Source organism: Pseudomonas sp. OIL-1, assembly GCF_010669185.1.
GTDB classification, from domain to species: Bacteria; Pseudomonadota; Gammaproteobacteria; order Pseudomonadales; family Pseudomonadaceae; genus Halopseudomonas; species Halopseudomonas profundi.
The window spans coordinates 2,466,274-2,523,944 of sequence record NZ_CP048629.1 but is presented as its reverse complement, the minus strand read 5'-3'; the positions used below and the strand labels follow the sequence as shown (position 1 = coordinate 2,523,944).

Sequence of the window (57,671 nt, the reverse complement as noted above, 5' to 3'; positions counted from 1 at the left end):
TTGAAACCCGGGTGGGAGCTCGTCAGGCGTAGCGAATGGCTGACCTGAAACGGACGCGACAGCCTGCCAATGCTCGGCAAGCGCCGCCCTGCCGCTGTCATTCAGGGTTTCGCCACGACCGGGGCGCAGGCCGCCCGCTACAAAGTGAACCGGCACGTCTGGCGCGAGCTGCTGGATCTGCTCCATTACCGGTGCGAAACCCCAGCACCAGGAACACATTGGATCCATTACGTAAATCAGCCGCTGGGACATGGCGCTCTCCATTGGAACATTGAGCCTGCGACAGCCGCAGGCAAGGCAACTTATCTCGCCATAAACCTGCGACTGCAAGCGAGGTCAGGATTCTCCCGCGTTCGGAGAGGCCTGCTCCTTGGGCAATCCGATAGGATGCGGCTGGTTGCGGATCCGCGCGAGATGAATCTGACGCTGACGCTCTTCGGCCCGGCGCCGTGTCTTCTCCGGCAGGCTATCGTAGCACCGCGGGCAGCTGACGCCTTCTTCATACTGCGGAGAGGCTTTCTCCTCCGCTGAAACGGGGTGGCGGCAGGCGTGGCACTGGTCATAGGAGCCCGGCGCCAAGTCATGGCGTACGGTCACGCGATTGTCGAAGACAAAACACTCGCCGTTCCACTTGCTCTGCTCTGCGGGCACTTCTTCGAAATACTTGAGAATGCCGCCCTTGAGGTGGAACACCTCGTCAAAACCCTGCTGCAGCATATAGCTGGACGCTTTCTCACAGCGAATCCCGCCGGTACAGAACATCGCGACCTTCTTGTGCCGGGTCGGATCAAAATTCTGCTTAACGTATTCGGGAAATTCGCGAAAGGTTTTGGTCTCGGGGTCAACCGCACCTTCGAAGGTGCCAATTGATACTTCATAGTCATTGCGCGTGTCCACCAACAGCACTTCAGGATCGCTGATCAGCGCGTTCCAGTCCTGCGGCTCGACATAGGTGCCGACTTTCTCGTTGGGGCTGACGCCCGGAACGCCCAGCGTGACGATCTCTTTCTTCAGCTTGACCTTGGTACGGTAGAACGGCATTTCTTCACACACCGATTCCTTGTAGTCGAGATCGCTGAGTCGCGGATCACTGCGCAGCCAGTCCAGTACCGCCTCCATGCCTTCGCGGGAGCCGGCGATAGTGCCATTGACCCCCTCACGGGCGAGCAGGAGCGTACCTTTCACGCCGTGGTGCGTGAGGGTTTCGAGCAGGGGCTGGCGGAGATCCTGATAATTTTCGAGCGTGACGAACTTGTACAGCGCCACAACAACAACCTGGGACATGCGTGCCTCATATATTCAGTAGTCGCCCACGTAAAGGGCGTACCTGGTTCGGGGCGCGATTCTAGCAAAGATGCTGCGGCAACAGAATCGCTTGAAATACCAGAAGGCTGATGGCCGCCTGCTTAGCGGCAAGCTTCTAGCTCTCGGTGAGGTTCGGCGTAGCGCAGGCGCGCTACACCCCCAGGCTGTGCCTCGAGCCGCGTTCGGACTCAACGGCAAGCTTCTGGCCCGCGGTAAGGTTCGGCGTAGCGCAGGCGCGCTACACCCCCAGGCTGTGCCTCGAGCCGCGTTCGGACTCAACGGCAAGCTTCTGGCTCGCTGTGAGGTTCGGCGTAGCGCGGGCGCGCTACGCCCCAAGGCGGATCAGTCCTTGTCTGCCTTGCTTCCGCCCATGCAGTTCGGTGAGTCGGGGGCCTGTTGCCGTGCGGCCCATTCGTCCGGGCTATAGGTATGCAGCGCCAGCGCATGGATCTGCTGCATCAGGTCGCCGAGACTGCGATACACCATCTGGTGCCGCTTGACGGCATTCAGCTCCTCGAACTCGGCGCTGACGATCACGGCTTTGAAATGCGACTCCGAACCCGGCGGCACGCTGTGCATATAGCTTTCGTTGGTCAGCTCCAGATGCTCTGGCGCCAGCCTTTGCATGGCCTGTTCAAGTGCGGCTTGTGTGCTGCCCATTGTCGTTCTCCTGTCAGTTGTCGGGCAGATTCTAGCTGGCTTAGCGCTGGTCCGTCTGCTTCGCCATGATCGCTTCTTCCATCTGGTCGATCAGGACCTCTATGCGCGGAGCCACTCTCCCCTGCACCCGCTCACGGGTAAACGCCATCGACTCGCGGGTCAGCTCGGGTAGGTACACCATTAACTTGGTGCCGACCCTGGACTCGTAAAAATCGGATAACTGGCCAAGTTCGTGCTCGGTAAACACCGATGTATAGAGGGCGATCATCTCGTCGCGCATGGCATCCCAGGTCAGCTCCTTGTCCAGTTCAAGCCTGGCTTTATCCTGATACTCACGCAGCACGTGTTCGGTTTGCATCGAGCCGCCCATGCGTGCAAATTGGGCGGCCATCAAATCGTCGACCTGCTCGTATACGGTATTGGTCATGCTTTCAGCCTTGGCAAGCTTGAGAAAGCGTTCGGCACTGGCACGATGCGACGCCTCGTCGGCTGCAGCAGCCGACGCCAAACCCATCCAGCAAACCCAACCGATAACGAATGCGCGCATGACGTGTCCACACATAGGAGAGTAACGGTAACTTCTATACTGGCAGCGATATTCAATATTCACCACTCGCGGAGACTCACATGAACACGCGTACAGAATCAGACAGCATGGGTGACATAGAGGTGCCCGCGGATCGCTATTGGGGCGCCCAGACTCAGCGCTCGCTACAGAACTTCGCTATCGGTGAAGAACGGATGCCGCCTGCAGTCGTGCATGCGCTCGCGTTGGTAAAAAAGGCAGCGGCGCGCAGCAACCGGCAGCTTGGCAACCTTGACGAACAGATCGCAGGCTTGATTGAACAGGCCGCAGACGACGTGCTCAGCGGAGAACTGGGCGAGCATTTCCCGCTATCGGTCTGGCAGACGGGCAGCGGCACACAGAGCAATATGAATATCAACGAAGTCATTGCCAACCGCGCGAACGAGCTTGCCGGCCAGCCCCTCGGCGGCAAACAGCCGGTGCATCCAAACGATCACGTGAACAAGTCGCAAAGCTCCAACGACACCTTTCCCAGTGCCATGCACATCGCGGCAGCAATCGAAACACGCGAAAAACTGGTCCCCGCCGTGACCGCCCTGCGCGACGAACTGCACACGCAAGCTGAACGTCACGCCCGGCTGATCAAGATCGGTCGCACGCACATGATGGATGCGACGCCAGTGACCTTCGGCCAGGAACTGTCGGCCTTCGTGGCGCAGCTGGACATGGGTTTACAGGCCGTAAACGCAGCATTACCGCAGGTTTATACGCTGGCCCAGGGCGGCACAGCCGTCGGCACCGGCCTGAATACTCCGCCGCGCTTTGCAAGCTTGTTTGCCGAAGAAGTCGCCAGCCTCAGCGGGCTGCCCTTCACCAGCGCGGATAATAAATTCGCTGCGCTCACCGGTCATGAACCCCTGGTTCAGCTGCACGCTGCCTGCAAACAGCTGGCCGTCACATTGATGAAACTGGCCAATGACTTTCGCCTGTTGGGCAGTGGCCCCCGGGCAGGGTTTGCTGAGTTGCGGCTACCAGCCAACGAACCCGGCAGCTCCATCATGCCGGGCAAGGTCAACCCGACCCAGTGCGAAGCGCTATCCATGATCGCCTGCCAGATTCAGGGTAACGATGTGACCCTCGGCATCGCTGCAAGTAACGGTCAATTGCAGCTGAACGTATTCAAACCGGTGATCATCCATACCCTTCTGCAATCGATCCGGCTGCTCACCGACGGCTGCGACAGCTTCCGCCGCAACTGCCTGGAAGGTGTGGAGCCAGACGAACAGCGCATGCGAGAGCATCTGGATAACAGCCTGATGCTGGTCACCGCGCTGAATCCGGTAATTGGTTACGACAAAGCCGCGGACATTGCCAAGAAAGCGTACAAGGAAGGCTCGACATTAAAGCAGGCAGCGCTGCAACTCGGCTACCTCGACGAAAAAGCCTTCGACGAAGCGGTGCGGCCGGAGCAGATGCTCGGCGACCACAGCGAATAAGGCTAGGGTCTGTTCCCGTTTCGTAGCGGCCGCGACGGAGGCCCGTTTGGCGCAGAACAAGGCGCGAGGAGTGAAATTTGGTTGTTCCAAATGAGCGACGAGTAACGCAGTGCTGCGCTAAACGGACCCCGTCCCTTCGGGTTGCGTGGCAAATGACGCCATGCAGCGTTGCGGGACTTGGCAAGGGAACAATCATTACCTGCGTCCCGCGCCTTGCCTGGCGCCATTTGACACAGCAACGCGGCTCGCAACGAAACGGGAACAGACCCTAGGACGCCGGCGGAGGCGTAACGGACAGCCGACGCAGGCGGCGATTCTTCAGATTCTGGATCAGGCTCGGCGCCAGGGCGATCAGTGCCGAGCCGCCCACCACCAGCAAGGCGCCGACGTAAGCCAGACTGTTCAATAACTCAGGCTCGATCACGCCGGGCCAGATCATCGCCCCGAGCGCAACCATGCTGAAGGTGAACAGCGGCGTGGTAGCCACGGTGGCGCTTACCCGTGAAGCTTCCCAGTGGCTCAGCGCTTCAGCGAAGGCGCCATAGGCGATCAATGTATTCAGACAGCAACCAAGCAGCATCCAGAGTTGCAGGGTGCTCAGCTCCAATACCTGCAACGGCGAAGCCAGTGGAAAGATCAACACTGCACAGGCCAGATAGATCACCATCATCACTGTCACCGATGACCACACGGTAAGCAGCTGTTTTTGCGCCAATCCGTATAGCGCCCAGGTGAAAGCGGCGCCGAGAGTGAGCAGTATCCCCAGGGTATAGCTGCTCAGCTGGGTAAACAGCTCTTCCAGCCGCTGGTTGAAAAACAGCACAAAGCCGAGGGAAAGCGTGATCAGACCGATTACCTGACCCACACCAAAGCGCTCTTTGAAAATTACCATGCTGCCCAACATCAACATAACCGGTGCGCTCTGGATCATCAGCTGCATGGTGCCCGGCGTAAGTCGGCTCAGACCCATGACGTACAAGATGTAATTAAATGCCAGACCAAGAATAGCCACGACCAGCAGCCAGCGGTTGGTGACCGAGAGAGCCCGAACCGAGGGTAAACGACGCTGCGCTGCAAGCCAGATGAACAGGACGATGCCCGCGCTGCACATTCTGAACCAGCTGACAGTAAAGGCATCCATGCCCTGCAATACCTGCTTGAGCATGATCGGCAACACGCCCCACAGCGTGGTGGTAGTCAACGCCAAAACGAAACCGTACAACCAGCGACCGGACGAAACGTGCATGGGGAGAACTCGGATCAGATAGAACGGGGAGGAGAAATTTTCCCGAGCATTGTAAACGCGTCCATCACACCGAAACAGTCACAGCTGTCGGCGCGCTGCAAGGGCAACTGTTCCGGTTTGGACCTCGCACCCCAGCCTACATCCAGCTGCTAAGCTCAGGTCAGCTTGCTTCGTGCGAACGCAATCAAACCTGAACCTGTGGAGAACCCTATGAGCACCCTGGCAGACGAACCCCTCACCCATGGCGACCAGACAGCGCTGGAACCAGCCGCCCTCGAGTCGCTTACCAGCAACCTGGACGGCTGGACCATCAACCGTTCAACAGACATTCCGCGGATAGAAAAGACGTTCAAATTCGCCGATTTCGCCAGTGCCCTGGCATTTACCAACCGAGTCGGAGAACTCGCGGAGCAAGAGAATCACCACCCGGCGTTACTGACTGAATGGGGCAAAGTGACAGTAAGCTGGTGGACGCATACTTTGCGCGGCGTGCATCGCAACGATGTAATCATGGCAGCACGGACTGAGCGTTTAGCCTAGCGGCGTTTCGATTACGGGCCCGCTACCGCAACAGTCGACTCAGCCCTGTCGCCACGCTTCGCCCGGAAATTGCCGTTACCGGATCAAAAAACGGATTCAAATCTCAACATCACACTGAAGTCAGAACGAGCCCGCCGGCTGTCAGGCTGGAGCAAGTGTTGAAAACAGGGATGTTTTCGCCAAGCCCCCAGGGATGGGTCCACGGCGTCTTGCGCAAGCCTGACAGCTGGTGGGCGGCAGGCTCCGGATTATCAGGCGCGAGCCCTGCATCCGAAAAGAGTCTGCTCGCTGCGAAAAGGAGTCAGCTACCGCGAGCCGGCAGGGCTGCGCCGACACGCTGCAAGTACGTCCCTGTAAGCTCGTCGATGCGCGACCAAGCCCGCCGGCTATCAGGCTGGAGCAAGTGTTGAAAACAGGGACGTCTTACCAAGCCCCCAGGGATGGGTTCACGGCGTCTTGCGCAAGCCTGACAGCTGGTGGGCGACAGGTTCCGGATTATCAGGCGCGAGCCCTGCATCCGAAAAGAGTCTGCTCGCTGCGAAAAGGAGTCAGCTACCGCGAGCCGACAGGCCTGCGCCGACACGCTGCAAGTACCTCCCTGTAAGCTCGTCGATGACATCCCTGTCATCGCACGGTCGGCTCAAGCCTGTCGCCACGCTTCGCTTAGAGATTCTCGTTGCCGGCTCGAAAAAACACTCAAAGCTCATCACCACACTGGAGTCAGAACGAGCCCGCCGGCTGTCAGGCTGGAGCAATTGTTGAAAACAGGGATGTTTTCACCAAGCCCCCAGGGATGGGTCCACGGCGTCTTGCGCAAGCCTGACAGCCGGTGGGCGGCGAGCTCCGGAGTTCAGCTGGCCGCCTCAGGATTCAGCTGGACGATTGCAGGTGAATCCCCCTCCCCCCTTTTACCACCGGGGGGAACTGATCCGTGTTGCCTGATGGTAGCGATGTCCCGTCCATATCCATGCGTACTCAAGCTTGCCGACATGTCCTCTGACTTCCAGCCGCGACATAGCGCCCATTCCTTGTAACAAAACCATCTAACCCGACGTCTGGAATGCAGCTAGGCTCGAAGAACGGGCATAATGCCAAGACTTGTCGGGACCGCTGGATTGGTCTGACACATTGACAGCATCAACCGAAGAGTTGGTGCGGCAGGGTTGGAAGTAGTCCTGCGAACAAAAACAAGAAAGGTGGTGAATCATGAAACGTTTCCAGAGAACCAAACTGACCAGTGTCGCCCTCGTATTCGTTGCGACCGGATTATTGCTGATATTGCCGAACCTGGGTTGAGCACTGCCGAAGCTGATTCACCGGGAGTACAATGGCGCCGTTAATTGATCAGCGGAGCCGCAGTGACCCCCACCCCTTCTTTTGCGCACCTTGCATGGGCTGACGATGGCCAGCCCTTTTCGGTCGAATTCGATGACGTGTATTTTTCCCGCGAGTCCGGACTGGAAGAAACCCGTCATGTATTTCTTCAGCACAACGCCCTGCCCGAGCGCTGGGCGCAGCTGAGCGATAGCGCCCGCTTCTGCATCGCCGAAACAGGGTTCGGTACCGGACTGAATTTTCTCTGCGCATGGCAACTATGGGATTCCCTCGCGCCCGCCGGCGCCAGGCTGCACTTCGTCAGCACCGAAAGATTTCCGCTCAGCCTGACCGATATGCAGCGCGCCCTGGCCCTCTGGCCCGAGCTTGGGTTCTGGTCAGCGCAAATGCTGGCACAGTATTCCGATCTCGCTACGGGTTGGCAGCATTTCAGTCTCGCTGACGGTCGGGTGACCCTGACGCTGCTCGTTGGTGATCTGCTGGAAACACTGCCGCAGCTTGAGGCAAGCGTGGACGCCTGGTTCCTGGATGGATTTGCCCCGGCAAAGAACCCTGACATGTGGCAGCAACCGCTGTATGACCAGATGGCCCGGCTTTCCACTTCCGGGGCCACGGTTGCGACCTTCACCAGTGTGGGCGCCGTACGCCGCGGGCTGCAAGCGGCCGGCTTCGAGATGCGCAAGGTCAAGGGTTTCGGCCGCAAGCGTGAAATGCTTGCCGGTGCCTTTACTGGCGCCCCGGACCAACCCTGGCACGCACCCTGGTATGCCCGCCCCGCCCGGCCCGTTACAGGTGGACGCCGGGCACTGATAATCGGAGCGGGCCTGGCGGGATGTTGTACCGCGTTCTCCCTGGCCCGCCGCGGTTGGCAGGTGACACTGATCGAACGCCACGCCAGCGAAGCGCAGGAAGCATCCGGCAATCCGCAGGGCATCCTGTACTGCAAGCTGTCACCACACCAGACGCCACTTTCACGATTCATTCAAACAAGCTACGCCTACAGCCTCCGCTTACTACACGAAACGCTTGCCCAGAACGAGGATAACTGGGCGGCCTGTGGAGTGCTTCAGCTGTCCGCTGAGCCGAAGGAAAGCGCGCGTCTGAAGGCCCTTGCCGATCAGGGCTACCCCGACCATTTTCTGCAGGGCGTTGATGCGCAGCGAGCCAGTGAGCTAGCCGGCGTGGCGCTGAATGCAGGGGGCCTGTTCTTCCCGCAGGGGGGATGGGTTAACCCGCCGGCACTGTGCAAAGCGCTGTTGCAGCATCCCAACATTCAATTGATGGCCTGTAGCGAAGCCCTGCAGCTGGCTCGAGAAGACAGTATCTGGCAGGCCTTGAATGAAGAAGACGACGTAATAGCGCGGGCAGAGATCGCCGTTATTTGCGCCGCAGCAGACAGCCAGCGCTTTACGCCAAGCGCTCACCTCCCGCTGAAACGGATCCGCGGCCAGATCACCCACCTGCCAGCGACCGAGCATAGCCGCGCGCTCAGCACCGTGTTGTGCTCTGAAGGATACGTATCACCCGCGCGACGCGGCGAGCATCATCTGGGAGCAAGTTTCCGTTTTGACAGGCTGGATACCGAACCCAGCACCGAGGAAAACCAGAGCAACCTGTCTCTACTCGAGTCGCTGAGCCCGGCGCTGGCGACAGGTCTTGATGCGGCCGCGCTGCAACCGGTTCAGCTTGTTGCGAGGGCTGCACTGCGTTGTACCACGCCCGATTATCTGCCGGTGATCGGCCCGCTGGCGGACGCGGAGGCATTTGTGCAGGACTACGCGGTGCTAAGCAAGGACGCCTCGAAAAAGCCTACCGAACCCACGGTCTGGCACCATGGGTTGTATGTCAATGCAGGGCATGGCTCCCGCGGCCTGATCAGCTGTCCACTCAGTGGTGAGCTGCTGGCAGCCTGGATCGAGGGCGAACCCTTACCATTGCCAAGAGAGCTAGCTGAAGCAGTACACCCTAACCGCTTTCTGCTGCGCGAGCTGATACGCGGCAAACGTCGGAACACATCAAACTGACAGTCATCAACCGCTCACAAGGGCAATCGTCCCTTCGTAAAGCAACTTGCCGCCGGTGAAAAACAGGAAGACGTAACACAGCTGATAGATAAGCTTTTCATTGGTTCGGTGGAGCATCCAGAAGCCCATGCGCACGCCAATCGGTGCCAGCGGCAACAACACCAGCGACGTCCACAGATTGGCCGGAGTGAACTGGTCCAGCAGAATGTAGCCAGGCACCTTGGCGAAGTTTACCGCGGCAAAGAACACCGCAATGGTGCCCATCAGCAGGGTTTTCTCCATTTTCTGCGGCAGCAGGTACACATTGATCGGTGGGCCGCCGGCATGAATACCGAAGCTGGTAAAGCCGGAGACCAGGCCCCAGAAACCGCCGCGCACCCGGCTGATCTGCTTGACAGGCGGCTCACTGCGGCGCAGCCAGATATTCAGCACGAAGGCCAGCGCAATCACCCCGATCATTACCTGGATATGAGCCTCGCTCAACATGCGGAAGGTCAGCGCAGCCAGTGTTATCCCGAGCATTGCAGCCGGCACGATAATCCGCAGATTGGGCGTGCTCCAGCGTCCGCGAAAGGTACGCAGTGCGACCAGATCCATGGTGCAGAGAATGGGCAACAGAATCGCAGCGGCGGTCTGCGGAGCCATCACCAGGGACATAAGCGGCACGGAGAGGATGGCAATGTTGCCGCCAAAACCGCCTTTGGCAACACCATAAAGCAGGACTGCGGGAATGGCGCACAGATAGAACAGCGGGTCGGTAATCATGAATTAACTTCGGAGAACCTCTGAGGGACCTAACGGCAGGCATCTGCCAGGGCGAAGAGCTGGTCGTTCGGGGAACAAGCGAGCGATAGCGCGGGCCAAAACAGTTAACCTTGCAAGCGATTTCCCGGGCGACCTACCCATAAAAAGGCGGCAGTGTACCATCTGCACCCAATCAGACAGTCATATGAGAGTTAGACGTCATGCTGATACCCCACCAAATGCTCGACCCAACAATTCTGGAAAACATGCTTGAGGACTTCGTTACGCGCGACGGCACTGACAACGGTTTCGACGCGCCCCTGGAGCAGCGTGTGACTCAACTGAGGAAGCAACTTGAACGGGGCGACATACTGATCGTGTTTCACCCTGACACGGGCGACACCAGCCTCGCCCACCGCAGGGATGTTCCGCCGGAGATGCTCAGCGAGCTTGAATAGTGCAGCTCGCGATGAAACTGCGACAGACCCTAGGGCTCGGGAAAAGGCAGCGGCTGATCGGTTTGCAGCCTGACATCAAACACATTCAGGGTCATGGCGACCATGGCGTAGTAGCCGAGGATGCCCACCAGCTCGACCAGCGCCGGCTCGCCAAACAGCTCCCGAGCCTGGTTATATAGCGCGTCCGGCACCCGGCGATGCTGATATAGCGACTGGGTCAACAGATAAAGGGTTCGCTCCTGCTCATCCTCGAAGTGAGGTTCTCGACCGACACGCAACGCATCCACAATATCCGGGCTCAAGCCGTTCTCAAGAGCGATGGGTTCATGGATGAGCCATTCGGCCTGGGATTGCCACAGCGCAGCAGTGGTAAGAATCGCCAGTTCGCTCAAACGCAACGGGATGGACGAATGGTAGCGGCAGAATGCACCAAGCCGCTGTGCCTGGTTGGCCAGTTCGGGACTGTGAATCCACGCCAGAAACGGGCCATCGAGATTCTGCCTTGGCCCGCGCAGTATTTCCTCAAGGACTTCCTTCTGCTTCAGGCTCATTGCTTCGGGACGTAACTCATTCAGCCGGGAATACATAGTCATTGTCTCTTTCATATGCCCTGCATGACCGAACGGATGGACTCGCTCAGTCGCTCAACGATCTCTTCGACATGGGTATCTTCGATGATGAAAGGCGGCGCCAGCAGAATATGGTCACCGTCGCGGCCGTTAACCGTCCCACCCATGGGGTAACACATCAGCCCCAGCTCCATCGCCTTTGCTTTGATACGCGCGTGCAACTTAAGTTCTGAGCTGAAAGGCGCCCTGGTATCGCGATCGCGCACCAGCTCGATACCACGGAACAGGCCCCGTCCACGGATATCGCCAATGTAGGGCAATTCCCCGAGCTGAGATTGCAGACCCGCATGCAGCTTGCGCCCCATGCTCGCCACCCGTGAAAGCAGCTGACGCGACTCGATCTGCTGTTGCACTGCCAGCGCCGCAGCGCAGGCAGTCGCGTGTCCGATATAGGTGTGCCCATGCTGGAAGAACCCGCTGCCTTCCCGGAGTGTCCGGACAATCTGCTCGCTGACCAGGGTAGCGCCAATGGGTTGATAGCCTGCCCCCAGCCCCTTGGCGATGCACAGAATATCCGGCTCGACCTGCTCCTGGGCCGAAACGAACAGACTACCCGTGCGCCCCATGCCGCACATCACCTCATCGGCAATCAGCAACACACCGTAGCGATCACACACTTGCCGGATCAGACGAAAGTAATCAGCCACCGGCGGCACCGCACCGAGGGTAGCGCCGACGACCGGCTCGGCAATAAATGCCATGACCTGATCCGGACCCAGTTCAAGGATTTTGGACTCAAGTTCGTCAGCCAGGCGACGGACGAACACCGCTTCGGTCTCGCCCGGACGCATCTCGCGATAGGCATAGCAGGGGCTGACCTGATGCGTCTCGACCAGCAACGGCTCGAACTGGGCCCGGCGCCACACATTGCCCCCGGTGGCCAGGGCGCCCAACGTGTTACCGTGATAGCTCTGCCGCCGGGAAATGATATGCCTGCGCTCGGGCTCGCCCTTCTCGACAAAATACTGGCGTGCCAGTTTCAGCGCTGACTCGACGGCCTCCGAACCACCCGATACGAAATACACGTAATCCAGCGAGCCGGGCGCTCTGGCGGCAAGAAAGTCCGCCAGTTGATCCATCGGCTCGGACGTGAAGAAAGAGCTGTGTGCGTAAGCCAGTTCGCCAACCTGTCGCTGGATCGCAGCAATCACGGCCGGGTCACTATGACCAAGACAGGACACCGCTGCCCCGCCACAGGCATCCAGAAAGCGCTTGCCTGTCGAGTCGATCAGATAGACGCCCTCGCCCTTCACGGCAACCGGATAGGACTGGACGAGACTCCGGTGCAAAACATGGCTCATTGCATTCACCCGTGGAACGGTTTTCACCCAGTTTAAACCCGGACGCCAACTGCTTAACGGTGTGACGGATAAATTTTCGGCACGCTATCGCTCTTTTCTTCGACCCGTCGCCCACCGCCCAAGGCCCTGGGTTCAGCGTTCGGGGCGCGCGGTTCAGATGCCGTATGTCCTGTTCATCACCTTTTTAGGTGAACCCACGCGGCCGAGCATGCTCTAAGGCAATGGCGCGACGGACACAAAGGATCGATGCGCTGTTTTTTGTGATAAAAATCAAAAAGGTAGGCGACCGACTGGTTACCTGCCGGCAAGGATATTCATGGATATAAACAGAGTAAGCGCACGAGCAATACATGAGAAACACTATGAACTGATCGTTATTGGCTCCGGATTCGGCTCTACCTTTTTTCTCAACGAAGCTCTCAAGCATCTCGAAGGCCGCGCCCTGATCATCGAATGGGGCGACTTTCACCCCTGGGCGTGGCAGATTGAAGCACAACGCAATTCCGTGATCAGCCCCGAAAACACCTACACCAACCGCGGCGAAAAACCCTGGAACATGACCATCGGGCTGGGCGGCGGCATGAACTGTTGGTATTCGCAAACCCCGCGCTTTCATCCCAACGATTTTGACACCCAGTCTCTCTACGGGGTCGGGCATGACTGGCCATTCGGCTATGACGAGCTGGAGCCTTACTATTGCCGCGCCGAGAACATCATGTCGATTGCCGGCGATCCTGATATGGCCCGCATGCTGCCGCGCAGCCAGGACTTCCCTCAGCCACCGCACAAAGGCTCGGCTATCGACAGGCTGATGAAGACGGCCATGCCTGATCATCACTTCATCATGCCCACCGGCCGTGCCCGGGTAGCGACGAACACGCGTAATGCATGCTGCGCGACCGCCACCTGCAACCTGTGTCCGGTCAATGCAAAGTTCACGGCCGAAAACGGTTTCGCGGAACTCTATAGCCATCCGAAAGTGGATGTCTGCCTGAACAGCGAAGTGCGCACGCTTGAGTACTCAGGCGACACCATCAGCGGCGCCACCATTTCTTCGGACGGTGAGCAGTTCAGGGTGTTCGGTGATCTGTTCGTGCTCGGCGCCAATGCCATTCAGAGCCCCGCCATCCTGCTGCGCTCGGATATCACCCATGGCCAGACCGGCATGGGTCTGCATGAGCAGGTAGGCGCGGATATCGAAGTGTATCTGGACGGGCTTGGCAACTTTGATGGCAGCACTATTACCACCGGCCTGAACTACGCATTCTATGACGGGGATTTCCGCAAGGAGCGCTCGGCCTGCCTGATTTACTTCGAGAACCGCTGGCCGCATGGGCTGCGTACCGAGCGTGGCCGCTGGAACGAAACGCTGCCGCTGATGCTGGTCACCGAAGACGTGCCGCACGTGGATAACCGCATTACGCTGGACGCCGCTACCGGAAACGCCATCATCAACTATCACGGCGAGTCAGCGTACGCCGAGAAAGGCATTGAGTATGCATTGGAGCACCTTGGTGAGCTGCTCGAGCCGCTACCGGTCGAATCCATTCACTACCGCAGGAAGCGCATCACTGAATCCCATGTTCAAGGCACGCTGCGAATAGGCGAAGCGGGAGACGGTTCGGTGGTCGATGGCGACATGATCCATCACAGCAAGCGCAACCTCATGGTGGTCGGAACCTCTACCTACCCGAGTTGCTCACCGGCCAACCCCAGCCTGACTGCGGCGGCTCTGTCCATCCGCGCGGCAGACAGACTCTACAGCTAAGGAGCGCCCATGAATCGTCGGAAATTTCTGGCTCTATCGGCGGCCACGGTGAGTGTGGCTGCGCTTGGGTCGGCGGCTATCGTCTTCGAAGATAGCCACAGCTTTATTCCCGCCCTGCTGCACGAATACATCGGTGATTACCAGATGACGGAGGAACAGGAGAACAACTTCGTTGATGCGTTTGCCGAAGAATATGGCGAAGAAAAACTCGCCGCCGTCATCGGACTCTACCGGATCCGCTCGGGTACGGGGCTTGGCACGGGCTACACCAACGCCAAGGTGGATGAATTCGAGCGCAAGCTGGTAACGGACTTTCTGGTAACGACTGATTACCTGAAAAAACAGGGCGAACCGAACGCGCAGGTAAACTTCATTGGTTTCAGAATTCCCTGCAACAACCCCTATGCAACCTTTGACGGCTTGAGCTGAAAACAAGGCGGGCACCATGGCGCAGCAAGCGTCATGGTGCCCTTGCGGTAGGCGTTAGCCGGTGAAGTTCTGTCCCGGCGCGGGCCGGGTTTCCAGCGGTGGTAACGCTTTGGCTTTTTCCAGATCAACCCCGGCCCCCTCCGCTACGCGGCGGCCGTAATCCTCATCGCAATGCCAGAAATGCCAGATCATCCGCAGCTGGATGTTTTCCGGGCACTCTTTCATGTCCGCAACCAGATTGTTGATCAGATCGTCCCGCTCCCAGTCTTCGAAACTTCGATAGCGCTCCCCCACCTGACTGTAATCAGCCTCGGTCTTGGTGGTCTGGTAGCGGCCCAGATGGCCCTCGATCCACTGCTTGTACTCGGTGCCCGGATAGGGTGCCTCCTCAAGCCCGTTTTGCGAGCTGGGCTCATAATTGACATGCGGGTTTTCACCGCCGCTGTCTACATAGTGCGCCATCTGCCCGTCACGCTGGTTGGTGGCGAAGGGACATTTGGGCGCATTGATCGGCAGTTGCAGGTAGTTGGCGCCGACCCGGTAGCGCTGGGTATCGGAGTACGACAGCGTCCGGCCCTGCAGCATCTTGTCATCCGAAAAGTCAATCCCGTCTACCAGCACGCCGGTACCGAAAGCAGCCTGCTCGGTCTCGGCGAAGAAGTTCGAGGGGTTGCGGTCAAGCACCAACCGGCCCACCGGCAGCAAGGGAAACTGCTCCTCAGGCCAGCGCTTGGTGTCATCGAGCGGGTCGAAATTCAGCTCAGGGTGTTCGCCGTCAGCCATAACCTGCACGCACATCTCCCACTCGGGGTACTCGCCGCGCTCGATGGCATCGTAGAGATCACGGGTAGCGTGGCCCACGTCATGCTTCTGTATTTCCGCCGCTTGCTCGCTGGTCAGATTCTTCACCCCCAGTTTCGGTTCGAAGGAGAATTTGCACAGTACCGCCTCGCCCTGCTCGTTGACCAGCTTGTAGGTATTGACGCTGGAGCCTTCCATTTGCCGGTAGTTGGCCGGAATACCCCAGGGGCTTTTGACCCAGGTGACCATATGCAGCGATTCCGGATGATGCTGGACGAAATCGTAGAAGCGCCAGGCTTCCTGGCGATTGCTGATCGGGTCAGGCTTGAACGCATGGATCATGTCGGGAAACTTGATCGCATCGCGGATGAAGAAAATTTTCAGATTGTTGCCGACCAGATCCCAGTTGCCCTCACGCGTGTAGAACTTGATGGCAAAGCCGCGCGGGTCGCGTGCTGTTTCTGGCGACTCCTTACCCCCAATCACGGTGGAAAAACGCAAAAACACGGGAGTTTTCTCGCCCGCCTGCGCCATTACCGGGGCGCGGGTGTACTTGCTTGCCGGCTCGTCGCCGATCTTGCCGTACGCCTCGAAATAACCGTGCGCTGCGGTACCCCGGGCATGGACGACGCGCTCCGGTATACGCTCTCGATCGAAATGGGTAATTTTCTCGATGAACTGATAATTTTCCAACGTCGCGGGTCCGCGTTCGCCTACGCTACGCAAACTCTGGTTATCGTGGACGGGATGGCCCTGACGGTTGGTGAGTTTCTTCTGATCCTCATTCATGGCTGTACTCCTAAGCTCAGTGTGCCCTCTTTGGAGGGGCTTAAGCCGAGACAGTTCGGCCGCGCTGACTAATGACATGGCCGTCCTTGGTCGAATAGCCGTATGCAACGAAAATCGCGATCCTTGTAAGCCTGTCAGATAAACGAGAACTGCATGTCGTCATCTTCCGTTCTGTGTGCCACCCGCTCCGTTGACCGCACCCGGGTACTACTTGCCGGCGTCTGCGCGCTGATTCTGACCGTTGGCCTGGCCCGCTTCGCCTATACACCCTTGCTGCCGGTCATGCGCGACGGCGCAGGCCTGAGCGATCTCGCCGGTGGTTGGCTGGCTACCTTCAACTACATGGGCTACATGGCCGGGGCGCTCCTCGCTGCAACCACAAACGACCTGCAACGCAAATTTCTCTTCTATCGCGCGGGTCTGCTGATTGCAGTGTTCAGCACGGCTGCCATGGGGCTGACCGATAATCTCTACCTGTGGGCTACGTTCCGTTTTATCGCGGGGGTTTCCAGCGCTGGCGGCCTGTTGATTGCGTCGGGGCTGGTGCTCAACTGGCTGATCAACCATGGCCATAAACCAGAGCTGGGGCTGCACTTCGCCGGCCTGGGTGCCGGGATCGTCGTATCCGGTCTGGCCGTCAGCGCCATGGTGGGCACCCTCGCCTGGGACAGTCAGTGGATCGGGCTGGGCTTGCTTGGCATCCTGTTCTTTCTGCCCGCCTGGTTCTGGCTGCCGGCGCCAGTCCCGGTGCGATCCACTGAGGGCACGACTGAGCAGCCGCCGTCTGCGCCCTCCTCGACCTGGATGTGGTTGTTTATCGCTGCATATTTCTGCGCCGGGGTCGGATTCGTGATCAGTGCCACCTTCATTGTCGCGATTGTGGAACAGTTACCTGTGTTCGCTGGCAATGGTCCCTGGGTCTGGGTGGTAGTTGGCCTGGCGGCGGCACCGGCAAGTTTCCTGTGGGACCGCGTGGCGGGATTGGTCGGAGGGCTAACTGCTTTGCTGGTGGCCTACGGGTTACAAATTCTTTCGATCCTGCTCCCGGCCATCAGTAGCGGCGCTTTTGCCAATCTGCTCAGCGCCGGGCTGTTCGGTATCACCTTTGTAGGCATTGTCAGCCTGACGCTATCGATTATCGGCCGTCACTTTCCCGCCAATCCGTCCAAAGCCATGGCGCGCCTTACATTGAGTTATGGGGTAGCGCAGGTTATAGCCCCTGCCATGGCCGGCTACATCGCGATGATCAGCGGCAGCTATCGCGGAGCCTTGTTTATAGCGGCGGGGATTATGGCAGTGGGAATGCTGCTGTTGCTGCTCATCATGCGCCAGGAGCGACGCGAACTGACCTCCGCCTGTTGATCGCGGCAGATATCTACGGAGCCGGATCAGCCGCTTGAGAGAATCGCATCCAACAAACCCGGGAAGCGCTGATCCAGCTCTTCCCGGCGAAGCGAATTCATATGCATAGTGCCCACTGCGAGGGTACACACCAGGCCACAGTCGCGCAGCACCCGGAAATGATGGGACATGCTGGATTTAGGACGACCGCCGTCCAGCTCGCCGCAGCTGGCTTCCCCCACTGCGGACAATTTGCGCACAATTTCCATACGCACCGGATCGCTAAGCGCATAAAGCACGCGTTCAAGAACGAGATCACTGGCAGGCGGATGTTTGTAGGGTCGCATAGGGCGAATAATACACCGGGGTTTGCTAAAGGACCATAGTTCCAATATTATCGAACTACAGAACCATCAAGTATCCACCTGCACACTCCGAAGGAGTCTTCATGTCCGCACTGCTCCAGCCTTTCAAGCTCAAGGACGTCACCCTACGCAATCGGATTGCGGTTCCACCCATGTGCATGTACTCAGCCGATGACGGTCTGATCAATGACTGGCACCAGGTGCATCTCGCCTCGCTGGCCCGTGGCGGCGCGGGTCTGGTGGTAGTAGAAGCCACTGCCGTGTCGCCGGAAGGTCGCATCTCCCCCGGCTGTGCCGGCATCTGGAACGACCAGTTGGCGCAGGCATTCATCCCTGCGGTGAAAGCAATCAAGGCGGCCGGCTCGGTACCCGGCATCCAGATTGCGCACGCCGGACGCAAAGCCAGCGCCAATCGTCCATGGGAAGGTGATGACCATATCCCCAACGACGATCCAAACGGATGGCAAACCATCGCACCCTCCGCTATTGCCTTCGGTGCCAACCTGCCGAAGCAGCCCAGGGCCATGACGCTGGATGACATCGCCCGCGTGCGTCAGGACTTTGTTGACGCGGCTATTCGCGCTCGTGACGTCGGATTCGAGTGGCTCGAACTGCACTTCGCCCATGGCTATCTGGCGCAGTCTTTTTTCTCCGAGCATTCCAACCAGCGTGACGACCAATACGGCGGCAGCTTCGAAAACCGCAGTCGTTTCCTGCTAGAAACCCTGGCGGCGGTGCGGGAAGTCTGGCCCGAGCACCTGCCGCTTACTGCGCGTTTCGGCGTGATTGAATTTGATGGTCGCGACGAAGAAACCCTGGCCGAGTCGATCGAACTCACCCGGCGCATGAAGGCTGGCGGACTGGATCTGCTCAGCGTCAGTATCGGTTTCACCATACCCGGCGGACGCGTGCCCTGGGCACCCGGATTTATGGGTCCGATTGCTCAGCGGGTCCGGGATGAAGCTGGCATACCGGTCTCTTCGGCGTGGGGCTTCGGCGATCCAAAAGTTGCCGAACAGGCCATTGCCACAGGCCAGCTGGATCAGGCTCTGATTGGCAAGGCGCATCTGGCCAACCCGCACTGGAGCTACCAGGCAGCACGGGAGCTGGAGGTCGAACGTCCCTCCTGGACGCTGCCGGCGCCCTACGCGCACTGGCTGGAACGCTACTAGGCGCTTTCGGTAACACGCAGCAGGGCGGCTCCGGCCGCCTTGCTGCGTTATAGCCGCAGGGATCGAGGAACTATGGCTAAAGCACGGCTTTCAAAGCACTACATGCATACGGATAGCCGGAGACCATTATGAATACCTTGATCAAAGCCTGCGGGGCCGTCCTCTGCCTGCCCCTCGCGGTCACGGCTAATGAAGCTTCCTTGAATCAGGAGCTGAACGGGCTCGATATTGATAGCCGTATCCTCGTTACCGATCCCACACGCGGCCCGGATGCGTCCGGTGTGGATCTGGTTCAGGTCACCAATAACAGCGATGTGAACGTGCTCTGCCAGCTGAAGCCGGCTCCGGACGAGCCCAATATGAATCCGTCCCGGCCAACAGATGTAGCGCCGGGCGAACAGGCAACGTTGCGCTTGCAAGGCAGCTATCGGGATGTGAAATCCACCGCCACCCTGGATTGTCAGCCCAATTGACCCTGCGCCCAAACGCCGCAGTGCTCCCCGGGCGGCTTGGACAGGAAGCGGCTAAGCGCTAACATACAGCCTCATAAAGCCCTTGATGGGTACACGAGGTTCAAAATGACAATTCGTAATAACGTGGCGCTAGCCTGTGTGCTTTCTGCCTTCGCCCTCCCCGTTTCTGCACAGACATGTACCCCTGAAGACGCCATGCACCGGGCAGAAGTGGCTGCGGAAACCATCAACCGCATCGCAGACAACAATCCCGAAAAGGCCGCTGCGCTCCATGAAAAGCTGCTGAAGTTCCAGGAACGGGACCCCACACGGGATCGCCACAGCGCGTGCGAGGCCTATGACCGCATCATCGCTGAACTTGAACGTGAAGACGAGCTAGCCAACTAATCGATCTTATCGATAGGTTTCCTGCGTTTTTCGCGTTATTAAATCGACTTATCCGGCCATAGAATAACCAGCATATCCTTAATGGAGGTGCTTTATGTCCGAACAGAAAAGAGAGCTGATTGAAACGATCGTCGGTCGAGCCACGTCCGACGGTGACGGGGTCAAGCTCACGCGAATATTCGGCGGACAAGGGGCCGAACGTTTCGACCCGTTTCTGATGCTGGATGAGTTCGGCTCCGACGAAGCGTCGGAGTATATCGGTGGCTTTCCGTCTCACCCACACCGCGGCTTCGAAACGGTTACCTATATGCTTGAAGGCCGGATGCTCCATCAGGACCACCTGGGCAACCAGGGCCTGCTCGAGCCTGGCGGCGTGCAGTGGATGACCGCAGGCCGGGGCATAATCCACTCGGAAATGCCGCAGCAGAGCTCTGGTCTGATGCGTGGCTTCCAGCTCTGGGTCAACTTGCCCGCCGAGCACAAGTTGCAACCAGCCAGCTATCGCGACATGCCTGCTGAAGCATTCCCCTTTCACGACGTCCCCGGCGGCCAGCTCAAGGTTATTGCGGGCTCCCTTGAAGTAGCAGGGCAAACCTTGGCCGGTCCGGTTCAGAACAAACCCACCGAACCCTTGTATGTCGACGTGCATCTCAAGCCGAATCAGGCTTTCAGCACGGCGATAGCCGATCATCTGAATGTGCTGTTATATGTTTACGAAGGGGATGTCAGGGTTGGCGAGGCGCCATTACACGCCGGTCAGCTCGGTCGGCTGAGCAAAAGCGGGCAGCTTTCAGTCGAGTCGGGGGCAGCCGGAGCGCGGTTGCTGATTCTGGCAGGCAAGCCGCTTGGCGAGCCCATAGTGCAGTACGGGCCATTCGTAATGAACAGCCGCGAGGAAATCGAACAGGCGCTGCGCGATTATCGGGACGGCCGGCTTGCCGGCTGACTGCGCATCAGCCGACTGGCGTGCGTCCCGCCAGGGCGTGCGCCAGAGTGCCGCCATCAATGAATTCCAGCTCCCCCCCCAACGGAATGCCGTGGGCCAGCCGCGATACCCGGATGCCCCTCGGCCTCAACATACTGGCAATATAATGGGCGGTTGCCTCGCCCTCGACGGTGGGGTTGGTGGCCAATATCACTTCGGTCACCTCTCTGCCTTCCAGCGCCTCGAGCAGCGCCGGAATACCGATCTCCTCCGGCCCCTGACCATCGATAGGTGACAGGTGTCCTTTCAAAACGAAATAGCGGCCGTTGAAGCCGCCGGCCTGCTCGATAGCCCAGACGTCGGCCGGGCTCTGCAAAATGCATAGCAGGCCATCATCACGCCGCGGATCCGAACACAGCGAACAGATTTCCGTCTCGCTCAGCATGCGGCAACGTGAGCAATAACCCACCCCATCCATCGCTGCCTCCAGGGCATGCGCAAGATGGCGCGCGACGTTGCGGTCACGCTCCAGCATATTCAACGCCATACGCTGGGCTGTTTTTGGACCGACACCCGGCAGTCCCCGCAGGGCATCGATCAACTGGCGAATCAAGGGGCTGAAACTCATCGAAGTCCTTGCTGGTTACTTCAGAACGGCATCTTGAAACCTTCAGGCAAGTTCATGCCCGAGGTCATGCCCGCCATTTTTTCCTTGCTCTGGGCTTCAAGCTTGCGCACGGCGTCGTTAAAGGCCGCTGCAATCAGGTCCTCAAGCACTTCCTTGTCTTCAGTCAGAAGGCTGTCGTCAATGCTGACGCGACGCACATCGTGGCGACCGTTCATGACCACCGAAACCAATCCGGCCCCGGACTGGCCGGTAACCTCGGCATTGGCCAGCTCTTCCTGCATTTTCTGCATTTTTTCCTGCATTTCCTGGGCCTGCTTCATCAGGCCTGCCATCCCACCTTTCATCATGATCGCGTCCTCATTTAAGTTGTTAGGGGCTGTTGACGTTTCGTCGCGAGCCGCGTTGCTGTGTCAAATGGCGCAAGGCCGGGCGGCGATCCGCAAGGCGCGGGACGCAGGTAATGGTTGTTCCCTTGCCAAGTCCCGCAACGCCGCATGGCGTCATTTGCCGCGCAACCTAGGCGGCCCCACCCGAAGGGACGGGGCCCGTTTGGTGCAGCACTGCGTTGCTCGTCATTCATTTGGAACAACCAAACTTCATTCCTCGCGCCTTGTTCTGCGCCAAACGGGCCTCCGTCGCGGCCGCGATGAAACGTTAACAGACCCTAAGCATCAAGCGGGCGGATACTGTCATCGCATATCTGCGCCGCGAATTCGCGTACCAGGCTCTGCACCAGCGGGTCGGTCTGGATGCTGGTCTCGGCCTCCTTCTGTCGCGCCACCTTACGTCGGGCCGCCGCGATTGCCGGCGTCTCCTGGGTAGGTGCGGCCACTTCAATCATTATCGTCACCGGCGCACCGACATGGTCTGCCACCGCCTGCTCAATACGGAGCCGATGATTCTCGTTATATAGCGCGCTGTGTCCCGGGTCCAGATGCAGCGCCCATGTGTCTGGCTCGCGCTTTATCAGCTGGCAATGCGCAGCAATGCTCTGGGTCAGGCCACTGAGCCGCAGCGAGGTGAAAATGTCCAGCCACTGCGCTGCAACATCTGTCGCGGGTGGCAGATCGCTCACCTCATCAATTTCCGCAGCGGCCTCTGTGGCTGCTCCAGTGTTTTCTGCAACCTGCCAATCATTGAGATACTGGCTGACGTCCAGTTGTTCCTCGTCATCATAATCGCCCCGCTCTGCAGTATCGTCCGCTGGCGGAACGTGCAGCCATTCAGCCGGTGCCTCATCGTAAGGCGGCTTAACCGGCGTACCGCTTTTCAGCGGCCGGCTGGCTATCGGCGATGAGACCTGTTCCGCGGTAGGTGCCGGAGCAACCGGTTGCTCGATTACCTTCGGGGCATCCTGCTGCGGAGCAGCCGAAACGGGCTTTGTAGCTTGGCTGGGCATAGCTGGCGCGGGCGCAGTCTGCGCAGGTACAGACGATTCCTGCGGCGCAGCGTCATTGGAACCTGGCGTAGCATGGGACCGGCCAGCAACACCGGGAGCGGCAGGCCGGCCCGGTTCGGGTTCAGCCCTGGCCTGGCTGAACCCCGGCAACTTTCCCGACGCGGGAGCAGCCTGCGGCGGCGCGGCAGCATCACTGAGCGTGCCAGGCTTGAAGGCCATCATGCGAAGCAGAGCCATCTCGAAGCCGCCCCGCGGATCGGGCGACAGTGGCAAATCTCGTCTGCCGTGCAAGGCCAACTGATAAAACAGCTGAACATCTTCTGCGCTGATCTGGCCAGCAAGTTCAACGATCCGGTGCTGGTCACCCAGGCTGTTATCAATGGCTTCGGGTACAACCTGCGCAACAGCGAGACGCTGCAGGGTGGAGATCAACTCGGCCAACACGCCGGCAAAATCCGCACCCTGCTCTGCCAGCTCGGCTACCAGGGCCAACGACGCCTTCGCATCACTTCGGGCCAATGTTTCGAGCAGACCAAACACCTGACTATGATCGATCGTACCCAGCATGTTGCGCACCTCGGCCACACGCAGCGCGCCATTGCCAAAGGCAATAGCCTGGTCGGTCAGGCTCAGTCCGTCGCGCATCGAGCCGTCAGCTGCGCGGCCCAGCAGCCACAGCGACTCCTCGTCGAAAGGAATATGTTCCTCACCCAGAACGAAGCGAAGATGCTCGACGACTTTCTCGGGCAGCATGTTCTTCAGGGAGAACTGCAGACAGCGTGAAAGGATGGTTACCGGCAGCTTTTGCGGATCGGTAGTGGCCAGCAGGAACTTGACGTGGGCAGGCGGCTCTTCCAGCGTTTTCAACAGGGCGTTGAAACTGTGGCTGGAAAGCATATGCACTTCGTCGATCAGATAGACCTTGAAACGACCCCGCGACGGAGCGTACTGGACATTGTCGAGCAGCTCACGGGTGTCCTCGACCTTGGTGCGACTGGCTGCGTCCACTTCGATGAGGTCAACGAAGCGGCCTTCGTCGATTTCCTTGCAGGCCGAGCAGACGCCACAAGGCTCCGAACTGACTCCCGATTCGCAATTCAGACACTTGGCGAGAATACGTGCGACCGTTGTTTTGCCGACACCGCGGGTACCCGTAAACAGATAGGCATGATGCAGGCGATCATGGTCCAGAGCGTTGATCAGAGCCTGCAACACATGGGTCTGGCCGACCATTTCGCGGAACAGGCGCGGACGCCATTTTCGGGCTAAAACCTGGTAACTCATCGGGATATCTGCAGTCCGCTTTGATCGTTGGGGCAATCCGGTACTTTAACCAAAGCAGACCGACAATGCGAGACGCGCCCGACGCGCCTGCCTCATCCAGCACATCGCTCGCGCATCCCGGCGGCATTCAATTTCCGACGTAGCGTCTTTCCGGTATTTCGCCCTGCCTGCCGCCCGTAGCCATATCAGCAAACTCCTCGAACAGGCTGGATTGGCGAAATGCACGGGCCGCCATTTTCGCGCCATAGACGCTGATGTGACCTGATTCATCCAGGCTGAAGGGAATATTGTCACGTGTTACATCTGACGGCACACCATCCACGTTGAATAGCGCATCGCGATCGAAGTACAGCACGTTGGCAAACTGTGAGGCCAACTGGGACAGCTCCCGATTGGCAGCACGCGCCGACTCGTCCCGTTCCTTGTGAAAGCGCGAGATATCGAAGGAGGTGTCGAATAACAGGCTGCGTTGATACATATTCTTGACGTTGACATCGAAATTGGTTGGTGCCGGCATGAGGATTACCAGCGCTGACTGTTCCGCGGCCATCGCGACGACATCGAACACACCCTGCATTTGCTGTTTGGCGTGAACCGCCCCCCACTGGCCAGCGAAGACGACGAAATCATAGTCGGAAAGGTTAGCAACCAGATATTCACGATTGAACAGACACTGCTGATAACCGCGCCCAGTGTAAGGGCCTGTGTATTCCTCGCTCAGACTGGGATAACACCAGTCAGTGGACACCGAATCGATCTTCATCGATATGTGCTGACCAATGTCATCCCAGAAAGGATCGTAATGTCCCGCAAAGGAATCACCGAACAGCAGGCCGTTCACCTCTGCCGATCTATCTCCCAATTCACAGCCCAAACCTGCCTCACCCACCTCAAGCTCAGGAAAGGTTTCGACGCTGTGAAAGCACCATCCACTCTGTTTCCAGGGCATCACGAGATCCGCTGTGGTACGCCTGAACTGCTCGGTCATCCTGTCGGGGAACCCGTTCGCCACAAAGGTGATTGAAGCCAGAGCGCAAGCAGCGACAACCGGACCACCAATTACCGAACGCGGCTTCAGTGCCGGGGCGTAACGCGGTTTCTTGCACGCCATGCCCTCTATGAAGGTAAAGGACAGCCAACCGGCCAGCACAGAGGTGCCGACCGCGAACAGAACCCAGCGCATATCGTGCTCAAGGCCGAAATAATACAACCAGACCGCTATCGGCCAGTGCCAGAGATACAAGGAGTAAGAGGTCTTGCCGAGGAATTGCGCGACGGGGTTGCCGGTAATCAGCGATTCGCCCTGGGAAGATGCGATAACCAGTACCGCACCGAACACCGGCAGCGCGGCCAACCAGCCCGGCCAGTGGGTGTTCTCGCTGAAACTCACTGCGCAGACAACGATGATTGCCAGTCCGGCAATCTCCATCGTCTTGCCGGTACGCTTGCCCACAGTCATGGGGTATAGATAGATCAAACTCCCCGCAAGCATCTCCCACACGCGCGTGGGCAGCAGGAAGAACGCCGAGGTCGGCCATTTGCCCGAGGCATACACCGACAATCCGAAGGAAAAGGCAGCCAGCGCCCATAGAAACCAGCGCGTATTCGAAGCAGAGACCAGCTTGCGCAGCGCGACGATCAGCACTGGATAGAAGATATAGAACTGCCATTCAACGGAAAGCGACCAGGTATGCAGCAACCATTGATCGTGCGAGGCCTGCTCGAAATAACCGGCCTGTTTCCAGAACAGGAGGTTGGATACAAACGCCAGGCTGCCAAGCACCTCCCTGCCAAGTGACGCGTAATCACCCGGCAACAGCAGGAACCAGCCCACGATCAGCAAAAACAGACAGACGAAGGCTAGCGCGGGAATGATGCGACGGCAGCGATCAAGATAAAACTGAGGGATGGTAAAAGTGTTCTTTTCCATCCTGGAGTAAATGATGCCCGTCATCAAAAAACCCGAGATGACGAAAAACACGTCGACTCCGATGAAGCCGCCTTCCATGCCGAGCAGACCGAAATGAAACAGCACGACCAGCACGACTGCCACGGCCCGAAGTCCGTTGATATCTCTTCTGAATTCCACAGCTCTCTCCCGCCACTTTGCAAAAGGCGACCATCTTAAACAGGTGATTTATTCGAGAGTGCAAGAGCAACTATGGTGGAGAGATAGTCATCTTCTTCGTCCTTTAAGGGGATGTCCCCGGGGCTGGCCCCGCCTGGGATGAACAAAGCGTTACAAAGTTATGACCCATCCCGAAAGCCATCGGTTCAGACGATGATGCCCGGAGGTTAGCTTGTTGAATTATTAGGATGCAACGCTAAAGACGCTTGAGTTCTAAGCCTGTGAAACAGGACAGACGCGAAGTGACGACCAGGTACCAAACGGCAATCTGGGGGCATAACAAGGGGAGGAAAAGACTGAGAAGAAGGCTATGGGTGGCGGCCCTGCCAGCCACACCCCGGCACACGATGTAACCGCTGTGGCTGCTCCCTTCCGGGCCTGACCAGGTTCACGGCGAATCATTGCGAGGGGACCGACAGGACCACCATAGCGTGCCCGTGCTTGACGGGCCGCGCTATTGTAACGAGTTGGCCGGAACTTACAACCCGCTGTCCCATTGGAAACTGCGGAACCTCTCCTAAACATGCCTCTCAAAAGCTCGTTCCCGCTCCAGCTTCGCCAGACAGGGCAGGCTGCGAAGCTGGCGGGAGCGCCTGCCAGCGTTATCATGGCGATAACCAACTCATGCACAGATACCGGTGAACTCGAGCCCGGCGAAACACTACAGGCCTTTGATGTCCGACCCACGCCACGCGCGCGACACCCTGCCTAATGCTTCAGCGAAACGCCTGCTGGGGCTTAGCTTGCTCTTTATGGGCTTGAGTAGCCTCGGCATCTGGGCCGTTTACCTCCAGGTGCCGGATACCAGCCTGACCTTCGACTTCAGGCTGATCAGCTGGCAGACGCTGCTTGCCGTAACTGGCCTGCTCGGCATTTACTATCTGTCCGATGCGCTGCGCCTGTACTACACCCTGAAGGCGCTGGATCAGCAGATCGCGTTAAAGGAAGTATTTCGTCTGGTTTTCGTAAATATCTTCTTTTCCAACATAACGCCAATGGCTACTGGCGGAGGGGTAGCACAAATCTGGTACTTGCGTCGGCATGGGGTACGCCTTGGCACCGCCACTGCAGCCACCACCATCCGAACCATTCTGGCGGTGATTTTCATCTTCGGATTTACGCCGATTTTCCTGTTGACGCTCGATCACCTCAACAATCAGACGATCATCAGCCGGGTGGGTGGCCTGCTGGCGGTGGTGATAATGGCTTATCTGAGCTTTTTCGCTGTTTTGCTATTGCGTACGCGCCTGCTGATCCTGCCGATCAGCGCCGTGCTGCGGCAGGCGCATCGCATCGGTCTGCTCAACGAAGCGCGACACCGCCATTGGCAGTACAAGATACGCAGGGAGATGCTCCGTTTCTCCCACTCGTTCAGCATTTATATGCGCGGCTCCAAACTCAACGTGGTGCTTTCGGTTCTCGCGACCTTTGTCTTTCTCCTCAGTCTTTTCAGCTTCCCTGCCCTGCTGATTTTCGCGCTGGGTTACGACGTCGACTACCTGGTCACCGTGGGCCTGCTGGTGGTCACTACCTTCGTCATGTACTTCTCGCCGACTCCAGGCGCATCGGGCATATCGGAAGGACTCTTCGGCAGCTTTTTCAGCAGCATCCTCGGGGCCAACCATCTGGTGCTGGTAACGATCGGCTGGCGCGTGCTTACGATTTATCTGGGGATGATTGTCGGGCTACTGGTCATGCAACGCGAACTCAGCCGCAAAGGGCAATCATGAAGCGCCGCAACATTCGGCTCAAGGCCCTGTTTTACGTAAACGTTCTGACACTCCTGATACTGGTGAGTTACAAGGTCTATCTGGCGCTGTACAAGCCTGACGTCGAGGCCGTGCATACCGAACAGCTGCTGGAAATCGATTCACGGCTACACGACCGGGACAGCTTCAACTTCGCCGTGGTCGGTAACATGAACAATTCCGTGGGCATTTTTGAAAGGAGTTTCATACCGCAGCTGAATCAGTCAGGACTGGATTTTGTGGTATCTGCCGGAAACGCCGTCAGCAGCGGCGGCGAAGACAAATACCGCTCCCTGCATGGCACCCTCGAAAAGCTCGATATTCCTTTTCTACTGACCTTTGGTGCCAATGAGTATTCCAACTTTGGTAGCTTTCGCTTTTATGAGGATTTCGGGCCGCACCTGTATTCGGTTCGCGCGGCCAACACCCGGCTCATCTTCCTCGACAGCACTGGCAAGACGCCCTATCGCTGGCAGCTGCACTGGCTTGGCGACCTGCTTGAGCAGAGCGATGCCGCGCATACATTGGTTTTTACTGGCCATCCTCTGCTGCCGATCAAGCAAAACCGGTTTTTTGTGCGTGACGACGATTACCTGCAGCCCGATGCGTTTCGCACTGAATTGCTCAAGCTGTTGCGCCAATATCAGGTCGATGTCGTGTTTTCGGCCAATCTTCCGGTGTTCTCCGAGCAGGTCCTCGACGGGACTCGCCACATCATCACGGGGGGCGCCGGCGGACTGATTCTGAACGATTCAGAAAGTTTTCATCATTATATAGAGGTGTCGGTCACACCCGGATCGGTTACGACGCGACTGGTACCGCTGGTTATCGGGCAGCACCCATTCTGGGCCACCCTCGAAAGCCTGTGGTTCTTCTTTTACTCGCTGTTCTACGTCGGCTTTGTCAATTTCATGCTGCTCGTATCGCTGTTGAGCCTGATCGCGATCCGCTTGTATCTGCTGCTGTTTTCAGAGCGCAGTTATTACCGGGACTTCGATATCAACCCGGCACCCTGGCTCAACAAACCCCTGCGCGTAGCCATGTTTACCAATAACTACCTTCCGTTCATAGGTGGCGTGCCGATCTCTATCGAGCGGCTACGCCTGGGACTCCAGGATCTCGGCAACAAGGTATTGTTGGTCGCCCCGCGTTATCGTGACCAGCCCGGGGTCGAGCTGGACACACTGCGCCTGCCTTCGCTGCTGGCCTTTGGTAAACCAGGCGACTTCAGGCTGGCGAATATCTTCCTGCCCCGCGTGCGCCGGCATCTGCAAGCCTTCAAGCCGGACATCATTCATGTTCACCATCCGATATGGGTCGGCTCACTCGGTCTGTACCTGGGCAAACGGCTGAAGATTCCGGTGGTTTACACCTATCACACGCGCCTTGAGCACTACGCGCACTTTGTGCCGTTGCCCGGCGGGCTGTTTCGCAATTTCATTTCGCACGCATTGATCAAACGCTTTGCCAACAAGTGCGACGGGATCATCGTGCCGACCTACTCGGCGGAGGAATACCTGAGGATGATAGGCGTCAGGACGCCAACTTTTGTCCAGCCAACCGGCATCGAGTATCAGCGTTTTCTGCAAACGGCGCCCGAGCGCGTTCGCCAGCTGCGTCAACAACTCGGGATTACAGACGAAATCGTGCTACTGACCGTGTCGCGACTGTCCAACGAGAAGAATCTGGACTTCATGATTGACGCTGCCGCCACGCTCGCACAAACCAGTGAAAGAGCATTTCGACTCCTGATTATCGGTGACGGCCACCAGCGCGGACGCCTCCAGCAACGCATCGACAATCTCGATCTGAACAGGAACGTGACCCTGCTGGGCAGCGTCGCGCCCGCCGAGATGCCCCTCTACTACGGCCTCGGTGACCTGTTCGTCTTTACATCCAAATCAGAAACCCAAGGCATGGTATTGCTCGAGGCAATGGCTGCGGGATTGCCGGTTGTAGCCGTTCGCTCCAGTGGGACCGACGATGTGATCAGGGAAGGCGTTAACGGCTTCAAGACCCCTGGCAATCAATCAGCCTGGCTTGCGAAGGTAGATGAGCTGATGCGGGACGAAACGCTGCGTCGCCGCCTGGGAATCAATGCCCGAGACTTTGCACGCGACTATTCGGTGGAGCGTTTTGCCCGTGAAGTGAAAAGTATCTACGCCGAGATCCTGGCCCGCAGCTGATTCACTACAGCCGCCGTCGATAACTCGCAACAAAGGCGAGGATAAACATCGCCAGAAACACCACAAAGAGTATCTTGGCGATACCGGTTGCGGTCCCTGCAATGCCACCGAAACCCAGCACAGCGGCCACGATGGCAATCACCAGAAATGCGACAGCCCAACTAAGCATTCTTGCTCCTTGAATCGGCGCTGCAGGCAGGATAGTCAGGCGGGCCTCTGAGCTGAATTGGATCAACCTGACAGCTAAAAAACCCAGCGCGGCCCGGCTGATTGCTCAGGCACCTCGCTAGTGGCGCTCGCCGCCCGCGAATACACGATTTGCTGGGAAAGCGTCGAAGCCTGCGGCGCCTGTGTGCTTGCATTACTCTCAGCTCCTAGAATCACCAACAAGGCAGCGCTGGCAAAAAGACCTTTGCCCAGCAGTAAAATCCCCCAGTCACGCTGTTTCATGCTCATTCTCCTTCTGCCTGGCCAGGCGACCCCTCCTGACCGGGTAAATGCATTGGTGATGCGAGCCAGTCGTTGGCTCTACTCGCTCTTTCTGGCGCTCACTGCCCTTGAGGCGGCGCTCCGGCGGTTGAACAGCCGATGCAACAAGCGGGTTCCTTCACGCCTCATCTGATGTAACATCCTTCGTCTGTCGCCCAGTCGAATCCCGGAGTGCTGCGCCTGGAGGTATGCGGGACGATGACCATATGGATTAACACAGGATAATACTGGCAATTCGCATGCCATCTTCGAAACTATTTTTATTGTAGTGAAATCAATTACTTAAATAATCAGTCGCACAAGGCCAGCATGCAGCATGCATGACCCTGTCCCTGTCGCCATGCAATTTGCATGATAGCCTTATGCTCGCCGTCAGATATCCGGCCCGAACAGGAACAATGGAGACGATGGAACAAAAAAGCGGACGTATTCTTCTTGTAGATGACGAAGCAGCAATCCTTCGCACTTTCCGCTACTGCCTGGAAGATGAGGGTTACCAGGTCATCACCGCGAGCAGCGCGGCGCAGGCTGAAGCGGTGATTCAACAGCAGGTTTTTGACCTCTGCTTCCTCGATTTGCGACTTGGTGAAGATAACGGACTGGATGTCCTCGCTCATATGCGTATACAGGCACCCTGGATGCGCGTGGTGATCGTTACCGCGCATTCGGCTGTCGATTCCGCTGTTAACGCAATGCACGCCGGGGCAACGGATTATCTGGTCAAGCCCTGCAGCCCTGATCAGCTGCGTCTGGCCGCCGCCAAGCAGCTTGAAGTACGCCAGCTGGCTGCGCGGCTCGAAGCCCTTGAAGGCGAAGTGCGCAAACGCAGCGACAGCGTTACATCACGCTGCCCGGCGATGATGGGGATCATCGAAACCGCCCGTCAGGTCGCTACCACGGACGCTAACATTCTCATCCTTGGCGAATCGGGAACCGGCAAGGGCGAGCTTGCCAGAGCGATACACGGGTGGAGCAAGCGCGCCGCCAAGGCTTTTGTCACGATCAACTGTCCATCCCTGACTGGCGACCTGATGGAAAGCGAGTTGTTCGGCCACACCCGTGGTGCATTTACCGGCGCCAACGAAAGCACGCTGGGACGCGTCAGCCAGGCTGACGGCGGCACCCTGTTTCTCGATGAGGTGGGCGACTTTCCGCTGGCAATTCAGCCGAAACTGCTGCGCTTTATTCAGGACAAGGAATATGAGCGCATTGGTGACCCGGTTACCCGGCATGCCAACGTACGGATTCTCGCGGCCACCAACCTTGACCTCTCGGAAATGGTGCAGACCGGTCAGTTCCGCGAGGACCTTTATTACCGTCTCAACGTAATCACCATTACCCTGCTGCCGCTACGCGAACGTCCCGAGGACATTCTTGATCTGGCAGACCGGTTCCTCGCCCACTTTGTCGGTGAATATGCGCGGCCTGCAAAAAACTTCAGCGAGCAAGCGAGGCAGGCATTGCTGACCTATAAATGGCCAGGCAACATTCGCGAATTACGTAACGTCATCGAACGCGCGACCATCATCTGCAGCGAAGATCTGGTTCAACTGAGCCACCTCGGGTTAGCGGAGCCTGCTGCCAGCAGTGCTCCGCGTATCGGTGCCGAAATGAGCCTGGTCGAACTTGAGCGCGCCCATATCGCTGCAGTACTGGCCAACAGCTCGACCCTCGAACAGGCAGCGAAGACCCTGGGTATCGACGCCTCGACGCTCTACCGCAAGCGTAAGCAACTGGATCTATGAATCTGCGTAACCGCCTCTTCCTGAGTACCAGTGCACTGCTGACTGTTGCTCTGCTGGGCCTGCTTCTGGGTATCTTCGGGGTTCTGCAGCTGACCAAGGCCCAGACGCAGGCGATGACCCGCAACGTCGGGTTCATCCATGCGACGATGAACATGCACGAGCAGGTCGGCAATCAGACGGTATTGATGGTGTCTGACGACGCTGAACCCGAAGCGATCAGAGCGGCCGATGAGGCTTTCCGGGAATCGCTTGAGCTGGCACGACGCAGCGCGATGAATGAAGCTGACAAGATTGAAATCGAGGAGATCGCACTCAGTTACGACTACTTCAGCGAATTGATGGACCGCCCGGTTGGTGCCAGACAGTCGCTGCTGAGCACCGATGAATTCAGTCAGGCGCTGGCTGCTCTGCGTCAGCGCATCAACCGCGTGCAGGCACACTACCTGTCCGACATCGAGCGCGCTGAGACCCGATCCAGGGAGCGCGCCTGGCTGATGGCCTCGCTTCTCGGATTGATTGGTCTTGCCGTATTGCTGATCGGCTTCATTACCGCGCACAGCATCGCCCAGCGATTCGGGCGGCCGATTGAAGCACTCGCCGAGGCAGCAGACCAGATCGGTCGCGGTGATTTCAAGGTAATCCTGCCGCTCTCTCCCATCGCCGAACTATCCGCATTGAGCCGGCGTTTCGGCAGCATGGCCGAGGCGCTGCGCGAGTTCAAGCACAGCGATTTCGAGGCGCTGCAGTCCGAACAGCGGCGCTTGCGCGCGGTACTCGACAGTATCAACGACGGGTTGCTGATCATCGGTCGCGACGGCCGCGTAGAGCATTTCAATCCGGTAGCCCAACGTCAGCTTGACTGGGACAGCGAGCACATCGGCCTGAGTCCGGGTGCTGCGTTGAGCAAGCCCGAGCTCGACGAGCAACTCCATCAGGTGCTCAATGCAGGGCTGCTCGACCATGCGATTGAAGATCTGTGCATAGAAGCTAACGGTGAAACGCGCCTGCTGGCCTACAGCCTGGCTGCGTTCGGACAGCAACACGGGCAGATTCAGGGTGCAGTGATGGTGATGCGCGACGTTACCGAACAACGTGCCTTCGAGCGGGTCCGTAGCGAATTCGTTCTGCGCGCATCCCACGAATTGCGCACCCCGGTCACCGGGATGCACATGGCCTTCTCGCTGCTGCAGGAGCAAATCAAGGACGTCGGCCCACGGCAGCTCGAACTGGTGCAAACCGTCGACCAGGAGATGCGCCGTCTGGTCAAGCTAATCAACGACCTGCTGAACTTCTCCCGCTATCAGAACGGCGTGCAGAAGATCGAGTTGCACCCCTGTGATGTTGTCGAACTGCTCGAACATACCCGCCAACGCAACGCGACTCAGGTCGCGGAGCATGACGTTGAGCTTGAGGTGGATATCCCTGAGCCATTGCCCCATGTGCCAATGGACCGCCTGCAGATCGAGCGGGTACTCGACAATCTGATCGGCAATGCACTCAGGCACAGCAAGACCTGTGGCTGCATCACACTGCAGGCGTGGCGCCAGGGCGAACGGGTGATCATCAGCGTCAAGGACGACGGCGAAGGCATTCCCTACAGCCAGCAGGCCCGCGTATTCGAGCCGTTCGTGCAGGTCGGTCGCAAGAAAGGCGGCGCCGGTCTCGGGCTGGCACTGTGCAAGGAAATTGTGCAGCTGCACGGTGGCCACATCGGCGTGCATTCACGGCCGGAACAAGGCGCCCAGTTCTATCTCGCTCTGCCGCTCTAAAGCTGGAAGCTGGAAGCTGGAGGAGTTAGATTGCGCATGTTTGGCGATGAAAGCGCGGAGTCACGGCGTGCATGCCCATCGAGTCCGATCGCGAGCCATGCCGCCGCCTTCTCCGGACACGACTCAAAGCAACCAGGACACCATAAACGGAATGTACAGCAGCGCGAACAGGGTGCTCAGCAGAGCCGTGCCTGCTACCTGTTGCGGCGCAATATCCAGCAAGGTGGCAATCACCACCGTATTGGCTGCAATCGGCGTAAAGGAGATGAGCAGCACTGCCTGATACACAGCCGTGCTGTAGATATGCAGAAACTGGCTGTCAATCCACCAGAAACACAGCGCCAGCACCGGCCAGGCAACAAACTTGCCGAAGAACGCCAGTGCGGTGAAGCGTACATTCCCGGCGAGACCCTGAAAGCTGAGGATGCTCATCCCGATGATCATCATGCCGAACACGCTGTATGCCCCGCGCAGATTGTCGAACAAGGGCACGAACGCCAGCGGAATTGCGATCTGGTTCAGGTTAAGCAGCACAGCCAGGAAGAAGGCGTAGAGCGAGGGTAACCGGGATACCTTGATCAGGCAGTCGCGCACGCCAAAGCGGCCACGTGCTGCAAGATAGAATCCCACAGAGCTCTCGTAGAGCGTTGTGCCAAGCATGCACACGATATACAAGCCGAGGCCCTGCTCACCAAACAATAGCAGCGCCGCCGGCACACCGAAGTAGCCGGTATTGCCGGTACCGACTGACAGCGGGATCAGACTCGCGCTGCCATCGGTCAGCACGCGTCGCGCGACAACGAGATGACCGATGCCGATTATCGAGCAGAAGCCGAGCACCAGGAACGGAAGTAGCACCACCTCGAGACTCAGCGGCGCGCTCATCACGCCGGAAAACACAACAGAAGGTGTGACGATGTACAACATGATGCCGGCGATGTGCCGGCCGCTCGCCTGCAAATAGCGCCCCGCAATCCAACCCAGCGCGACTGTCACATACAGCGGCAGCAGCTTGTAAAACAATCCCAGCACCGCGGCCAGCACAACCGTCAGCCCTGACTGATCAGATAGACACGCTCGTTCAGACGCGTCATGCCCTGCTGCTTGAATACCTGATGGTCCTCGAGCACTGACTGGTCCTCCAGCAAACTGATGCTGCAGCCCGCGAAAAGCCGCCGAACCTCGTTGTCTGATACCGCAAAGGGCGGGCCTGGGCGTTGGTGCTGCGGATAATCCAGCGTCACCAACAGCATTTTCCAGCCCGCAGGCAGAATGCGCCGCATATGCTCGACGTAGTCGGCGCGCATGGGTTCTGGTAGAGCGATCAGCGCTGCCCGGTCATACACCCCCGCGACCGATGCGACGTGCTCTTCAGACAGGGCGAAGTAATCACCGCAATAGAACCGATAAGGGTGCGCCTGTGCCTCGCTGAACTGCCCGCATGCCTGCCACTGCAGGCTGATACCCGCTTCCTCGGCGAAGGCTTCCAGTGCGGTGCGCGAGAGCTCCACCCCGATGACGCGATGACCGCGCTCAGCGAGCCAGATCATATCCAGACTTTTGCCGCACAGCGGTACCCATACAGCGGAGCCAGCCGCCAGCTCAAGCGAGGGCCACCAGCGGCTGAGTAACGGGTTGATGTCGGCCTTGTGAAACCCGGTCTCGCCCCGTTCCCAGCGCTCGTGCCAGAAATCCGCTTCCATCAGCTTTGCTCCTCTGTGGCAATCATGTGCAGCGTTTGCTTCGCTCCGCTGTGCAATGCGCTGACTATACAACAGATTTTTTTCACCGGTGGGGCCGTGAGCGGCGAAGCACAGGGTATAGTGATTCGCGCAACTCACGACAGGACGGACCCCCGCCCGATGGATTACATCAACACCCTCTTCATGATCGGCGCGCTGCTGATCGGCGCCAGCATTCTCGCCAGCTCGTTGTCTTCCCGCCTGGGAATCCCACTGCTGCTGATCTTCCTGATCATTGGCATGCTCGCCGGCGTCGACGGTCCGGGTGGCATCGTCTTTGACAATATAGACACTGCATTCCTGATAGGCAGCCTGGCGCTTGCAATCATTCTGCTCGACGGTGGCATGCGCACCCGGGTGGAGAACTTTCGCGTGGGCTTGTGGCCGGCCATATCGCTGGCAAGTCTCGGCGTTCTGATCAGCGCTGCGCTAACGGGCGCACTCACCGCATGGCTACTGGATCTACACTGGCTGCAGGGTTTGCTGCTCGGCGCGATTGTGGGCTCCACCGATGCCGCTGCCGTGTTCTCGCTACTCCAGGGCAAAGGGCTCAACCTCAAGCAGCGGGTCGGCGCGACGCTGGAGATAGAATCCGGCTCCAACGATCCGATGGCGATTTTCCTGACCATCACACTGGTGGAGATGCTGCGCTCAGGCCAGGAATCCTTTGACTGGTCGTTCGCCTTGCTACTGATCCAGCAGTTTGGTATCGGCGGTGTGTGCGGACTGATTGGCGGCGTGCTGCTGGCCTGGCTGGTGAACAAGGTGAATCTGGCAACGGGCCTTTATCCGCTGCTGATCACCAGCGGGGCCATCCTGGTTTTCGCGGCGACCAACCATGTCGGTGGCAGTGGTTTCCTGGCGATCTATCTCACTGGCGTGGTCCTGGGCAACCGGCGCGTACGCAACCTGCAGAACATTCTCCATGTGCAGGACGGTATGGCCTGGCTGAGCCAGATCGGCATGTTCCTCATGCTTGGGCTGCTGGTAACCCCAAGCGAAATGCTGCCAATCGTCTGGCCCGCAGTGTTCATCGCCATGTTTCTCATTCTGGTCGCAAGGCCGATCGCGGTACTTGTTTGCCTGTCGCCCTTCACCTTCTCCTGGCGCGAGCGAATGTTCATCTGCTGGGTCGGCCTGCGTGGGGCGGTGCCGATCATTCTGGCGATCTTCCCCCTGCTTGCCGGCCTGGAGCAGGCGCAGCTGCTATTCAACCTGGCCTTTGTGGTGGTGCTGGTATCGCTATTGCTGCAAGGCTCCACGCTGCCGATCGCAGCGCGCCTGTGTCGGGTGGAGATCCCCCCGGAACCTGAGCCGCTGCAGCGTACCAGCCTGGATCTCGCCGTCGACAACAATTACGAACTGCTGATCTATCAGCTGGATAACGCCAACTGGTGCGTGGGTATCCCGCTGCGCGCGCTGAATATGCCCAATGACACACGTATCGCCGCGCTGTTCCGCGGGCGTCATCTGTTGCATCCGACGGGTAGCACGCGTCTGGCGCTGAATGACGTGTTGTGTGTGATAGGCCGGCCCCGGGATCTGCCGGCGCTTTCCAAGCTATTCAGCCAGACACGCACCCCCAGCTATCTGGAGAACCGGCATTTTTTCGGTGACTTCATCCTCGAAGGCGAGGCGCGTCTCGCCGACGTTGGGGCCTTTTATGGCTTCAAGGTCGACCCCGATATCGCCGAAGCAACGCTCGCGAGCTTTTTCGGCAAACAGCTGGGCGGTCACCCGGTAATCGGCGACAGTGTTGAGTGGCAGGACCACACATGGGTGGTCGCTGCCGTGGAGAAAGACAGGATACTCAAGATCGGTCTCAAGCTGCGCGATGGCTCGGGCAAGCCACCGCTTGGCTTCTAACCCGGGAAGGCTCTGAAAACCTGGCGTAGCCGAACGCCGCAGTTATTCAGAGGCGTCCTGGAGCAGCTTGTCCAGCGTGATGGGTAGCCCGCGCACACGCTTCCCCGTCGCATGGTAAATGGCGTTTGCTACCGCCGCTGCGACGCCCACAATGCCGATCTCACCGACGCCCTTGGAGCCGAGCTGGTTAACCACCTCGTCATGCTCCTCAACGAACAACACGTCAATTTCACCAATGTCGGCATTTACCGGAATGTGGTATTCGGACAAATTGTGGTTCATGAAGCGACCCAGGTTATGGTCCATCTGGGTTTCCTCATGCAATGCCATGCCGATGCCCCATACCACCCCGCCCACGATCTGGTTGCCAGCGGTCTTGGGGTTGATCACGCGCCCGGCCGCGATGGCACTGACCGCGCGGCTGACCTTGACGGTGCCCAGCGCCTCATCGACCTTCACCTCGATGAAGACTGCAGAATGCGTTGCGGTGGCGTAGTTGTCGCGCTGCTCGCCTGGCTCAATGCTGACCTCCACCTCCAGCTCACCCGCTGCGGCGATTATCTTCTCGAGCTCAACGGCCTGCTGCGGATCGGCCTTCAGCGTCATGGAGCCGTCTGCAAAGTCAACATCCTCCAACCTTGCCCCGGCAAAAGCCGAAGCGGGCATCTGCTGCACCGCATCCAATAGCTTTTGCTGTAACCCGGCGCAGGCCTGTTGCACCGCGCTACCTACCGAAGAAACCGTGGCCGAGCCACCTTCCAACGGCGCAGTCGACAGGCTGGAGTCGCCCAGCTGGAAATCCACCCGCTCCATCGGCAATCCCAACGCTGAAGCGGCGATCTGCGTCATGACTGTGTAGGTCCCCGTGCCGATATCTGCGGTAGCACTGCTGACCATCAGCTTGCCGTCCCCGCCCATGCGAGCCTTGGCACTGGCCGGCATTTGCAGAGCCTCCCATACGCCGGTAGCCATGCCCCAGCCGATCAGTTGATTGCCCTCGCGCATACTGCGCGGCTCAGGCGAGCGCTGCGACCAACCGAAACGCTCGGCACCCTGCTCGTAGCATTCACGCAGGGCCTTGCTTGAGTAAGGTAAGTCCTGATTCTGGTTGCGCTCGCTATAGTTGGTCAGCCGCAACTGCACCGGATCGACGCCGGCCGCGTAGGCCAGCTCGTCCATCGCACATTCCAGTGCGTATACGCCGATGGCGGCGCCTGGCGCACGCATATCCAGCGGCGTGTACACATCAAGCGGAACAAGCTGGTAATCCAGTTTTACATTCGGGCAGTCATACAGCATGCCCGTCCACTCGACCTCATGTTCGGTGAAGTCCTCGAAGGAAGACGTCTGCCCGATTGCCTGATGGGTGAGTGCCTGCAACCGGCCACTGCTATCCGCACCGACGCTCAGCCGCTGAATACTGCGCGGTCGATAACCGAAGGTGAACATCTGCTGACGCTTGAGCGCAACGCGTACGGAGCGCTTCAGCTTCAGCGCCGCCATGGTTGCCAATACCAGTTGATATTGTGGTCGCAAGCCAGAGCCGAACGCGCCGCCAGTAAAGGGCGACAGGATGCGGATCTGGCCCTCCATGCCGAACACGCCCTCCAGGTAACGCATGCAGTTCTGAACACCCTGGGTCTTGTCGTGGATTTCCAGCTGCCCGCCCGCCAGGTAGTGAACCGTCGAGGCATGCGGCTCCATCGGATTGTGATGTTCGACCGGCGTGCTGTATTCCAGATCCAGCCGGATATCCGCCTCGCTCAACGCCTGGGCTGCATCGCCCCGGGCCGGCGGCAGATCGACCTCTGCTTGATGCGCGGTATCCAGTCGTGCGCGCAGATCGGTGTGGTGCGGCTCAGCGGCATATTCAATCTCGACCAGACTGCCGGCATAACGCGCCAGTTCGAGATTATCGGCCACCACCAACGCGACCGGCTGTCCGCTATAGAGAATCCGGTCGTTATACAGCGGCCGAAAGGGTGAGCCATCGCCCGCGTCGTCATCCTCGTATGGCTCGTCGTAACTGGCCACTGGCGGGCGGTTCTGATGAGTCAGCACCAGCGCCACACCGGGCACCGCTTCGGCGGCGCTGGCATCGATACGGGTAATTCGACCCTTCGCGATGCGGCTGTTGACGACGCTGCCATACAGCAGGCCCGCTTCGGGAAACTCGGCGGCATAACGCGCCTGACCAGTAACTTTCTTCGGACCGTCGACCCGATCCAGCGGCTGTCCTACGGGTGAATGATTCATGCTGCGGTCCCCCTTGCTGCCTCGGCCAGGGCGCGTTTGATCGCCCGGCGCGCTAATTCGATCTTGAAGGCGTTGTGCTCAAAACCACTGGCGCCCTGTAACAGCAGTTGCGCAGCCCGGTCGAAGGCCAGTGGCTCGGCCGCCTCACCGATCAGCGACGCTTCGGCGGCATCGTCGCGCCAGGGTTTATGCGCCACGCCGCCGAGGGCGATACGTGCCGAGCGAATCACCCCGCCATCGATCTCCAGAGCGGCTGCGACGGACACCAGGGCAAAGGCATAGGAGGCGCGATCGCGCAATTTGAGATAGGCGCTGTGTTCAGCGTAACCAGCGGCTGGCAATTCAATCGCTGTGATCAACTCACCCTCGGCGAGTGTGTTGTCACGCTCCGGTTCGTCGCCGGGCAGACGATGGAAGTCCCGAAAGTCCACACGGCGCTCGCCCTGCGGACCGCTGACATGGACCACTGCATCCAGCGCAGCCAGCGCGACACACATGTCCGAAGGGTGCACCGCAATGCACTGCTCGCTGTGGCCGAGAATGGCGTGCATCCTGTTGAGTCCGTCGCGCGCCGGACAGCCGGTGCCCGGCTCCCGTTTGTTGCAGGGCACGGTGCTGTCGTAGAAGTAATAACAACGGGTACGTTGCAGCAGATTGCCGCCAGTGCTGGCCATATTGCGCAGCTGCGGGGAGGCGCCAGCCAGTATCGCCTTGGCCAACAGCGGATAGCGCCGCTCAATCAATGCATGCCAGGCAAGGTCGGCATTGCTGACCAGCGCACCGATCCGTACGCCGCCGTCAGCCGTCTCTTCGATGGAATCCAGAGGCAGGCCGGTGATATCGATGAGCTGTTTTGGCCGCTCGACGTTTTCCTTCATCAGGTCCAGCAGGTTGGTACCACCGGCGATATAGCGGCTATGCGGACCGAACAGGCTGATGGCTTCATCTATGCGGGTGGGGCGCGCGTAGCTGAACGGGTTCATGGCTTCACCTCCCGCACACCGTCATGCCCATCCGCTGATGCGCCCGCCTCGAATACGCCGACCCTATTGCGCGTTTCCGGCATGGCTGCCTCGATCGCCGCGAGAATGTTGGGATAGGCACCGCAGCGGCACAGGTTGCCGCTCATCTGCTCGCGGATATCATCGGCGCTCTGCGCCCTGCCCTCTGCCACCATTCCGATCGCCGAACAAATCTGCCCCGGCGTGCAATACCCGCACTGAAAGGCATCATGGGTAACGAATGCGGTCTGCATCGGATGCAATCCGTCTTCGCTGGCCAGGCCTTCAATTGTTGTCAGCTCGGCTCCATCATGCATGATCGCCAGGGTCAGGCAGGCATTGATGCGCTTGCCATTGAGCAGCACGGTGCAGGCGCCGCATTGACCATGATCGCCAGGGTCAGGCAGGCATTGATGCGCTTGCCATTGAGCAGCACGGTGCAGGCGCCGCATTGACCATGATCGCAGCCTTTTTTGGTACCGGTCAGGTCGAGTTGCTCGCGGAGCATGTCGAGCAGAGTGGTCCAGGGATACACCTCCAGCGTCCTGGGCTCTCCGTTCAGTTTGATGGTGATGGAACAGATGGCGATGCCATCCGCGTTCGCAGATGCTTCAGTCATGGCAGCCTCACAGCATATTTGTTGGAGTCCGCTATCCGTGCGTTGCGCAAAGCCCGGCATTACGCCCAGGCTGAATGCGTGTTTTATCAGGGTTTCAGTGACGTACGACCCCGGAAGAAAGCGGATCGTTCAGGTGTTATCGAACGCTGACTGCGTTGCAGCACATCTTCCGGCCGGTCGATATCCACTAACACCCCGGGATCATCCACGGCCAACTCAACGACATCACTCTGCGCAAACAGCTGTTGTGCCCCCCGGTCGCCCTTCAGTCCGAGCAGTGTGTTCTGATGCAGCGTGCCAATCCCGCGCGGATGACCGCGCTGTCCTTGATTCACCGGGACCACCGCCCTTTCCGGGCGAATCGCTTCAGCAATACGCTGAACCGTATCGGGCCTGACATAAGGCATATCACCAAGCGCCACCAGCCAGCCGCGTTGCGCTGGGTACTGGGCTACCGCCTGAGCCAGACTGTGGCCCATCCCATCGGTACGAACGGTAAGCACCGCTGCATCAAAATGCGCTGCTTCTTGATCAAGCCAGGCGAGCAATTCACGATTGTCACGCCGCACAACGACAACAAGCTTCTCGGCAACGCCTCGCAGCGCCCCAAGCGTAGATTCGATCACGAGCCGGGAGTCTGGTGTGCGCTCACAGTGAGCCAGCATCTTGTCGGTGTCATGCCGCTCGCGAAAGCGACTGCCCTGCCCCGCTGCAAGGACTATCGTGCAGACGTTCGAGCGCAGGTCAGACATTGAACCGCGCCCCGACACCGTTACGGATGGCCACGATCTCAGCCATTAACGACAGCGCGATTTCCGCTGGTGTGCGGCTACCAATGGCTAGGCCGATCGGTCCGTGCAGGCGTGCCACCGCCGACTCGGCGAGACCCAGCGACACCAGGCGCGTCCTGCGTTTGTCGTTGTTGACCCGCGAGCCGAGCGCGCCTACATAAAAGGCTTCGGACTCCAGCGCCTTGAGTAGCGCCAGATCGTCGAGCACCGGATCGTGGGTCAGAGCGACCACAGCGGTGTGCGCGTCCGGCTCGATCGCTACCACCGCATCATCCGGCATACCTGCAACGAAACGGGTACCCAGCGCCGGCCAGTCATACTGATAACCTTCACGCGGATCGCAGACCAGCACCTCGAAACCCAGACCGACGGCCAGCTCTGCGGCGTAGCGCGACAACTGACCGGCGCCGATCAGCAACAGACGCCAGGCCGGCCCGAAAGGCGCACGGAGTCTTTCGCCGTCGAACTGAAGGGATTCATGCTCATTCGTCGGAAACAGAGTAACGACACCGCTCGCAATCTCAACTTCTCGCGTTACACGCTCATGCGCGGCGCAGCGCTCAAGCAACACATCAAGCCAGCCGGAATCGGTCAGCGGCTCGCGCAGCAGACGCAAGGTACCGCCGCAGGGTAATCCGAAGCGCGCGGATTCTTCCTTGCTGACGCCGTAATTGATGATCTGGCAATGCTGTTGCGGGTCGTGAGGCGGCGGATTGGCTAAAAGATCATCCTCAATGCAGCCGCCAGAAACCGAACCCTCGACCCGGCCATCGTCACGCAGCGCCAATAACGAACCGACCGGGCGCGGCGCGCTACCCCAGGTCTCGATTACCGTATACAGCACCACATCATGTCCTTCGCGCAGCCATTCTCTGGCTCGGCGCAGGACGCCCAGATCTACCGTATCCATCCCGCTCCTGTTTTTTGCATGACCAGACTCGAAGCCGATATGTGAGTCACGATTGGCCCACTGAACTTGCTTACAGCGCCGGTCGAGGGACTGTCGAGTTCCACCTCGGCACAGCTATCTTCGACAGCTACGCCGGCCGGGATGGAACCGGCCCTCCATCACACGCCGTATCATGGAATATCAAGTTTCACCTCGACGATCCCGTCCGCCCGATTCACCGCTGCCCAGCAACGGCGGCGTCCTGCTTGTGACCGACCCTTACCGGTGTAAGTTCGTGTGCTGTTCAGAGCCCGCCGGCTTGACCTTGACATCATGTCAAGCGCCATGCTCTGGTAACTGGTTACGAGGAACCGCACATGAGCACTGTTACCCTTCATATAAACGGCATGAGTTGCGCCAGTTGCGTGCGCCGCATCGAGCAGGTGCTGGACAAAGCGACCGGCATCAGCTCGGCGGAGGTCAACCTGGCCTCAGAGACCGCGCGTCTGGAGATCGACGATCCGAAGCAGCTCGGTCCCGCCTGCGAAGCGCTGGACCGGGCCGGCTATGGCGTCACAACCGAACACCGGCAGCTCGCCATTGCTGACATGACCTGTGCCAGTTGTGTCAGCCGGGTAGAAAAAGCGCTTCTGAGCGTTCCTGGCGTAGTGGGTGCGCAGGTCAATCTGGCCAGTGAGCAGGCGCGTATCACCCTGCTGCCGAGCACAGATGATTCGGCTGTTCTTGCTGCATTGGACAAAGCCGGTTACCCGGGCAAATGGCTGGATGAAGGTCGCGCTGAGGATCCCGAACAGCAATCGGCGAAGCTGCGTCACCAGCGCTGGCACCTGATCGCCGCAGCGCTGCTAAGCGCCCCGCTCGCGTTGGGCATGGTGCCAGAACTCTTTGGTCGGCATGACCTGATGGTGCCGCCCACGATCCAGCTGGTGCTGGCGTCCATCGTGCAATTCGGTTTCGGCGCCCGCTTCTATCGTGGCGCCTGGCACGCCCTGCGCAACTTCACCGGGAACATGGACCTGCTGGTCGCCATGGGTACTTCAGCAGGCTGGGCGTTGAGCACATGGCATGTCATCAGTACCCCCGCCGGGCAGATGCCCGTGCTGTATTACGAAGCGTCCGCGGTCATCGTCACCTTCGTGCTGCTTGGCAAGTATCTGGAGAGTCGGGCCAAGGGGCAGACGCTTGAAGCCATCCGTGCGCTCACCGCACTGCGCCCGGACACGGCACGCCTGCGAACCCCCGAGGGAGATCGCATGGTGCCGCTTGATCAGATCAAACCCACTGACCTGATAGTGGTACAACCGGGCGAACGTATCCCGGTCGACGGAATGGTGCGCGAAGGCGGTAGTCACGTCGATGAATCCATGCTCACCGGCGAGAGCCTGCCGGTCAGTCGCCAGCCCGGCGAACTAGTCAGCACCGGTGCAATGAACCTGGACGGTGTACTGATACTGGAAACCACCGCTGTCGGCCACGACACCATGCTCTCGCGCATCGTGCGCCTGGTGGAAAGCGCACAGGCCTCCAAGGCACCGATCCAGCGACTGGTGGACCGCGTCAGCGCGGTGTTCGTCCCGATTGTGGTGGTGATTGCGTTACTGGCCTGGGGCATTGGCAGCTTCTGGTTCGGCGCTGAGCAGGCACTGCTCAATGCCATCGCCGTGCTGGTAATTGCCTGCCCCTGCGCGCTCGGCTTGGCGACGCCCACTGCGATCATGGTGGGTACCGGCATCGCTGCCCGGCACGGCATTCTGATTCGCGATGCCCAGGCGCTGGAGCTGGCGCATCGGGTCGATAGCGTCGTGTTCGACAAGACCGGCACGCTCACCGAAGGCAAGCCGGAACTGAAAGCATTCGAAACCGGCGATACACCCTACACACAGGCGCTGGCCTGGGCCGCATCGATTCAGAAACATGCCGAGCATCCATTGGCCACGGCGCTACTGAATCATGCTGCTGATCAGGACGTGAAAGCAGAACCTGCCAAGGATTTCCGCGTGCATGCAGGTCGTGGCGCCAGCGGCATGGTCGAGGGGCACAAGGCCTGGCTCGGCAATGCTTTGCTGATGCGCGAACAAGGCATGGATCTGTCTGCCTGGGAGCAGACTATCGAACAGCACGAAGCCGAAGGTCGGACCATTTCCTGGCTCGGAATCGATGATGGTCAGCCCAGAGTGGTCGCCCTCATGGCGTTTGCCGATACCCTGAAGGCCTCTTCCCGGGCCACCGTTGACCAACTGACTGCGGCGGGTATCGAAAGCTGGTTGATCAGCGGAGATAGTCAGGCAGCCGCCGGAGCAGTGGGTCGTGAACTGGGCATCAGCCACGTCGAGGCGCAGGTATTACCCGCCGATAAAGCCAGGCACGTTGAAGCGCTGCGCGCCAAGGGCCGGGTAGTTGCCATGATCGGCGACGGGATCAACGATGCGCCCGCGCTCGCCGCTGCGGACGTCGGAATGGCCATGTCTACTGGTACGGATGTGGCAATGCACAGCGCCGGCATCACGCTGATGCGCGGCGAACCGCAGTTGGTCCCGGCGGCGCTGGATATTTCGCGTCATACCTGGCACAAGATCCGGCAGAACCTGTTCTGGGCATTCGTCTATAACAGCGTAGGGATTCCGCTCGCGGCAGTTGGCCTGCTGAACCCCATGCTGGCCGGCGCCATGATGGCCGCAAGTAGCGTCAGCGTCGTCGCCAACGCGTTGTTACTCAAACGCTGGAAACCGGAGATCGCATGAATATCAGTGAAGCCGCAAAGGCCAGCGGGCTCACCCCGCGAATGATCCGCCACTACGAAAGCATTGGCTTGCTGCCCTACGCCGAGCGCAGTGCGGCGGGCTACCGGCGCTACAACAACCGAGATCTGCACACGCTGCGTTTCATTCATCGAGCACGCACGCTGGGGTTCAGCATCGAGCAGATCAGCCAGTTATTGGCGCTCTGGCAGAACCGCGAACGCAGTAGCGCCGAGGTCAAATCGCTGGTGAAGGATCATTTATTGGAGCTCGAGGAAAAAATCGCCGGATTACAGGCCATGCATGACTCACTGGCCCATCTGGCAGACTGCTGCCGAGGCGACGCCCGACCCGAATGCCCGATTCTGGACAATCTGGCTGAGGATGCATGCGATACGAAACACTGAAGGGAACTACAGAGGACGGCGTCCGCCTGGAACTCGCCGCGTCACCCTGGGGGTGTAGCGCGCCTGCGCTACGCCAGGTTCCGCCGCACGCTCATGTTCATTGCTAGACCAGTCGCTAGCCTGAACCCGTCGGCGAGTTCGAACCTGTCGGCGCGCAGGCGCACGCCAACCCCAGGAAAAACCCATTCAGCGTCGCTACGCCAGCACCTACCTGGGGGTGTAGCGCGCCCGCGCTACGCCAATGTCTTGCTGCACGCCCATGTTCACCACAAAATCAATCGTTAGTCTGAACCCGTCGGTGCGTCCGAACGCGGTCCGGGCCGCACGCCAACCTCAGGAAAAACCCTTCTGGCGCCGCTACGCCAGCGCCTCCCTGGGGGTGTAGCGCGCCTGCGCTACGCCAAGTTCCGCCGCACACTCATGTTCATTGCTAGACCAGTCGCTAGCCTGAACCCGTCGGCGAGTTCGAACCTGTCGGCGCGTCCGAACGCGGCCCGAGCCGCACGCCAACCTCACGAAAAACCCTTCTGGCGCCGCTACGCCAGCGCCCCCCTGGGGGTGTAGCGCGCCCGCGCTACGCCAAGGCCTTGCCACACGCTCATGTTCAACACAGAGTCAATCGTTGTTCTGAACCCGTCGGCGCGCAGGCGCGCGCCAACCCCAGGAAAAACCAGCGCCGTCCTGGGGGTGTGGCGCGCCTGCGCTACGCCAAGGCCTTGCGCCACATCGACCCAGTCGTCGAGCAGGCGCTCGACAACCCCAGGGATGACTACTAGCGCAGCAGATTAAACAAACTCATCCCGCTAATCTTGACGAAACTCTGCTGCGCCGCCTGCAGCACCACCGACTCCAGACTCAAACGACTGAGCGCTTCGGCATAGTCCAGATCCTCGATACCCGATTTGACCGTGGTATTGATCAACTCCGCTTCAGCATGCTCGTTCTGGGTGGACTCGATAACATTCATCCGCGCACCAATCGAGGTCTGTACGCCGAGGACCTTGTTCATAGCGTTGTCGAGGTTTTGCAGGCTGACCGACAACGCTTCGCTGCGAATGCGTTTGTCATCTGTGCTGTCGCCGCCATTCTCGAGGCTCGTGCGCAACAGCGAGATGGTATCAAGGATGCCGCGCTTCTCTTTGTTCTCGATGGAGAAGCTGCTACCAGTGCTGAGGTCTCCATCGATAGTGATGGATAGACCGTGTATCGAGGTGCTGTAGGAACCATCCTCGTTCGTAGTGAGAGCATATGCTGGCCTGGGGTCGCCCCCGGACTCAGAGCCGAAATGCAATTGCAAACGGCCTTCGGCGTCTCTGCTCAAGCCATCCTCAGCGCTATCATCCAAAACAAAACTTAGCGTTTCGCTACCGCCATTAGCGAAGTGCTCGTTAAAGAGTGCTTCATCATTTATTTCGCCCAGAGAAATTCGCGCAGTCGATGAGGTCGAGCGGGTCTCCACACGATTGGTGTTAGAGATATCAACAAACAACTCCTTGCCATTGTCATTGATCGCAACGGACTTTGAACCGGCAATCTGGACAAAACGCTGCCCTTCATCGCCCTTGTAGTTATAACTGCCATCGGCCTCTTTCACGAAGGGCGGCTCATCACTCTTGTACCCACCAAAAAGATACTCGCCCCGGGCGTTTTTGGAATTCATCAGCCCGAACAGCTCTTTCTCACGCTCAGCTAGCTCTTGTGCCAAAGCTTCCCGACCGCCTTGATCAAGCGCACCGTTACCCGCCTCAAGGGTGATCTCGCGCACCCGCTGCAGGATATTGTTGACCGAGTTCAGCGTCGCCTCTTCCTGCATCAGGCTATTGTTTGCCGCGGTCAGGTTTCCCTTGTATTGCTCAAGCTTGCCGGCTTGCTGGTCCAACTGCAGCAGGCGCACACTCCCGACCGGATCGTCCGCAGGCGTCATGATGCGCTTGCCGGAGCTGATCTGCTCCTGGGTGCGCGTCACGTTGCTGTAGTTATTCTGCATTCCCTGCACGCCGTTATTGAATGCCTGTATTGTCGAAATACGCATGGCCGTTTCCCTGTCAGCGGATGCTGCTGATCAATGTATCGAATATCGAACGTGCAATCTGAATAACCTGGGCCGAGGCGTTGTAATACTGCTCGAACTTCATCAAGTTGGCTGCTTCTTCATCCAGATTCACCGCCGACACCGAATCGCGATTATTGGTCGCCTGCTTGAGTACAGCTCCGCTGGCTTCGCTTTCGGAACGCGCCTGGGCGGTCTGGGTACCAACGTGCTGAATCAGGGTTCCGTAACCATCGGCAAAGGAGAAACCCTTGGTGTTCGCCTCGCTTTTTCCCATCACTGCGACAGTTTGCAGGTTGGAGAGTTGCAAGGCGTTACGGTTATCCGATGTGCCTGTATTGAAACTGATTTCGAATTTGTCGCCCGCCGCAGGTTGGTCAGACAGTTTCAACTTGAAGTCGTAGCCGGCGACGGTCACTGAAACCTCTTTCAAGTCTTTCGATACGGTGTACGCGAAATCATCGGAGGCGCCTGTCAAACTGTAACCGGTTTCAGTTCGTTCCAGCTTCAACGGTAGAGTGCCCTTCAACGCATCGGCATTTAGTGTTTGGGCCGTTGTCAGAAGAAGCTCTGCACTAGCGGTACCACGGTTATTCAATTCCTTCTTAACCGAAACAGGCGCAGCAAAAGCCAGGTCCTGCGGATTTTTTATCTGGACATCCATGGCCGCCGCACCCGACCGAGTCGGCATAACAAGAAACCGATCGTTAGCGTCGATTGACGCGGGCGCCGTAATTTTGAACCCATTCGGATGAACCGCAGTAAACGAAGTGCCGTCTGGTTCAAATTTAAGCTCCGTCAACTGCCCCCCTGGAACGGCTCTTATTGTCGCCGTCGGAGGTATTGGAGGCGTGGCAGGTATTCCCTCGACCGGCGGTGCCGTAAACGTTACTTCGTAGTCTGACAACGTCAGCTTCTGTGTATCAGTAATCGAAACGTTCAGAACCGAATCTGATTTATTTCCCTCAAGCGCGTTACTACGTGAAGACTGCAGAGAGGGGGCATTGATATCAGCAAACAGCCCCGCCCCCACCTCACCATTCAAATCCAACCCCTGCGCCAGCTGCTGATTGAACTCACTGGCCATCGACAGCGCCAGACGCCCTACCGAGTTCAACGCATTGTCCAGCTCACCGCGATACCGCAGTATTCCGCCGAGCTCGCCGCCACTGATCAGACCAGTGATATCCTGGCTCGTGTTGCCACTTTTGAGATGTATTTCGACCCTGTTAGGGTCGGTCCGGCCAGGTTCGATGGTCAGGCTGGAAGCATCATTTCCCACCACCAGCGGCTGACCAGTCCCTACGAACAGGTTGACCGTGTTGTCATCCTGCGGCACGACAGTCACGCCAACGTACTCGCTCAGCTGCCGAATCGCCTCATCCCGCGCATCAAGCAGATCGTTGGGCTGCGCACCCTGGGCTGACGCCTTGGCGATGGAGTTGTTGTAGGACGCTATATTGCTGGCCAGACGGCTGACCTGATCGGTCACCGTGCCCATCTGCTGGCCGATAAATTCGTTCTGTGCAGTCAACCGCTGCCCTACATTATTGAATTTGCCCGCCAGGCCTTCCGCTTCGGCCAGGAACAGCTGCCGCGCCGGCAGACTCGACGGGTCTTCAATGGCAGTCTGTAGCGCGCCGAAATAGCTCTGCATGGCCGGGTTGATCCCGGTCGCGCTGCCGGCGAGCAAGCCGTTCAGTTCTTCAATCTGTGTCTGGAACGCAGTGATCTCAGCGTTCATGGAAGTGCTGGTGCGTACCTGATTGGTCAGGAACTGGTTATGAATGCGCTGCACATCAACAATGTTGGTGCCGTTGCCAATGTAACCAGCACCGGTAAAGCTCGGATCACGCGCGGCTTGCAGGGCGGTCTGCCGCGTATAGCCAGGGGTGTTGATGTTGCTGATGTTCTGGCCGGTGATCGACAGGTTGGTCTGCGAACTCTTGAGACCGCTGAGGCCGATATTGAACAGGTCTGCCATGACTTATGCCTTATCCTGGTCGAGGACACCGGTGGCAGCGTTAGCCAACCCGTCCTCATTCAACAGTTTCTGTGCGATCTGAGATACCTTGCGCGCGTACTGCGGATCGGTGGCGTAGCCGGCACGTTGCAGTTCGCGGAAAAACTGATCCGGGTCAGCGGTGTTGCTCAGCGCTTCTTTGTAGCGTCCGTTACTCTCCAGAAAGCTGACGTAGTCTTCAAAGCTCTGCTCGTAGGAGTCGTAGCTCCTGAAGCTGGCGCGCTCCTGACCTTTCACACCCTCACGGTATTCCGAGGTCATCACGCTGGCGGAGTCACCCTGCCAGACGCCGTGGGTCTTGATGCCGAACAGGTTGTGACTGCTGCTGCCATCACGCTGCCGAATGACCGACTTGCCCCAGCCGGTTTCCAACGCTGCCTGGGCTACCAGATAATGCGGGTCGACACCCAGCCGCGCGGCCGCTTTTTCAGCCATGGGTAGCATTGCAGCGGTGAACTCGGCCGGGTTGTTGAAATGCGCGGGTGCGCGGCCAGCAGAAGCCTGCTGCGTCAATGCCTGCATGCTGCCGGGCCCTGTCTTCACCCCGCGCAGAGCACGCATTGGCTGCCATTCATTTGACGGCTCGGTTTTAGGCGCGGCGTCGGGCTGGGCGGTTTCGGCAGCAACGGCGCGGTAGCTGGAAATCCCCAGGCGGCGACGCGCCAGCTGCACGGACTGATCTGCGGCCTGCACAGCCTCGCCCTCGGCCGATGCTTGCTGCGCCGAAACCGAAGCCGAAGCCGAAGCCGGTGATTTGTTCGGCGACAATTGCCGCATCATCACATCCGCCAGGCCTACGCCCTGCTTATCAGACAAATGCATAGTCATCTGATTATCGTACATGCCCTGATAGAACTTGGTCTGCGGGGTGTTCAGCGGGTTGCCCTCGGCAAAGGCCGCGTTGGCATCGCGCATGCTCTTGACCATCATGTTCATGAACAGCGATTCGAACTGCTTTGCCACGCGCTGCAGGTTCTCCGGGCTGTTGGCCTTGCTGCCCGCCTTGAGCTGGCTCATGGCGTTCAGGTCGGTATAGCTCATATTGCTGCTATTCATGTTCATGGGCGTGTCCCTTCAGATAACCACAAGGTCAGCGTTCAGCGCGCCGGCCTGTTTGAGCGCTTCGAGGATGGCCATCAGATCGCCCGGTGCGGCGCCCACCTGATTCACCGCCCGCACGATCTCATCCAGAGAAACCCCTGGATTGAATACGAACATGCGGCTGTCGCCCTCTTCGATATCGATCTGCGAGCTCGGCGTGATAACCGTCTGCCCGTCATTGAACGGCGCATTCGGCTGGCTCACCTGCGGGTTCTCGGAGATGGTCACCGTCAGGCCACCGTGGGTAACCGCAGCGGGCTGCACCCGTACATCCTGACCAATCACGATGGTGCCGGTACGCGAGTTGATAATGATCTTGGCGGTCGCATTGCCCTGCTCCACCTGCAGGTTCTCTACCATCGACAGGTAATCGACGCGCTGGTTGGGGTCCAGCGGTGCGCGCACCCGGATCGAACCGCCATTCAGCGCCTGCGCCACGCCCGGCCCGAAGGTCTCGTTGATGCGGTCAACCACGCGCTTGGCAGTGGTGAAATCCGGACGGTTCAGGTTGAAGGTCAGGTGATCGCCGGAGGCGAAAGGACTCGCGACCGCACGCTCGACTGTTGCTCCGCTAGGGATGCGTCCGACGCTGGGGACGTTCACGGTAATCCGCGAACCATCCCGGCCTTCGGCGCCAAAGCCGCCCACCACCAGATTGCCCTGGGCCACGGCGTAGACCTGACCGTCTGCGCCCTTGAGCGGCGTCATCAGCAGGCTGCCGCCGCGCAGGCTCTTCGAGTTACCAATCGACGAGACAGTGATATCGATGGTCTGGCCCGGCTGCGCAAAGGCCGGCAAATCGGCGTGAATTGCCACCGCGGCCACGTTCTTGGTCTGGATGCGTGTGCCCGGCGGAACCGTAATGCCGAACTCGGTCAGCATGTTGTTGAAGGTCTGCACGGTGAAAGGGGTCTGGCTGGTCTGGTCACCCGAACCGTCCAGACCCACCACCAGGCCATAGCCGATCAACTGGTTGCTACGCACGCCGGCAATGCTGGCGATATCCTTGAGCCGCTCGGCATGGGCGAGCGGGCTGAGCAGCAGAACGCACAGGCATACCATCAATGTACGCATCATCATGTTCCTAGAAAGGCCACAGCGGGCTGAGGAAGAACTGGCTCATCCAACCGGGCTGGCTGGCGTTGGCAAAGGCGCCGGTTCCGGAGTAGGTAATCCGTGCGTCGGCTACGCGAGTAGAGGGCACTGTGTTGTCTGGGCCGACATCATCACTGCGCACCAGACCGGAGATCCGGATCAGCTCGTCGCCGTTGTTCAGGGTGATCCACTTCTCGCCACGCACCTGCATCAGGCCGTTAGGCAGCACTTCGCTGATGGTGACGGTAATCGAACCGGTCAGGCTGTTGGACTGGTTGGCTTGTGCGTCGCCGTCATAGGAGCGGCTGCCGCCCATGCTGACGCCCAGATCCAGCCCCTTGGCGCCCACTACATTACCCAGCAGCGTAGGATTGAGAATCTCCGCCTCGCTGTTCTTGCTTATCTCGTTGTCCGCGCTTTTACGCGCTGCGGTACGTTCTTCCAGCGTAATAGTGATGATGTCCCCGACGCGATGTGCCTTGCGATCGCCATACAGGCTGACCTCGAATCCGGACTGGTAGATAGCGCCATTGTTCAACGCCTGCGGTATCGGCGTGCGCGGCATCACCGGCGCATAAGCCGGATCATTGGGCTTGGGCGGCACCTGAACGCAGGCAGCCAGACTCGACACAGTCGCTACCAGCAAAACGGAACGCAGAGCATTCATCAGTCGGTTACTCCTGTTACAGATTCTGGCTGACGTATTGCAGCATCTGGTCAGCAGTGGAGATCACCTTGGAATTCATCTCATAGGCGCGCTGGGTGGTGATCATGTTGACCAGTTCTTCGACGACGCTGACGTTGGAATTTTCCAGGGTGTTCTGCAGCACAGTGCCCAGGCCGTTTTCGCCAGGATTGCCGGCCAATGGCGCACCGCTGGCGGCGGTTTCCATATACAGGTTGCTGCCGATGGCCTGAAGTCCGGCGGGGTTGATGAAATCAGCCGTTTGCAGATTGCCGATTTCCTGCACGCCCGGATCGCCAAATACCGTAATACTGACCGTGCCATCTTCACCCACGGTGAATGACTGGACGTCTTCGGGCAACTGAATGCCCGGCTCGAGCGGGTAACCATTGGACGTCACCACCTGCCCTTCCGAGTCCAGATGGAAACTGCCGTCACGGGTATACCCCATGTTGCCGTCCGGCATCAGGATCTGGAAAAAACCCTTGCCGTTGATGGCCAGGTCAAGCGGCTGCTCGGTAGTCTGTAGCGAGCCCTGGGTAAAGATTTTTTGGGTGCCGACAACCTTTACACCGGTACCTGTCTGCAGGCCTGAGGGCAGCTGGGTGTCCTGGGTGCTCTGCGCGCCGGGCTGACGCTTGACCTGATAGAGCAGATCCTCGAACTCAGGGCGATCACGCTTGAAGCCGGTAGTGCCGACGTTGGCAAGGTTGTTGGAAATGGTGGTAAGCATGGTGTCCTGAGCCGCTAGCCCGGTCTTGCTTGCCCAAAGTGCTGAATGCATGGTGTTCTCCTTGTGCCGATGGCCGGCACAGCCTCATTCGGAACCGCTGAAAACTACTGCGCTCGGCCATGCTGCGTTGAAACCTCGCTCGAAATGCTCATTTACAGCTCGTAAACTCCGCTTTCTCGCTCAATTTCGCCTTGCCTGACCTTCGCTCGCTACGTTTTCAGAGGCTCCTCAGTTAATTTGAAGAATCTTGTTGGTGGACTGTGCGTTCTCTTCGGTGGTGCGCATCATCTTGATGTGCAGCTCGAACTGCCGCGCCAGTGACAGCATGGAGGTCATCTCCTCCACCGCATTGACGTTGCTGCCCTCAAGAAAGCCTGTGGTGATCTTGATCGCGCCATCAGCTGGCTGCTCGAGCTGGCCCTCGACGCGCATCAATCCGTCGTCACCCTTGCGCATCAGATTGCCCGGCGGATTCACCAGCTTGATGCGGTCGATTTCCGCTAGCACATTGGGGGCTTCGCCCTGCGCACGTACGGTGATGGTGCCATCGGTACCGATCTCGACCTTGTCTGACGGCGGCAAGGCAATCGGACCACCATTGCCCAGCACCGGCATCCCACTAGACGTGCGCAAGATGCCGAAGGTGTCAATATTCAGGCTGCCGGCACGGGTATACGCCTCTCCGCCGTCCGGTGCCTGGACCGCAATCCAGCCGTCGCCTTCGATAGCAACATCCAGCTCGCGGCCGGTTTCCATCAAGGGTCCGCCGGACATATCGGTGCCGGCCCGTTCAGTCATGGCATAGACGCGGGTCGGGTGGGTTTCGCCGAACACCTGCATTGACCGGGCCTGCTCGAAATCCCGTTGAAAGCCAGGCGTGCTGACGTTCGCAAGATTATTGGCATGCGCACCCTGCGCCAGCATGTTCTGGCTGGCGCCGGTCATGGAGATGAATAAGGATTTGTCCATGCATAACTCCCGTTTCGACCACTGCGACAAGGAATTGCCGCTTTTAACGTCTCTAGGGAGTATCAAGCACAGTTCATGCCACATCCGCTTTATACCGAATGGGTAATGAAATCAAGGAGTTATTGTTGGCGCGGATAGCAAAACGGCAATAGCTGGCAGATCAATGCCATCTATTGCCGCGGGGATCGCTACGCCCGAGGGGGCTCAGCGTCTATTAACGTTAACGCAGATTGATGATGGTCTGGGTGACGGCATCTTCGGTCTGAATGGTTTTGGAATTCGCCTGATAGTTGCGCTGGGCAACGATCAGGTTGATCAGCTGTTCTGACAGATCCACGTTAGACTGCTCAAGCGCCCCGGATTGCACGCGTCCAAGCGTACCCGCGCCGGGCTTGCCAATGACCGGCTCGCCGGATTCAGATGACTGAGCCCAGGCAGTCTTGCCCAGCGGCGACAGACCCTGCTGATTAGCAAAGGAGGCCAATGCCAACTGGCCCTGAACCTTGGTCTGGCCGTTGGTGTAACGCGCCACCAACAGACCTTCGTCATTGATTTCCAGGCCGGCGAGGTCGCCGGTGGTGTAGCCATCCTGGGAAACGGCAGTGACAGCGAAATTGGCGGCGTATTGAGTAGAGCCCTTCAAATCGATATCGAAATTCATCGGCAACGCACCGGTTGGCTGGCCGGCTTTATCCGTGGGTTCCCAGCCCGCAACTTCCAACGCCCGATCGGTGGTAGCTAGTTTACCAGTCGAATCAAAATTCAGTTTAAAAGGGCTATCACCAGTCACCGACTGGTTTCCGATCATTACGTGCATGTCCCAGCTATTACCGCCGGTTTTGACGAAGTACTTGGTCATGACGTGCGGGTTGCCCTGACTATCGTAGACGTTGACTGATGTGGAGCTGTTATACGTAGAGGAATCAGCCGGGACGAACGAACCACTGGCAACGCTCAACGCGGCAACTCTAGCTGCCGAACGTTCGTCTGGAGTTCTATCATCAACCACCTGCTTCAATTCTGTTGCGACAGCCCCGCTCCTGGCGTCGATTTTAGCCTGCTCGATGTCACCGCCATCTGCGTCAGGATTGTCCAGTTTATAAGCGTCCTCATCGAAATTGTCATATACCGTGTTGCCTACCTCTTCAGCCGCAGTTATTTCTTCTTCTGTTGGCTCCAACAACCGCGTAATTTCGTCCTCTAAAGCTTGGGTCCAGATAGCTGGGCTTACGGAAGTAGAGTTCAGGTTGAGTGTCGATTCGACGACGGTAGTTGCGTTAGGCTCTGCTGCGCGGGTGCTTATCTGAAGATCCACCGGAACCCCATCCTGAATTTTTCCCGAGACCTCATTCACGCCATAACCCTGCAACCGTTCGCCAAAGTTATTGACGATATTCCCGGAAGCGTCAGTCCCGAAATAACCCGCCCGGGTATAGCTCAGCGCACCGTTGTTGCTGGTGACAAAGAAACCATTACCGTTGATCGCCAGGTCCAGGCTGTTCTCGGTGAAGTTGACCGCGCCCTGGTTGAACAGCTGCGCAACGTCGCCTGTGACGACGCCGCTACCGACTGCGTTACTGCCCGAGCCAAGCACGGACGCTGCATACACATCAGCGAATTCGGCGCGTGAACCCTTGAAGCCGACCGTACCTGCGTTGGCGATGTTGTTACCGGTGATATTCAGTTCAGATGCCGCCGCCCGGATACCACTCAAACCTGTGTTGAAAGACATGCTGTACTCCTTGTCCCGTGTTCGGACGACGTTTATTTGCTGATAGTCAGTACTTCAGAAAGGCCGATACTGCCGAGGCCGGCAAGGTTCAGAACCATTTCCCCGCCCTGCCCCATGCCAAGCGACACGCTGTCGACATTGGCCGGCAACAGCGTGGCGAGCTGTTTGTTCTCACCATTGATCGAGGCCTGCGCTTCAAACTTGTATTTGCCGGCCGGCAAGGTTTCGCCGCTGCCGTTCTTGCCATCCCACTTGAAATCCAGCATGCCGGCTTCCTTCGCGCCCATGTTCACGGTCGACACAAGGCTGCCCTTTTCGTCATAGACGTTGACCGAGACGTTGTCGCTGCGCTGGGTCAGCGCCAGCTGGCCCTCGATACCTTCCTGCGTATCGACCATGGCATTCATGGTCGGCACGATGACGCTGCGCCCGACCAGCGATGAAGCCTGCAAGGCTTGGGAGGACTGATAACCGCTGAGCAATGAATCCATGCTGGTGTTCATGTTTTCAATGCCTTCGACGGTACTGAACTGCGCCAGCTGCGCAATGAATTCGCCGTTGTCCTGGGGCGACAGCGGATCCTGGTTGTTCATCTGGGCGACCAGCAGGTTCATGAACTCGTTCTTGCCGAGCTCGTCGCCCTTGGCGAAACGCGACTGGTCGACCTTGTACTGATCCAGCAGGCTATCGCCAACGGCGAGATTGTTACTGACGCTCATAGAGTGAAACTCCTTACTGGCCCAGCGTCAGCACGCGCTGCAGCATGGTCTTGGCGGTATTCATGATTTCGACGTTGGTCTGGTAGGAGCGGGAGGCGGACATCATGTTCGCCATTTCCTCGACGACGTTTACGTTGGGATAGA

At 58.8% G+C, this 57,671-nt stretch carries 50 protein-coding genes, 1 other RNA gene and 1 pseudogene (2 of these 52 only partly in view); 18 read left to right on the top strand and 34 right to left on the bottom strand.

Annotated elements, in window-relative coordinates:
• The 4 genes from G3M63_RS11775 to G3M63_RS11760 form a co-directional block, all read right to left on the bottom strand.
• Positions 1–252: the beginning of a DsbA family protein gene (locus tag G3M63_RS11775; RefSeq protein WP_163983248.1), read on the bottom strand. The gene continues 378 nt to the left of window position 1, outside the view; the window shows 252 of its 630 coding nt (coding positions 1–252); the start codon lies at positions 250–252; the stop codon falls past the left edge of the window.
• 84 nt (positions 253–336) lie between these two features.
• Positions 337–1,284, bottom strand: coding sequence for a rhodanese-related sulfurtransferase (locus G3M63_RS11770; RefSeq protein WP_163983247.1), 948 nt, complete (start codon positions 1,282–1,284; stop codon positions 337–339).
• Positions 1,285–1,647: 363 nt separating this feature from the next.
• A complete protein-coding gene (locus tag G3M63_RS11765) occupies positions 1,648–1,965 on the bottom strand; it encodes a BolA family transcriptional regulator (RefSeq protein WP_150301032.1) in 318 nt (105 codons plus the stop codon).
• Between the two features lie 40 nt (positions 1,966–2,005).
• Positions 2,006–2,512 carry a DUF2059 domain-containing protein gene (locus tag G3M63_RS11760; RefSeq protein ID WP_163983246.1) on the bottom strand — a complete coding sequence of 169 codons (507 nt, stop codon included), beginning with the start codon at positions 2,510–2,512 and terminating at the stop codon, positions 2,006–2,008.
• Between the two features lie 80 nt (positions 2,513–2,592).
• On the opposite strand from G3M63_RS11760, the gene fumC reads away from it, so the two are divergent.
• Positions 2,593–3,987: a class II fumarate hydratase gene (gene fumC, locus G3M63_RS11755; protein WP_163983245.1), complete on the top strand. Its 1,395-nt coding sequence runs from the start codon at positions 2,593–2,595 to the stop codon at positions 3,985–3,987.
• A gap of 268 nt (positions 3,988–4,255) precedes the next feature.
• Here the strand turns inward: fumC and G3M63_RS11750 are convergent, their stop codons facing one another.
• Positions 4,256–5,233: a DMT family transporter gene (locus G3M63_RS11750; RefSeq protein WP_150301035.1), complete on the bottom strand. Its 978-nt coding sequence runs from the start codon at positions 5,231–5,233 to the stop codon at positions 4,256–4,258.
• Positions 5,234–5,443: 210 nt separating this feature from the next.
• Between G3M63_RS11750 and G3M63_RS11745 the strand changes: the two genes are divergently transcribed.
• Complete coding sequence (locus G3M63_RS11745; protein ID WP_163983244.1) at positions 5,444–5,773, top strand: 4a-hydroxytetrahydrobiopterin dehydratase; 330 nt, start codon at positions 5,444–5,446, stop codon at positions 5,771–5,773.
• Between the two features lie 1,358 nt (positions 5,774–7,131).
• Entirely contained in the window at positions 7,132–9,132 is a 2,001-nt protein-coding gene (gene mnmC, locus G3M63_RS11740; protein ID WP_163983243.1) for a bifunctional tRNA (5-methylaminomethyl-2-thiouridine)(34)-methyltransferase MnmD/FAD-dependent 5-carboxymethylaminomethyl-2-thiouridine(34) oxidoreductase MnmC, read from the top strand.
• A 6-nt stretch (positions 9,133–9,138) separates the two neighbouring features.
• On the opposite strand, the gene G3M63_RS11735 is transcribed toward mnmC, so the two are convergent.
• A complete protein-coding gene (locus G3M63_RS11735; protein WP_163983242.1) occupies positions 9,139–9,897 on the bottom strand; it encodes a sulfite exporter TauE/SafE family protein in 759 nt (252 codons plus the stop codon).
• Between the two features lie 200 nt (positions 9,898–10,097).
• On the opposite strand from G3M63_RS11735, the gene G3M63_RS11730 reads away from it, so the two are divergent.
• On the top strand, positions 10,098–10,334 hold the full coding sequence (locus tag G3M63_RS11730; RefSeq protein WP_163983241.1) for a YheU family protein: 237 nt from the start codon (positions 10,098–10,100) through the stop codon (positions 10,332–10,334).
• A 29-nt stretch (positions 10,335–10,363) separates the two neighbouring features.
• Here the strand turns inward: G3M63_RS11730 and G3M63_RS11725 are convergent, their stop codons facing one another.
• Together G3M63_RS11725 and G3M63_RS11720 are read right to left on the bottom strand one after the other, a co-directional pair.
• The gene (locus G3M63_RS11725; RefSeq protein ID WP_306110135.1) at positions 10,364–10,939 is read right to left on the bottom strand and encodes a carboxymuconolactone decarboxylase family protein; all 576 of its coding nucleotides are present in this window, start codon (positions 10,937–10,939) and stop codon (positions 10,364–10,366) included.
• Positions 10,936–12,264, bottom strand: a complete 1,329-nt coding sequence (locus tag G3M63_RS11720; RefSeq protein ID WP_163983240.1) for an aspartate aminotransferase family protein — start codon at positions 12,262–12,264, stop codon at positions 10,936–10,938. Before G3M63_RS11720 ends, G3M63_RS11725 begins: the two co-directional genes overlap by 4 nt.
• 316 nt (positions 12,265–12,580) lie before the next feature.
• On the opposite strand from G3M63_RS11720, the gene G3M63_RS11715 reads away from it, so the two are divergent.
• The gene (locus tag G3M63_RS11715; protein ID WP_163983239.1) at positions 12,581–14,032 is read left to right on the top strand and encodes a GMC oxidoreductase; all 1,452 of its coding nucleotides are present in this window, start codon (positions 12,581–12,583) and stop codon (positions 14,030–14,032) included.
• Positions 14,033–14,041: 9 nt separating this feature from the next.
• Positions 14,042–14,461, top strand: a complete 420-nt coding sequence (locus G3M63_RS11710) for a hypothetical protein (protein ID WP_150300356.1) — start codon at positions 14,042–14,044, stop codon at positions 14,459–14,461.
• Positions 14,462–14,515: 54 nt separating this feature from the next.
• Here the strand turns inward: G3M63_RS11710 and G3M63_RS11705 are convergent, their stop codons facing one another.
• A complete protein-coding gene (locus tag G3M63_RS11705; RefSeq protein WP_150300357.1) occupies positions 14,516–16,051 on the bottom strand; it encodes a catalase in 1,536 nt (511 codons plus the stop codon).
• 153 nt (positions 16,052–16,204) lie between these two features.
• Here G3M63_RS11705 and G3M63_RS11700 point away from each other — a divergent pair, with 153 nt between their 5' ends.
• Positions 16,205–17,413, top strand: coding sequence for a YbfB/YjiJ family MFS transporter (locus tag G3M63_RS11700; protein ID WP_163983238.1), 1,209 nt, complete (start codon positions 16,205–16,207; stop codon positions 17,411–17,413).
• A gap of 26 nt (positions 17,414–17,439) precedes the next feature.
• Here the strand turns inward: G3M63_RS11700 and G3M63_RS11695 are convergent, their stop codons facing one another.
• Positions 17,440–17,739 carry a helix-turn-helix transcriptional regulator gene (locus G3M63_RS11695; protein WP_150300359.1) on the bottom strand — a complete coding sequence of 100 codons (300 nt, stop codon included), beginning with the start codon at positions 17,737–17,739 and terminating at the stop codon, positions 17,440–17,442.
• A 101-nt stretch (positions 17,740–17,840) separates the two neighbouring features.
• Here G3M63_RS11695 and G3M63_RS11690 point away from each other — a divergent pair, with 101 nt between their 5' ends.
• The 4 genes from G3M63_RS11690 to G3M63_RS11675 all read left to right on the top strand — a co-directional run bounded on the left by G3M63_RS11690 (position 17,841) and on the right by G3M63_RS11675 (position 20,735).
• On the top strand, positions 17,841–18,929 hold the full coding sequence (locus tag G3M63_RS11690; RefSeq protein WP_163983237.1) for an NADH:flavin oxidoreductase/NADH oxidase: 1,089 nt from the start codon (positions 17,841–17,843) through the stop codon (positions 18,927–18,929).
• 128 nt (positions 18,930–19,057) lie between these two features.
• Complete coding sequence (locus G3M63_RS11685; RefSeq protein WP_163983236.1) at positions 19,058–19,402, top strand: hypothetical protein; 345 nt, start codon at positions 19,058–19,060, stop codon at positions 19,400–19,402.
• A 105-nt stretch (positions 19,403–19,507) separates the two neighbouring features.
• A complete protein-coding gene (locus G3M63_RS11680; RefSeq protein ID WP_163983235.1) occupies positions 19,508–19,789 on the top strand; it encodes a hypothetical protein in 282 nt (93 codons plus the stop codon).
• A 94-nt stretch (positions 19,790–19,883) separates the two neighbouring features.
• The gene (locus G3M63_RS11675) at positions 19,884–20,735 is read left to right on the top strand and encodes a pirin family protein (protein WP_163983234.1); all 852 of its coding nucleotides are present in this window, start codon (positions 19,884–19,886) and stop codon (positions 20,733–20,735) included.
• A 7-nt stretch (positions 20,736–20,742) separates the two neighbouring features.
• Here the strand turns inward: G3M63_RS11675 and recR are convergent, their stop codons facing one another.
• From recR to ffs, 5 genes are all read right to left on the bottom strand, one after another.
• Positions 20,743–21,342: a recombination mediator RecR gene (gene recR, locus G3M63_RS11670; protein ID WP_150300364.1), complete on the bottom strand. Its 600-nt coding sequence runs from the start codon at positions 21,340–21,342 to the stop codon at positions 20,743–20,745.
• Positions 21,343–21,362: 20 nt separating this feature from the next.
• Complete coding sequence (locus tag G3M63_RS11665) at positions 21,363–21,689, bottom strand: YbaB/EbfC family nucleoid-associated protein (RefSeq protein ID WP_150300365.1); 327 nt, start codon at positions 21,687–21,689, stop codon at positions 21,363–21,365.
• 317 nt (positions 21,690–22,006) lie between these two features.
• On the bottom strand, positions 22,007–24,025 hold the full coding sequence (gene dnaX, locus G3M63_RS11660; protein ID WP_163983232.1) for a DNA polymerase III subunit gamma/tau: 2,019 nt from the start codon (positions 24,023–24,025) through the stop codon (positions 22,007–22,009).
• Positions 24,026–24,152: 127 nt separating this feature from the next.
• Positions 24,153–26,114, bottom strand: coding sequence for an acyltransferase family protein (locus G3M63_RS11655; RefSeq protein WP_163983231.1), 1,962 nt, complete (start codon positions 26,112–26,114; stop codon positions 24,153–24,155).
• A 360-nt stretch (positions 26,115–26,474) separates the two neighbouring features.
• Positions 26,475–26,571: signal recognition particle sRNA small type (gene ffs, locus G3M63_RS11650), an RNA gene on the bottom strand.
• Positions 26,572–26,827: 256 nt separating this feature from the next.
• Here ffs and G3M63_RS11645 point away from each other — a divergent pair.
• Complete coding sequence (locus tag G3M63_RS11645) at positions 26,828–27,883, top strand: lysylphosphatidylglycerol synthase transmembrane domain-containing protein (RefSeq protein WP_163983229.1); 1,056 nt, start codon at positions 26,828–26,830, stop codon at positions 27,881–27,883.
• A complete protein-coding gene (locus G3M63_RS11640; RefSeq protein ID WP_163983227.1) occupies positions 27,880–30,087 on the top strand; it encodes a glycosyltransferase in 2,208 nt (735 codons plus the stop codon). Before G3M63_RS11645 ends, G3M63_RS11640 begins: the two co-directional genes overlap by 4 nt.
• 4 nt (positions 30,088–30,091) lie before the next feature.
• Here the strand turns inward: G3M63_RS11640 and G3M63_RS11635 are convergent, their stop codons facing one another.
• Both G3M63_RS11635 and G3M63_RS11630 read right to left on the bottom strand, forming a co-directional pair.
• Positions 30,092–30,256, bottom strand: coding sequence for a DUF1328 domain-containing protein (locus tag G3M63_RS11635; protein WP_150300370.1), 165 nt, complete (start codon positions 30,254–30,256; stop codon positions 30,092–30,094).
• Positions 30,257–30,330: 74 nt separating this feature from the next.
• Positions 30,331–30,537: a hypothetical protein gene (locus tag G3M63_RS11630; protein WP_150300371.1), complete on the bottom strand. Its 207-nt coding sequence runs from the start codon at positions 30,535–30,537 to the stop codon at positions 30,331–30,333.
• A gap of 437 nt (positions 30,538–30,974) precedes the next feature.
• Between G3M63_RS11630 and algB the strand changes: the two genes are divergently transcribed.
• Together algB and G3M63_RS11620 are read left to right on the top strand one after the other, a co-directional pair.
• Entirely contained in the window at positions 30,975–32,321 is a 1,347-nt protein-coding gene (algB, locus tag G3M63_RS11625) for a sigma-54-dependent response regulator transcription factor AlgB (protein ID WP_150300372.1), read from the top strand.
• Complete coding sequence (locus G3M63_RS11620; protein WP_150300373.1) at positions 32,318–34,090, top strand: ATP-binding protein; 1,773 nt, start codon at positions 32,318–32,320, stop codon at positions 34,088–34,090. The genes algB and G3M63_RS11620 overlap by 4 nt, the downstream gene beginning before the upstream one ends.
• Positions 34,091–34,213: 123 nt before the next feature.
• Here G3M63_RS11620 and G3M63_RS11615 read toward each other — a convergent pair whose 3' ends face one another.
• Together G3M63_RS11615 and G3M63_RS11610 are read right to left on the bottom strand one after the other, a co-directional pair.
• A complete protein-coding gene (locus G3M63_RS11615) occupies positions 34,214–35,131 on the bottom strand; it encodes an AEC family transporter (protein WP_163984251.1) in 918 nt (305 codons plus the stop codon).
• Between the two features lie 8 nt (positions 35,132–35,139).
• Positions 35,140–35,793 (bottom strand): thiopurine S-methyltransferase, encoded by a 654-nt coding sequence (locus G3M63_RS11610; RefSeq protein WP_163983225.1) that lies wholly within the window; start codon positions 35,791–35,793, stop codon positions 35,140–35,142.
• A 159-nt stretch (positions 35,794–35,952) separates the two neighbouring features.
• Between G3M63_RS11610 and G3M63_RS11605 the strand changes: the two genes are divergently transcribed.
• Positions 35,953–37,698 (top strand): potassium/proton antiporter, encoded by a 1,746-nt coding sequence (locus G3M63_RS11605; RefSeq protein ID WP_163983223.1) that lies wholly within the window; start codon positions 35,953–35,955, stop codon positions 37,696–37,698.
• A gap of 42 nt (positions 37,699–37,740) precedes the next feature.
• Here G3M63_RS11605 and G3M63_RS11600 read toward each other — a convergent pair whose 3' ends face one another.
• The 5 genes and pseudogenes from G3M63_RS11600 to G3M63_RS11580 all read right to left on the bottom strand — a co-directional run bounded on the left by G3M63_RS11600 (position 37,741) and on the right by G3M63_RS11580 (position 43,275).
• Positions 37,741–39,954 carry a xanthine dehydrogenase family protein molybdopterin-binding subunit gene (locus G3M63_RS11600; protein WP_163983221.1) on the bottom strand — a complete coding sequence of 738 codons (2,214 nt, stop codon included), beginning with the start codon at positions 39,952–39,954 and terminating at the stop codon, positions 37,741–37,743.
• Complete coding sequence (locus tag G3M63_RS11595; RefSeq protein WP_163983219.1) at positions 39,951–40,937, bottom strand: xanthine dehydrogenase family protein subunit M; 987 nt, start codon at positions 40,935–40,937, stop codon at positions 39,951–39,953. The genes G3M63_RS11600 and G3M63_RS11595 overlap by 4 nt, the downstream gene beginning before the upstream one ends.
• Positions 40,934–41,574 (bottom strand): annotated as a pseudogene (locus G3M63_RS11590) ((2Fe-2S)-binding protein). The gene G3M63_RS11595 and the pseudogene G3M63_RS11590 overlap by 4 nt, the downstream one beginning before the upstream one ends.
• 86 nt (positions 41,575–41,660) lie before the next feature.
• Positions 41,661–42,326 (bottom strand): NTP transferase domain-containing protein, encoded by a 666-nt coding sequence (locus G3M63_RS11585; RefSeq protein WP_163983218.1) that lies wholly within the window; start codon positions 42,324–42,326, stop codon positions 41,661–41,663.
• Entirely contained in the window at positions 42,319–43,275 is a 957-nt protein-coding gene (locus G3M63_RS11580) for an XdhC family protein (RefSeq protein ID WP_163983215.1), read from the bottom strand. The genes G3M63_RS11585 and G3M63_RS11580 overlap by 8 nt, the downstream gene beginning before the upstream one ends.
• Before the next feature lie 356 nt (positions 43,276–43,631).
• Here G3M63_RS11580 and G3M63_RS11575 point away from each other — a divergent pair, with 356 nt between their 5' ends.
• Both G3M63_RS11575 and cueR read left to right on the top strand, forming a co-directional pair.
• Positions 43,632–46,016: a heavy metal translocating P-type ATPase gene (locus G3M63_RS11575; protein ID WP_163983214.1), complete on the top strand. Its 2,385-nt coding sequence runs from the start codon at positions 43,632–43,634 to the stop codon at positions 46,014–46,016.
• Positions 46,013–46,420, top strand: a complete 408-nt coding sequence (gene cueR / locus G3M63_RS11570) for a Cu(I)-responsive transcriptional regulator (protein WP_163983212.1) — start codon at positions 46,013–46,015, stop codon at positions 46,418–46,420. The genes G3M63_RS11575 and cueR overlap by 4 nt, the downstream gene beginning before the upstream one ends.
• A gap of 772 nt (positions 46,421–47,192) precedes the next feature.
• Here the strand turns inward: cueR and flgL are convergent.
• The 10 genes from flgL to flgC all read right to left on the bottom strand — a co-directional run.
• The gene (gene flgL / locus G3M63_RS11565; protein WP_163983210.1) at positions 47,193–48,452 is read right to left on the bottom strand and encodes a flagellar hook-associated protein FlgL; all 1,260 of its coding nucleotides are present in this window, start codon (positions 48,450–48,452) and stop codon (positions 47,193–47,195) included.
• Positions 48,453–48,465: 13 nt separating this feature from the next.
• Positions 48,466–50,454 carry a flagellar hook-associated protein FlgK gene (flgK, locus tag G3M63_RS11560; protein ID WP_163983208.1) on the bottom strand — a complete coding sequence of 663 codons (1,989 nt, stop codon included), beginning with the start codon at positions 50,452–50,454 and terminating at the stop codon, positions 48,466–48,468.
• Positions 50,455–50,457: 3 nt separating this feature from the next.
• Complete coding sequence (gene flgJ, locus G3M63_RS11555) at positions 50,458–51,555, bottom strand: flagellar assembly peptidoglycan hydrolase FlgJ (RefSeq protein WP_163983206.1); 1,098 nt, start codon at positions 51,553–51,555, stop codon at positions 50,458–50,460.
• 12 nt (positions 51,556–51,567) lie between these two features.
• On the bottom strand, positions 51,568–52,668 hold the full coding sequence (locus G3M63_RS11550) for a flagellar basal body P-ring protein FlgI (RefSeq protein ID WP_150300386.1): 1,101 nt from the start codon (positions 52,666–52,668) through the stop codon (positions 51,568–51,570).
• Between the two features lie 10 nt (positions 52,669–52,678).
• A complete protein-coding gene (gene flgH, locus G3M63_RS11545; protein ID WP_150300387.1) occupies positions 52,679–53,356 on the bottom strand; it encodes a flagellar basal body L-ring protein FlgH in 678 nt (225 codons plus the stop codon).
• A 16-nt stretch (positions 53,357–53,372) separates the two neighbouring features.
• The gene (gene flgG, locus G3M63_RS11540) at positions 53,373–54,158 is read right to left on the bottom strand and encodes a flagellar basal-body rod protein FlgG (RefSeq protein WP_150300388.1); all 786 of its coding nucleotides are present in this window, start codon (positions 54,156–54,158) and stop codon (positions 53,373–53,375) included.
• A gap of 177 nt (positions 54,159–54,335) precedes the next feature.
• Positions 54,336–55,076: a flagellar basal-body rod protein FlgF gene (gene flgF, locus G3M63_RS11535; RefSeq protein WP_163983204.1), complete on the bottom strand. Its 741-nt coding sequence runs from the start codon at positions 55,074–55,076 to the stop codon at positions 54,336–54,338.
• Between the two features lie 220 nt (positions 55,077–55,296).
• Positions 55,297–56,808 carry a flagellar hook protein FlgE gene (locus G3M63_RS11530; protein WP_163983203.1) on the bottom strand — a complete coding sequence of 504 codons (1,512 nt, stop codon included), beginning with the start codon at positions 56,806–56,808 and terminating at the stop codon, positions 55,297–55,299.
• A gap of 32 nt (positions 56,809–56,840) precedes the next feature.
• Positions 56,841–57,527: a flagellar hook assembly protein FlgD gene (flgD, locus tag G3M63_RS11525; protein WP_163983201.1), complete on the bottom strand. Its 687-nt coding sequence runs from the start codon at positions 57,525–57,527 to the stop codon at positions 56,841–56,843.
• Positions 57,528–57,540: 13 nt separating this feature from the next.
• Positions 57,541–57,671 carry the end of a flagellar basal body rod protein FlgC gene (gene flgC / locus G3M63_RS11520; RefSeq protein WP_150300392.1) on the bottom strand. The gene runs 310 nt beyond the window's last position, so the window shows 131 of its 441 coding nt (coding positions 311–441); its start codon lies beyond the right edge, outside the window — the gene reads right to left on this strand; it ends in the stop codon at positions 57,541–57,543.

Coding starts and splice junctions, on each gene's coding strand:
- G3M63_RS11770 (WP_163983247.1), bottom strand. CDS start 1,284: ATGTCCCAGGTTGTTGTTGTGGCGCTGTACAAGTTCGTCACGCTCGAA.
- G3M63_RS11765 (WP_150301032.1), bottom strand. CDS start 1,965: ATGGGCAGCACACAAGCCGCACTTGAACAGGCCATGCAAAGGCTGGCG.
- G3M63_RS11760 (WP_163983246.1), bottom strand. CDS start 2,512: ATGCGCGCATTCGTTATCGGTTGGGTTTGCTGGATGGGTTTGGCGTCG.
- fumC (WP_163983245.1), top strand. CDS start 2,593: ATGAACACGCGTACAGAATCAGACAGCATGGGTGACATAGAGGTGCCC.
- G3M63_RS11750 (WP_150301035.1), bottom strand. CDS start 5,233: ATGCACGTTTCGTCCGGTCGCTGGTTGTACGGTTTCGTTTTGGCGTTG.
- G3M63_RS11745 (WP_163983244.1), top strand. CDS start 5,444: ATGAGCACCCTGGCAGACGAACCCCTCACCCATGGCGACCAGACAGCG.
- G3M63_RS11735 (WP_163983242.1), bottom strand. CDS start 9,897: ATGATTACCGACCCGCTGTTCTATCTGTGCGCCATTCCCGCAGTCCTG.
- G3M63_RS11730 (WP_163983241.1), top strand. CDS start 10,098: ATGCTGATACCCCACCAAATGCTCGACCCAACAATTCTGGAAAACATG.
- G3M63_RS11725 (WP_306110135.1), bottom strand. CDS start 10,939: ATGAAAGAGACAATGACTATGTATTCCCGGCTGAATGAGTTACGTCCC.
- G3M63_RS11720 (WP_163983240.1), bottom strand. CDS start 12,264: ATGAGCCATGTTTTGCACCGGAGTCTCGTCCAGTCCTATCCGGTTGCC.
- G3M63_RS11715 (WP_163983239.1), top strand. CDS start 12,581: ATGGATATAAACAGAGTAAGCGCACGAGCAATACATGAGAAACACTAT.
- G3M63_RS11710 (WP_150300356.1), top strand. CDS start 14,042: ATGAATCGTCGGAAATTTCTGGCTCTATCGGCGGCCACGGTGAGTGTG.
- G3M63_RS11705 (WP_150300357.1), bottom strand. CDS start 16,051: ATGAATGAGGATCAGAAGAAACTCACCAACCGTCAGGGCCATCCCGTC.
- G3M63_RS11700 (WP_163983238.1), top strand. CDS start 16,205: ATGTCGTCATCTTCCGTTCTGTGTGCCACCCGCTCCGTTGACCGCACC.
- G3M63_RS11695 (WP_150300359.1), bottom strand. CDS start 17,739: ATGCGACCCTACAAACATCCGCCTGCCAGTGATCTCGTTCTTGAACGC.
- G3M63_RS11690 (WP_163983237.1), top strand. CDS start 17,841: ATGTCCGCACTGCTCCAGCCTTTCAAGCTCAAGGACGTCACCCTACGC.
- G3M63_RS11685 (WP_163983236.1), top strand. CDS start 19,058: ATGAATACCTTGATCAAAGCCTGCGGGGCCGTCCTCTGCCTGCCCCTC.
- G3M63_RS11680 (WP_163983235.1), top strand. CDS start 19,508: ATGACAATTCGTAATAACGTGGCGCTAGCCTGTGTGCTTTCTGCCTTC.
- G3M63_RS11675 (WP_163983234.1), top strand. CDS start 19,884: ATGTCCGAACAGAAAAGAGAGCTGATTGAAACGATCGTCGGTCGAGCC.
- recR (WP_150300364.1), bottom strand. CDS start 21,342: ATGAGTTTCAGCCCCTTGATTCGCCAGTTGATCGATGCCCTGCGGGGA.
- G3M63_RS11665 (WP_150300365.1), bottom strand. CDS start 21,689: ATGATGAAAGGTGGGATGGCAGGCCTGATGAAGCAGGCCCAGGAAATG.
- dnaX (WP_163983232.1), bottom strand. CDS start 24,025: ATGAGTTACCAGGTTTTAGCCCGAAAATGGCGTCCGCGCCTGTTCCGC.
- G3M63_RS11645 (WP_163983229.1), top strand. CDS start 26,828: ATGTCCGACCCACGCCACGCGCGCGACACCCTGCCTAATGCTTCAGCG.
- G3M63_RS11640 (WP_163983227.1), top strand. CDS start 27,880: ATGAAGCGCCGCAACATTCGGCTCAAGGCCCTGTTTTACGTAAACGTT.
- G3M63_RS11635 (WP_150300370.1), bottom strand. CDS start 30,256: ATGCTTAGTTGGGCTGTCGCATTTCTGGTGATTGCCATCGTGGCCGCT.
- G3M63_RS11630 (WP_150300371.1), bottom strand. CDS start 30,537: ATGAAACAGCGTGACTGGGGGATTTTACTGCTGGGCAAAGGTCTTTTT.
- algB (WP_150300372.1), top strand. CDS start 30,975: ATGGAGACGATGGAACAAAAAAGCGGACGTATTCTTCTTGTAGATGAC.
- G3M63_RS11620 (WP_150300373.1), top strand. CDS start 32,318: ATGAATCTGCGTAACCGCCTCTTCCTGAGTACCAGTGCACTGCTGACT.
- G3M63_RS11610 (WP_163983225.1), bottom strand. CDS start 35,793: ATGGAAGCGGATTTCTGGCACGAGCGCTGGGAACGGGGCGAGACCGGG.
- G3M63_RS11605 (WP_163983223.1), top strand. CDS start 35,953: ATGGATTACATCAACACCCTCTTCATGATCGGCGCGCTGCTGATCGGC.
- G3M63_RS11600 (WP_163983221.1), bottom strand. CDS start 39,954: ATGAATCATTCACCCGTAGGACAGCCGCTGGATCGGGTCGACGGTCCG.
- G3M63_RS11595 (WP_163983219.1), bottom strand. CDS start 40,937: ATGAACCCGTTCAGCTACGCGCGCCCCACCCGCATAGATGAAGCCATC.
- G3M63_RS11585 (WP_163983218.1), bottom strand. CDS start 42,326: ATGTCTGACCTGCGCTCGAACGTCTGCACGATAGTCCTTGCAGCGGGG.
- G3M63_RS11580 (WP_163983215.1), bottom strand. CDS start 43,275: ATGGATACGGTAGATCTGGGCGTCCTGCGCCGAGCCAGAGAATGGCTG.
- G3M63_RS11575 (WP_163983214.1), top strand. CDS start 43,632: ATGAGCACTGTTACCCTTCATATAAACGGCATGAGTTGCGCCAGTTGC.
- cueR (WP_163983212.1), top strand. CDS start 46,013: ATGAATATCAGTGAAGCCGCAAAGGCCAGCGGGCTCACCCCGCGAATG.
- flgL (WP_163983210.1), bottom strand. CDS start 48,452: ATGCGTATTTCGACAATACAGGCATTCAATAACGGCGTGCAGGGAATG.
- flgK (WP_163983208.1), bottom strand. CDS start 50,454: ATGGCAGACCTGTTCAATATCGGCCTCAGCGGTCTCAAGAGTTCGCAG.
- flgJ (WP_163983206.1), bottom strand. CDS start 51,555: ATGAACATGAATAGCAGCAATATGAGCTATACCGACCTGAACGCCATG.
- G3M63_RS11550 (WP_150300386.1), bottom strand. CDS start 52,668: ATGCGTACATTGATGGTATGCCTGTGCGTTCTGCTGCTCAGCCCGCTC.
- flgH (WP_150300387.1), bottom strand. CDS start 53,356: ATGAATGCTCTGCGTTCCGTTTTGCTGGTAGCGACTGTGTCGAGTCTG.
- flgG (WP_150300388.1), bottom strand. CDS start 54,158: ATGCATTCAGCACTTTGGGCAAGCAAGACCGGGCTAGCGGCTCAGGAC.
- flgF (WP_163983204.1), bottom strand. CDS start 55,076: ATGGACAAATCCTTATTCATCTCCATGACCGGCGCCAGCCAGAACATG.
- G3M63_RS11530 (WP_163983203.1), bottom strand. CDS start 56,808: ATGTCTTTCAACACAGGTTTGAGTGGTATCCGGGCGGCGGCATCTGAA.
- flgD (WP_163983201.1), bottom strand. CDS start 57,527: ATGAGCGTCAGTAACAATCTCGCCGTTGGCGATAGCCTGCTGGATCAG.